The 55,902-nt window shown below is 68.6% G+C and carries 53 protein-coding genes, 2 pseudogenes and 1 riboswitch; of the genes and pseudogenes, 14 read left to right on the plus strand and 41 right to left on the minus strand.

The genetic code is table 11. The features are described 5' to 3' along the window. Positions 1–173 precede the first annotated feature (173 nt). Positions 174–821, minus strand: coding sequence for an FMN-dependent NADH-azoreductase (locus NS2_RS12810; protein WP_033087715.1), 648 nt, complete (start codon positions 819–821; stop codon positions 174–176). 105 nt (positions 822–926) lie between these two features. Here NS2_RS12810 and NS2_RS12815 point away from each other — a divergent pair, with 105 nt between their 5' ends. Next, the gene (locus NS2_RS12815; protein ID WP_045437477.1) at positions 927–1,532 is read left to right on the plus strand and encodes a TetR/AcrR family transcriptional regulator; all 606 of its coding nucleotides are present in this window, start codon (positions 927–929) and stop codon (positions 1,530–1,532) included. Between the two features lies 1 nt (position 1,533). On the opposite strand, the gene NS2_RS12820 is transcribed toward NS2_RS12815, so the two are convergent. Together NS2_RS12820 and NS2_RS12825 are read right to left on the minus strand one after the other, a co-directional pair. Beyond that, a complete protein-coding gene (locus NS2_RS12820; RefSeq protein ID WP_033087714.1) occupies positions 1,534–2,382 on the minus strand; it encodes an ABC transporter permease in 849 nt (282 codons plus the stop codon). After that, positions 2,379–3,275, minus strand: coding sequence for an ABC transporter ATP-binding protein (locus tag NS2_RS12825; protein WP_033087713.1), 897 nt, complete (start codon positions 3,273–3,275; stop codon positions 2,379–2,381). The genes NS2_RS12820 and NS2_RS12825 overlap by 4 nt, the downstream gene beginning before the upstream one ends. Positions 3,276–3,400: 125 nt before the next feature. On the opposite strand from NS2_RS12825, the gene NS2_RS12830 reads away from it, so the two are divergent. Next, complete coding sequence (locus NS2_RS12830) at positions 3,401–4,627, plus strand: sensor histidine kinase (RefSeq protein WP_033087712.1); 1,227 nt, start codon at positions 3,401–3,403, stop codon at positions 4,625–4,627. Between the two features lie 27 nt (positions 4,628–4,654). Further along, complete coding sequence (locus NS2_RS12835; protein ID WP_033087711.1) at positions 4,655–5,317, plus strand: response regulator transcription factor; 663 nt, start codon at positions 4,655–4,657, stop codon at positions 5,315–5,317. A gap of 10 nt (positions 5,318–5,327) precedes the next feature. On the opposite strand, the gene NS2_RS12840 is transcribed toward NS2_RS12835, so the two are convergent. From NS2_RS12840 to ftsH, 22 genes and pseudogenes are all read right to left on the minus strand, one after another. After that, a complete protein-coding gene (locus tag NS2_RS12840; protein ID WP_033087710.1) occupies positions 5,328–5,837 on the minus strand; it encodes a hypothetical protein in 510 nt (169 codons plus the stop codon). Positions 5,838–5,913: 76 nt separating this feature from the next. Further along, positions 5,914–6,813: a TIGR03560 family F420-dependent LLM class oxidoreductase gene (locus NS2_RS12845; protein WP_033087709.1), complete on the minus strand. Its 900-nt coding sequence runs from the start codon at positions 6,811–6,813 to the stop codon at positions 5,914–5,916. A 76-nt stretch (positions 6,814–6,889) separates the two neighbouring features. Beyond that, a complete protein-coding gene (locus NS2_RS12850) occupies positions 6,890–7,678 on the minus strand; it encodes a phytanoyl-CoA dioxygenase family protein (protein WP_033087708.1) in 789 nt (262 codons plus the stop codon). A 132-nt stretch (positions 7,679–7,810) separates the two neighbouring features. Continuing rightward, a complete protein-coding gene (locus tag NS2_RS12855) occupies positions 7,811–10,369 on the minus strand; it encodes an ATP-dependent Clp protease ATP-binding subunit (protein ID WP_033087707.1) in 2,559 nt (852 codons plus the stop codon). Positions 10,370–10,642: 273 nt separating this feature from the next. After that, positions 10,643–11,587: an esterase/lipase family protein gene (locus tag NS2_RS12860; RefSeq protein ID WP_033087706.1), complete on the minus strand. Its 945-nt coding sequence runs from the start codon at positions 11,585–11,587 to the stop codon at positions 10,643–10,645. A gap of 195 nt (positions 11,588–11,782) precedes the next feature. Beyond that, entirely contained in the window at positions 11,783–12,364 is a 582-nt protein-coding gene (locus tag NS2_RS12865; RefSeq protein ID WP_033087705.1) for an anthrone oxygenase family protein, read from the minus strand. Between the two features lie 143 nt (positions 12,365–12,507). Beyond that, positions 12,508–13,131 (minus strand): FHA domain-containing protein, encoded by a 624-nt coding sequence (locus tag NS2_RS12870; protein WP_036545715.1) that lies wholly within the window; start codon positions 13,129–13,131, stop codon positions 12,508–12,510. Positions 13,132–13,403: 272 nt separating this feature from the next. Beyond that, positions 13,404–13,766 (minus strand): histone-like nucleoid-structuring protein Lsr2, encoded by a 363-nt coding sequence (locus NS2_RS12875; RefSeq protein ID WP_033087703.1) that lies wholly within the window; start codon positions 13,764–13,766, stop codon positions 13,404–13,406. 116 nt (positions 13,767–13,882) lie between these two features. Further along, the gene (gene lysS, locus NS2_RS12880) at positions 13,883–15,349 is read right to left on the minus strand and encodes a lysine--tRNA ligase (protein ID WP_052086352.1); all 1,467 of its coding nucleotides are present in this window, start codon (positions 15,347–15,349) and stop codon (positions 13,883–13,885) included. A 157-nt stretch (positions 15,350–15,506) separates the two neighbouring features. Further along, positions 15,507–15,938: a rhodanese-like domain-containing protein gene (locus NS2_RS12885; RefSeq protein WP_172416816.1), complete on the minus strand. Its 432-nt coding sequence runs from the start codon at positions 15,936–15,938 to the stop codon at positions 15,507–15,509. Beyond that, positions 15,935–16,546 (minus strand): cysteine dioxygenase, encoded by a 612-nt coding sequence (locus NS2_RS12890; RefSeq protein WP_071811558.1) that lies wholly within the window; start codon positions 16,544–16,546, stop codon positions 15,935–15,937. The genes NS2_RS12885 and NS2_RS12890 overlap by 4 nt, the downstream gene beginning before the upstream one ends. Before the next feature lie 192 nt (positions 16,547–16,738). Further along, positions 16,739–17,533, minus strand: coding sequence for a type III pantothenate kinase (locus NS2_RS12895; RefSeq protein ID WP_033087701.1), 795 nt, complete (start codon positions 17,531–17,533; stop codon positions 16,739–16,741). Positions 17,534–17,546: 13 nt separating this feature from the next. After that, entirely contained in the window at positions 17,547–17,966 is a 420-nt protein-coding gene (gene panD / locus NS2_RS12900; protein ID WP_036545720.1) for an aspartate 1-decarboxylase, read from the minus strand. A 12-nt stretch (positions 17,967–17,978) separates the two neighbouring features. Beyond that, a complete protein-coding gene (gene panC / locus NS2_RS12905; RefSeq protein ID WP_033087699.1) occupies positions 17,979–18,905 on the minus strand; it encodes a pantoate--beta-alanine ligase in 927 nt (308 codons plus the stop codon). A gap of 83 nt (positions 18,906–18,988) precedes the next feature. After that, positions 18,989–19,906, minus strand: a pseudogene (locus NS2_RS12910) (Rossmann-like and DUF2520 domain-containing protein); the annotation flags it as partial. A 219-nt stretch (positions 19,907–20,125) separates the two neighbouring features. Further along, positions 20,126–21,121 (minus strand): DUF6779 domain-containing protein, encoded by a 996-nt coding sequence (locus NS2_RS12915; RefSeq protein ID WP_045437479.1) that lies wholly within the window; start codon positions 21,119–21,121, stop codon positions 20,126–20,128. Between the two features lie 69 nt (positions 21,122–21,190). After that, positions 21,191–21,661, minus strand: a complete 471-nt coding sequence (locus NS2_RS12920; RefSeq protein ID WP_033087698.1) for a DUF3180 domain-containing protein — start codon at positions 21,659–21,661, stop codon at positions 21,191–21,193. A 55-nt stretch (positions 21,662–21,716) separates the two neighbouring features. Further along, positions 21,717–22,250 carry a 2-amino-4-hydroxy-6-hydroxymethyldihydropteridine diphosphokinase gene (gene folK, locus NS2_RS12925; protein ID WP_033087697.1) on the minus strand — a complete coding sequence of 178 codons (534 nt, stop codon included), beginning with the start codon at positions 22,248–22,250 and terminating at the stop codon, positions 21,717–21,719. Continuing rightward, complete coding sequence (folB, locus tag NS2_RS12930) at positions 22,247–22,651, minus strand: dihydroneopterin aldolase (RefSeq protein ID WP_071811556.1); 405 nt, start codon at positions 22,649–22,651, stop codon at positions 22,247–22,249. Before folB ends, folK begins: the two co-directional genes overlap by 4 nt. Then, complete coding sequence (gene folP / locus NS2_RS12935; RefSeq protein ID WP_045437491.1) at positions 22,648–23,505, minus strand: dihydropteroate synthase; 858 nt, start codon at positions 23,503–23,505, stop codon at positions 22,648–22,650. The genes folB and folP overlap by 4 nt, the downstream gene beginning before the upstream one ends. A gap of 202 nt (positions 23,506–23,707) precedes the next feature. Then, the gene (gene folE / locus NS2_RS12940) at positions 23,708–24,343 is read right to left on the minus strand and encodes a GTP cyclohydrolase I FolE (protein WP_033087696.1); all 636 of its coding nucleotides are present in this window, start codon (positions 24,341–24,343) and stop codon (positions 23,708–23,710) included. 152 nt (positions 24,344–24,495) lie between these two features. Further along, positions 24,496–26,853 (minus strand): ATP-dependent zinc metalloprotease FtsH, encoded by a 2,358-nt coding sequence (gene ftsH / locus NS2_RS12945; RefSeq protein ID WP_033087695.1) that lies wholly within the window; start codon positions 26,851–26,853, stop codon positions 24,496–24,498. Between the two features lie 368 nt (positions 26,854–27,221). On the opposite strand from ftsH, the gene NS2_RS12950 reads away from it, so the two are divergent. Next, positions 27,222–28,088 carry a hypothetical protein gene (locus tag NS2_RS12950; protein ID WP_231992948.1) on the plus strand — a complete coding sequence of 289 codons (867 nt, stop codon included), beginning with the start codon at positions 27,222–27,224 and terminating at the stop codon, positions 28,086–28,088. A 67-nt stretch (positions 28,089–28,155) separates the two neighbouring features. Here the strand turns inward: NS2_RS12950 and NS2_RS12955 are convergent, their stop codons facing one another. Further along, complete coding sequence (locus NS2_RS12955; protein WP_033087693.1) at positions 28,156–28,980, minus strand: DUF1266 domain-containing protein; 825 nt, start codon at positions 28,978–28,980, stop codon at positions 28,156–28,158. 284 nt (positions 28,981–29,264) lie between these two features. On the opposite strand from NS2_RS12955, the gene NS2_RS12960 reads away from it, so the two are divergent. Continuing rightward, positions 29,265–29,531, plus strand: a complete 267-nt coding sequence (locus NS2_RS12960) for a DUF2277 family protein (RefSeq protein ID WP_036545726.1) — start codon at positions 29,265–29,267, stop codon at positions 29,529–29,531. Between the two features lie 11 nt (positions 29,532–29,542). Here NS2_RS12960 and NS2_RS12965 read toward each other — a convergent pair whose 3' ends face one another. Beyond that, positions 29,543–30,817, minus strand: a complete 1,275-nt coding sequence (locus tag NS2_RS12965) for a PucR family transcriptional regulator (protein WP_033087691.1) — start codon at positions 30,815–30,817, stop codon at positions 29,543–29,545. 159 nt (positions 30,818–30,976) lie between these two features. On the opposite strand from NS2_RS12965, the gene NS2_RS12970 reads away from it, so the two are divergent. Together NS2_RS12970 and NS2_RS12975 are read left to right on the plus strand one after the other, a co-directional pair. Beyond that, positions 30,977–32,632 (plus strand): aldehyde dehydrogenase family protein, encoded by a 1,656-nt coding sequence (locus tag NS2_RS12970; protein WP_228102545.1) that lies wholly within the window; start codon positions 30,977–30,979, stop codon positions 32,630–32,632. Beyond that, positions 32,632–33,462, plus strand: a complete 831-nt coding sequence (locus NS2_RS12975; RefSeq protein WP_033087690.1) for an SDR family oxidoreductase — start codon at positions 32,632–32,634, stop codon at positions 33,460–33,462. The genes NS2_RS12970 and NS2_RS12975 overlap by 1 nt, the downstream gene beginning before the upstream one ends. Before the next feature lie 398 nt (positions 33,463–33,860). On the opposite strand, the gene NS2_RS12990 is transcribed toward NS2_RS12975, so the two are convergent. Then, positions 33,861–36,068: a protein kinase domain-containing protein gene (locus tag NS2_RS12990; RefSeq protein ID WP_033087689.1), complete on the minus strand. Its 2,208-nt coding sequence runs from the start codon at positions 36,066–36,068 to the stop codon at positions 33,861–33,863. Continuing rightward, positions 36,065–38,587, minus strand: a complete 2,523-nt coding sequence (locus NS2_RS12995) for a serine/threonine-protein kinase (RefSeq protein WP_045437499.1) — start codon at positions 38,585–38,587, stop codon at positions 36,065–36,067. Before NS2_RS12995 ends, NS2_RS12990 begins: the two co-directional genes overlap by 4 nt. A gap of 193 nt (positions 38,588–38,780) precedes the next feature. Here NS2_RS12995 and NS2_RS13000 point away from each other — a divergent pair, with 193 nt between their 5' ends. Beyond that, on the plus strand, positions 38,781–40,235 hold the full coding sequence (locus NS2_RS13000; protein ID WP_081985881.1) for an amidase: 1,455 nt from the start codon (positions 38,781–38,783) through the stop codon (positions 40,233–40,235). Positions 40,236–40,331: 96 nt separating this feature from the next. Here the strand turns inward: NS2_RS13000 and NS2_RS13005 are convergent, their stop codons facing one another. The 5 genes from NS2_RS13005 to dacB form a co-directional block, all read right to left on the minus strand. Beyond that, entirely contained in the window at positions 40,332–41,219 is an 888-nt protein-coding gene (locus NS2_RS13005; protein ID WP_033087688.1) for a LysR family transcriptional regulator, read from the minus strand. 381 nt (positions 41,220–41,600) lie between these two features. Next, positions 41,601–42,155 (minus strand): hypoxanthine phosphoribosyltransferase, encoded by a 555-nt coding sequence (gene hpt, locus NS2_RS13010; protein ID WP_033087687.1) that lies wholly within the window; start codon positions 42,153–42,155, stop codon positions 41,601–41,603. Between the two features lie 57 nt (positions 42,156–42,212). Continuing rightward, complete coding sequence (tilS, locus tag NS2_RS13015; protein ID WP_045437482.1) at positions 42,213–43,142, minus strand: tRNA lysidine(34) synthetase TilS; 930 nt, start codon at positions 43,140–43,142, stop codon at positions 42,213–42,215. An 83-nt stretch (positions 43,143–43,225) separates the two neighbouring features. Next, a complete protein-coding gene (locus NS2_RS13020) occupies positions 43,226–44,329 on the minus strand; it encodes an Rv3626c family coenzyme F420 biosynthesis-associated protein (protein WP_370737293.1) in 1,104 nt (367 codons plus the stop codon). Between the two features lie 13 nt (positions 44,330–44,342). After that, on the minus strand, positions 44,343–45,806 hold the full coding sequence (gene dacB / locus NS2_RS13025; protein ID WP_081985879.1) for a D-alanyl-D-alanine carboxypeptidase/D-alanyl-D-alanine endopeptidase: 1,464 nt from the start codon (positions 45,804–45,806) through the stop codon (positions 44,343–44,345). A gap of 170 nt (positions 45,807–45,976) precedes the next feature. On the opposite strand from dacB, the gene ppa reads away from it, so the two are divergent. Then, complete coding sequence (gene ppa / locus NS2_RS13030; protein ID WP_033087685.1) at positions 45,977–46,468, plus strand: inorganic diphosphatase; 492 nt, start codon at positions 45,977–45,979, stop codon at positions 46,466–46,468. 46 nt (positions 46,469–46,514) lie between these two features. On the opposite strand, the gene NS2_RS13035 is transcribed toward ppa, so the two are convergent. Both NS2_RS13035 and NS2_RS13040 read right to left on the minus strand, forming a co-directional pair. Continuing rightward, positions 46,515–48,170, minus strand: coding sequence for an MDR family MFS transporter (locus NS2_RS13035; RefSeq protein ID WP_052086345.1), 1,656 nt, complete (start codon positions 48,168–48,170; stop codon positions 46,515–46,517). A 79-nt stretch (positions 48,171–48,249) separates the two neighbouring features. Then, positions 48,250–49,070 (minus strand): annotated as a pseudogene (locus tag NS2_RS13040) (crotonase/enoyl-CoA hydratase family protein). A gap of 146 nt (positions 49,071–49,216) precedes the next feature. Between NS2_RS13040 and NS2_RS13045 the strand changes: the two are divergent. The 3 genes from NS2_RS13045 (at position 49,217) to NS2_RS13055 (ending at position 50,732) form a co-directional block, all read left to right on the plus strand. Next, entirely contained in the window at positions 49,217–49,537 is a 321-nt protein-coding gene (locus NS2_RS13045) for a 2-oxo-4-hydroxy-4-carboxy-5-ureidoimidazoline decarboxylase (RefSeq protein WP_033087684.1), read from the plus strand. Positions 49,538–49,577: 40 nt separating this feature from the next. Further along, complete coding sequence (locus NS2_RS13050; RefSeq protein ID WP_147207174.1) at positions 49,578–50,051, plus strand: YbaK/EbsC family protein; 474 nt, start codon at positions 49,578–49,580, stop codon at positions 50,049–50,051. 132 nt (positions 50,052–50,183) lie between these two features. Further along, positions 50,184–50,732 carry a flavin reductase family protein gene (locus NS2_RS13055; protein ID WP_033087682.1) on the plus strand — a complete coding sequence of 183 codons (549 nt, stop codon included), beginning with the start codon at positions 50,184–50,186 and terminating at the stop codon, positions 50,730–50,732. A gap of 1 nt (position 50,733) precedes the next feature. Here NS2_RS13055 and NS2_RS13060 read toward each other — a convergent pair whose 3' ends face one another. Together NS2_RS13060 and NS2_RS13065 are read right to left on the minus strand one after the other, a co-directional pair. Further along, positions 50,734–51,372 (minus strand): LysE family translocator, encoded by a 639-nt coding sequence (locus NS2_RS13060; protein ID WP_033087717.1) that lies wholly within the window; start codon positions 51,370–51,372, stop codon positions 50,734–50,736. 176 nt (positions 51,373–51,548) lie between these two features. After that, the gene (locus NS2_RS13065; RefSeq protein WP_063897705.1) at positions 51,549–52,208 is read right to left on the minus strand and encodes a biliverdin-producing heme oxygenase; all 660 of its coding nucleotides are present in this window, start codon (positions 52,206–52,208) and stop codon (positions 51,549–51,551) included. A gap of 221 nt (positions 52,209–52,429) precedes the next feature. Further along, positions 52,430–52,544, plus strand: a riboswitch (SAM riboswitch). Between the two features lie 63 nt (positions 52,545–52,607). Here NS2_RS13065 and NS2_RS13070 point away from each other — a divergent pair. After that, positions 52,608–53,921, plus strand: a complete 1,314-nt coding sequence (locus NS2_RS13070; RefSeq protein WP_033087681.1) for an aminotransferase class V-fold PLP-dependent enzyme — start codon at positions 52,608–52,610, stop codon at positions 53,919–53,921. Positions 53,922–53,936: 15 nt separating this feature from the next. On the opposite strand, the gene NS2_RS13075 is transcribed toward NS2_RS13070, so the two are convergent. After that, complete coding sequence (locus NS2_RS13075) at positions 53,937–54,125, minus strand: hypothetical protein (RefSeq protein ID WP_033087680.1); 189 nt, start codon at positions 54,123–54,125, stop codon at positions 53,937–53,939. A gap of 20 nt (positions 54,126–54,145) precedes the next feature. Further along, entirely contained in the window at positions 54,146–54,595 is a 450-nt protein-coding gene (locus tag NS2_RS13080) for a DUF2752 domain-containing protein (protein ID WP_052086350.1), read from the minus strand. A gap of 126 nt (positions 54,596–54,721) precedes the next feature. Between NS2_RS13080 and NS2_RS13085 the strand changes: the two genes are divergently transcribed. Beyond that, positions 54,722–55,333: a hypothetical protein gene (locus NS2_RS13085; RefSeq protein ID WP_033087678.1), complete on the plus strand. Its 612-nt coding sequence runs from the start codon at positions 54,722–54,724 to the stop codon at positions 55,331–55,333. An 89-nt stretch (positions 55,334–55,422) separates the two neighbouring features. Here the strand turns inward: NS2_RS13085 and NS2_RS35985 are convergent. Further along, the coding region (locus tag NS2_RS35985) for a hypothetical protein (protein ID WP_186817594.1) at positions 55,423–55,902 on the minus strand (480 nt) is incomplete at its 5' end.

The raw sequence follows: 55,902 nt of genomic DNA on the forward strand, positions 1-55,902 counted from the left end.
AGTACTAACAGATGCGATAGCTTGAGATCTGGCCGAAAGGCAGGCGGTGACAGCCTGTGGAGATGGCGTAAGACCTCACCGGGTAAGCCCGGGCGGGCTGCCAACGGTGAAGCAGGAAACCCGACCCGTGAGGGAAGGACTCCCGCGTCGAAAGATGGTGGGGGGATGTCAATTCAGTACTCTTTGCCAAGTTGGCGGGCGCTTACGAGAGCGGCGGTACAGGACTCGTCGTGTTGGCTGCGCAAGTGAGCCAGCGCCGGGTCCTGCCGCGAATTGACCAGTTCGGCATTGACGAAAACCGTGTCGTCGACCGCGAAATGGCCGCTGAAGAAGTCGCGGAGGTAGCGCTCCTGGTAGTCGTAGACGGCCTTGGGCGCACCCGGCGAGTACGCCCCGCCGCGCGCGGTGACGACCACGAAACGGGTGGGGGCCAGCGACATTCGCGGGAAGGTGACCTGATCCAGCCGCGCCTTGAGGGCGGCCGGGATCGAGTAGTTGTACATCGGCGTGCCGATGAGGATGACGTCGGCGGCGCGGGCCTGCGCCAGCAGTGGTTCGACGATCTCCCAGGCCGCCTGTTGCGCGGGCGAATTCACCAGTTCGGGCAGCCGATCGAGGTCGGTGCGGCCGTGGGCGAGTACGCGGTCGCACAGCTCGGTCCAGCCCTCGCCGATGAAGGGGACGGGGTCGGCGGCCAGGTCGCGGTGCAGGTAGCGGCCGTCGGGGTGCTCGGCGCGCCAGGCGTCGGCGAAGACGGCGCCGAGCAGGCGGCTGACCGAGTTGCGGCGGGCGCTGGCGTCGAGGTGCAACAGCGTGGTCATGATCGAATCTCCCATCAAGTGGACAACTCGTCCGGTTATCCGAGGTACGCTGGTCAACAACCGGACAGCTTGTCCACTTATTCCTCGGAGGCTACAGTGAGCTGCATGGATACCCCGGCCCTCGCACTGCTCGGCGACCGGTCCGCACCCGTCGAGCGCGCCGACGCGGCTCGCAATCGGGCCAAGGTGCTGGCGGCCGCGACGGAGTTGTTCGCGAGCCGCGATCCGCGCACGGTCACCATGGACGACATCGCCAAGGCCGCGGGCGTCGGACGCGGGACGCTGTATCGCCGCTATCCCGATGTGGTGTCGATCGCCGTCGCGCTGCTGGACGAGCACGAACGGGCGCTACAGGAACAGCTGCTGCGCGGGGAACCACCGCTCGGGCCGGGCGCGCCACCCGCGCGACGACTGGCCGCGTTCTACGCCGCGATGATCGAACTCCTGGAAACCCACGCCCATCTGGTACTCGGGGCGGAGACCGGCGGGGCCCGCTTCCGCACCGGGGCATATCAGTTCTGGGCGGTGCACGTGCGCACGATGCTGGTGGAAGCCGGTGTGGCCGAGCCAGATTCGCTCGTAGACGTCCTGCTGGCCCCACTCGCGGCGGAGGTCTACACGCACCAACGCGAGCGCGGACTGAGCTCCGAAGAGATCAAGTCCGCGCTCGCCGAGGTCGCGATCGGTGTTATCGGTACTGCCGCAGGCTGATTCAGATCAGGTCGCGGCGGCGGATCAGCCACACCGTGCCCGCCGCGAACACCAGCACGTAAACGGCCAGCACCAGCAGGGATTCGCCGCGAGAGAGGATATTCAGCACCCCGGGCGTCGCGGGTCCGCCGACCGTGCGCAGTGAACCGGCCAGCGATCCGGCGGCCGTGCCCGGCAGATGGTCGGTCACCGCCTCGATGGGCGAGAAGATGGCGGCCACCCCGCGCAGCAGGTTCTCCACCACCAGCACCCACACCAGGCCCAGACCCACCGCCAGCGCCGGACCCCGCGCGATCGCACCGACCACCGCGCCCGCCAGCGTCCACATGCCCAGAATGGCCGTGCCCGAAGCGATTCCGAGCAGCATGTGCCCGGCCGACGGCAAGGCCAGGGACTGGCCCTCGGTGCCCGCGATGAGCGCCGCCACCCCGGTGTCGATCACGAAGGCCGCCAGCACCAGCGCGAAGACCGTGAGCGCCAGGCTCAGCACCACCGCGCCGATCACGTGTACCCGCGCAGGCCCCTGGGTGAGCGCGGTTTTCCAGCTGCCCCAGCCGTAGCCGCTGCCCACCGCGAGCGCGCCCAGCACCAGCATGAGCGCGCCGCCGAACATGGCCATGCCCTGGGTGTACACCTCCGGCACGGAGGCCGGGAGCATCTGCTGGATCAGTGCGTCGCGCGGCAGGCCATTGGACATCCGGGTGGTGCTGCCGGTGCGGTAGGCCAGATAGTTGAACAGGTAGGCGAAGGTCAGGTTCAGCAGGATCCAGGTGCCGAGCACGATCCGGAAGGCGGGCCATTTGCGCAGCCGCAGCAGTTCGGCCCGGGTGCTCGCGAGCAGGTCGGTCATTTCGCCGTCTCCGTCATTTCGAAAAACACTTCTTCCAAGGACTTTTCATCGCTGCGCAGCTCGAACAGCTGCGCACCCGACGCGATCACCGCCCGCGCCACCGCGGGTGCTTGTTCGGCCCCGGCGTCGACGCGAATACCGTTGGCGGTCAACATCGCCGACCGCTCCCCCACCACCGCGCGCACCGCCGGGAACGCCACCTCGGCCGGCTCGGCCCGCACCAGAAGCGATGCGGCACCCCGCAATTCGCGCACCGTGGACTCGACCAGCAGTCGCCCGCCGGAGATCACGCCGACGCGATCACAGATCTCCTGCACCTCACTGAGCAGGTGACTGGACAGCACGACGGTGTGCCCGTCGGCGGCGAGTCCGGTGATGAGCTCCCGCATCTCGGCCATGCCGGCCGGATCCAGGCCATTGGTGGGTTCGTCGAGAATCAGCAGGTCGGGGTGACCGAGCAGGGCGGCCGCGACACCGAGGCGCTGCTTCATGCCGAGCGAGTAGGTGCGAAATCTGTCCTTGCCGCGGGCGCTCAGGGCGACCCGGTCCAGGGCCTCGGCGACCGCGTCGTCGCCGACTCCCCGATAGCGGGCCAGGACGCGCAGGTTGTCCCGACCCGAGAGATAGGGGTAGAAGCCGGGGCCCTCGATGAGAACTCCCATGCGGCGCAGGGCATCCGGATCACCGGGCGTGGTGCCGAGCACCGTGGCGGTGCCGGACGACGGGCGGATCAGGCCGACGAGCATGCGCAGCGTCGTGGTCTTGCCCGCGCCGTTCGGGCCCAGGAAACCGTAGATCTCACCGCGGCGGACGCTCATGCTCACGGCGTCCACGGCGGTGTGGGAGCCATATCGTTTGGTCAACCGGTCGGTGACTACGATCGCTTCGTTCATGGCTTCAACGATCCGCTCCGGGCCTGCCGAAACCATCCGTCACGGCGCGCGATCCGGCGTACGTATCGGGACGTATTTCGGCGCGACACCCTGCCGCGGCCCGCGTACGGCGCTACGGTGCAGCTATGGACTTTCGCGGGGGAAGGCTCGGGCGGCGCGATGTGCTCCCGGCAGTGGCGGTGGGGGCGATACAACTCGGCTTCGGCACCCTGGCCAACCACCATCAGAGCGTGGTCCGCGACCTCGACGCCTTCGGATACGTGCTGCTCGCGGCCGGTCCGGTGCTGCTGGTGCTGCGGCATCGATACCCGCTGCAGGTGTTCTACGGCACGCTCGCCGCCGCCTCTGCGTACCTGCTGGCCGGTTACGGGTACGGGCCGATCTTCGTCTCGCTCGTCGTCGCTTTCATGACCGCGGCCATCATCGGATCCCGTTGGTACACATACCCGTTCGTCGCTGTCGGCTACCTGCTGCTGGTGTGGCCGGTGCCGGGCTGGCGCGGCTACGAGACCTCCGCCTGGCAGGAATTCGGCTTGCTCGCCTGGCTTTTCGTGCTCGCGGCGGGGGCCGAGGGCATCCGGCAGCGCGCCGCCGCCGTCACCGCCCGCAGGCAGCGGGCCGAATCGGCGCGGCGCAGCGAGCAGGCGCAGCGCGAACGCGAACAGGCCCAGCGCGCACTGGAATCGGCCGAACGCGAGCAGCGGGTGACCGAGGAGCGCCTGGCCATCGCGCGGGAACTGCACGATGTGCTCGCGCACAGCCTCTCGCTGATCAATGTGCAGTCCTCGGTGGCGCTGGAACTGCTCGACCGCAAGCCGGAGCAGGCCGCGACCGCGCTGGCCGCCATCAAGTCCGCCAGCAAGGACGCGCTCGGCGAGGTGAACGCGCTGCTGCGCTCGATCCGCGGCGGCACCGCCACCGTGGCCGCGCCCACCGCGCCCACCATCGGCATCACCGATCTCGACAAGCTCACCGGACCGGCCCGGGCCGCCGGACTCGTGGTGCACACCATGGTGACCGGCGGCCCGCGCCGGCTGCCCGCCGTGGTGGATGTGGCCGCCGCGCGCATCGTGCAGGAGTCGCTCACCAATGTGGTGCGACACGCGCCCGGCGCGAGCGTACTGGTCACCGTGCACTACGCGACCGAGCGGCTGCAGCTCACCATCGACAACACCCGGCCCACCCGCCAGCCCGCCCCGCAGTCACCGACCGGCGGCCACGGCATCACCGGCATGACCGAACGCGCGCACGCGCTGGGCGGGAATCTGTCCGCGGAACCCAAGGCGGACGGCGGCTTCCGGGTCCGGGCCCGGCTGCCCACCCACCTGGCCCGGCCCGAACCGGCTGCGTAAGTTGATGATTCGGCCGCGGGAGGCGTGATGGGAATTCGGGTGGTGATCGCCGACGATCAGGCGCTGGTGCGCGCGGGCTTCGTCGCCCTGCTCGGCGCGCAGGACGATATCGAGGTGGTAGGCGAGGCCGACGATGGCGAGCAGGCCGTCGATCTGGCCCGCGACCTGCGCCCCGACGTCGTGCTCATGGACATCCGCATGCCGGTCCTGGACGGGCTGGCGGCCACCCGCGCCATTGCCGCCGATCCCGCCCTGGCCGCGGTCAAGGTGGTCGTGCTGACCACCTTCGAACTCGACGAATACGTCTTCGAGGCGATGCGGGCGGGCGCGACCGGCTTCCTCGTCAAGCACACCGAACCCGCCGACCTGGTCAAGGCCGTCCGCGTGGTCGCGGGCGGCGACGCCCTGCTCTCCCCCAGCGTCACCAGGCGCCTGGTCGCCGAATTCGCCACCCACGCCAAACCCGCTCCCGCGGCGGAGTTCTCCGAACTCACCGACCGCGAACGCGAGGTCATGGCCCTGGTCGCCGAGGGCCTCACCAATGCCGAAATCGCCGAGCGCCTCTACATGAGCCCCGCCACCGCCCGCACCCACGTCAGCCGGATCCTGGTCAAACTGGGCGCCCGCGACCGCACCCAACTCGTCGTCATGGCCTACGAATCCGGCCTGGTCCGCCCGGGCTGGCAGTAGCCGAGGCGGATCAGAAGCTGCTCCAGTACTGCTGAACCACGTAGCTGACCACGAGACCCCGCTTCGCCTGTGGATCGTCGATCACCGTGACCACCTCGCGCGCCAGATCGATCTTCGTCCCGTCCTCGGCGACGAACTGCTGACTGTTGGCCGTGAAGGTGAAGAATCGCGCCTCGAATGGCTGGGCCCGCAAACGCGGTGCGGCGACCCGCAATACGCGGTCGGCCCCGGACCGCTCGCAGACCGCGTAACGCTCGGTGCTGTCGGTCAGTGCGGCGATCAACAGCACCGGCCGCTCACCGTTGCCCGCGCAGCGCGCGAAGGAATTCGACCAGCCCCGCGCGTCCGCGTCAGCGGGCAGCGCGCCACTGGTCGTGGGCGCGGGCAGCGTCGTGGTCACGGTCGTGGTGGCCTTGGCCGGGGCCGCCGACGGCGTGGTCTCGTCCCCCGAGCACGCCGCCGTCGACGCCAGAAGTGCGAGCCCGGCCAGCGCCGGAAACCAGGACCGAACCGAGATCACCGAAGCAGGGTAGCAACCTGACAGAACTGCCGAATCGGTCACCGATTCGGTCGGGGTTCCATCCTCCCGCCTCCGGTCAGCGACCGAACTCCGCGACCGCCGGGACCACCTCGCGGCCCAGGACCTCCAGCGGCGAGATGTCGTCCACGCCCGCCACCCGGGCGATGACCAGATCGATGCCCATGTCCGCCAGCCACTTCAATTGGCCCAGTACCTGGGCGACGCCGCCGCCGGTCGGTCCGGGATCGACGACGAAGACGCAGCTCTTGCGGATCTCGCGCGGGTCGCGGCCGATCTCGCCGCACAGCCGGTTCAGCAGGTCGAGCTTGGCGGGGAGATCCGGGCCGGGCCGCAGGCTCGCCACGTCCGCGTAGCGCGCCACCAGCGGCAGCGTGCGCCGCTCACCGTCGCCGCCGATGAGGATGGGCGGGCGCGGACGCCGCGGGGAGGTCCGCAGGACCTGCGGGGCGTTCAAGGGACGCTGCACATGAAAGTGCTTGCCGGACACCGGTTCCGACGCACCCCGCGCGTCCGACCACATGGCTTCGCAGATGCGCAGCGTCTCCTCCAGCATTTCGTAGCGCTCGCGCAGCGGCGGGAACGGCAGGCCGTAGCCCTCCACGTCCCCGGTGGAGGTGCCCGCCCCGATACCCAGCCAGGCCCGGCCGCCCGACAGCACGTCCAGGGTGCCGACCAGCTTCGCGAGCATGGCCGGATGCCGGTAGTGCACGCCCGACACCAGCGCGGTCAGCTCCACCCGCGCGGTGTGCGCGGCGATGAACGACAGCGTCGAATACGCCTCCAGCACATTCTGTTCCACCCGCCCCAGCCACGGGCTCTGCCAGAGGTGATCGCCCACGGCGATGACCGAGAACCCGCTGTCCTCGGCCGTGCGGACCACCTCTGCCAGGCGCGGTCCGATCAGCTCCGAAGGGGTGTCGAGGGCGAAGTTCGTCAGATGCAATCCGAGTTCCATGGCACTCACCCTCCGCCCTTCGGCAGCGCGAATCATCCGTCCGGAGAACACATCCGATGTACGTCCGGGCGCGTAGTCAGCGCGGTACCCCTACCTCCAGGCCCCGCCGGATCGCCTGTTCCACCGGTGAATACGCGCCGTCCGGGCGGTCCAGGACGCAGGGTTCGCGCGACAGCAGCGGGGGCTGGGCCATGAACCGTGGGCGGCCGACCAGGTTGGGCTGGGCGGCGTGGATGAGGAAGGGGTGGCAGAGGTAGACGTCGCCCGCCTTGCCGGTGGCGAGGGTCTCCGGCAGATCGCCGGTGGCGGTGTAGAAGTCGGCCAGGTCGAACATGGTGGTGCCCGCCTCGCCGAAGGGCTCCAGTTCCCGGGCCAGGCGCAGATGCGAACCCACGCGGATGCGGGTGGGCGCGTCGTCGGCGTCCACATCCGAGAAGAGGAACAGCATGAGCAGGGAACGGCCCTTGGAGAAGACGTTCACCCGCCAGCTCAGGTAGTCGTCGCGCGCGGCATCACCGGGGAAGCTGACATCGACGTGCCAGCCCGCATCGCCCGGCGACTCCGGGCTGGGGAAGCGAATCGGCCAGCTGCCCAGGCTGATCCGGGGCAGCCAACGACCGGGACCGGCCAGTTGGTCGTAGGCCTCGCGCAGGACGGGAGCGGTGACGGCCCGGGTGAAGGGCTCCTCGGCGTGGTCCCAGAGCCGGATGACGGGCTGGGTCCAGGACGCCGGATCATCCGGATCGCAACCGGTTTCGCGCCAGAGGATCTCGCGCCCGGCGGCCGCGGTCTCGGCGCCGAAGGCCCCTTCGACCTTCACGAATCCGTCGGTGATGAAGTCGGAGATCTGCGTGTCGGTAAGCATGCTTTCCTTCCGTTCGATCCTCCGAGCATCGACGACTTCGGGATCGCGCCGCCACCGATTTTCTTGCCGCACAAAGCGGAAGCCCCGCCCCTCCCGAAGGAGAAGCGGGGCTTCCGTTGTCTCGCTGAGCCTTTACTCGCCGGAGGCGGCGGCCGGGGCGTCACCCGCGAGGGCGGCGACCGGCTTGTCCTCGGCGGCGTCGTCCGACTTCTTGGTCAGCTTGGCCTTGGCGGTGAAGGTGAACTTGGCGTTCTCGCCCTGGCCTTCGCCGTCCCAGCCCTCGACGTCCACCACCACGACCTGACCGGCGCCCAGCTCGCCGAAGAGGATCTTCTCCGACAGCTGATCCTCGATCTCGCGCTGAATGGTGCGACGCAGCGGGCGGGCGCCCAGCACCGGGTCGAAACCGCGCTTGGCCAGCAGGCTCTTGGCCTGCGGAGCCAGCTCGATCTCCATGTCCTTGTTCTTCAGCTGCTTGGCGACGCGGCCGATCATCAGGTCGACCATCTGGATGATCTGGTCCTGGGTCAGCTGGTGGAACACGATCACGTCGTCGATGCGGTTGAGGAACTCCGGGCGGAAGTGCTTCTTCAGCTCGTCGTTGACCTTGAGCTTCATGCGCTCGTAGTTCGAGCCCTCGACATTGCTCTGGGCGAAGCCGAGGCCGACCGCCTTCGAGATGTCGGAGGTACCGAGGTTCGAGGTGAAGATCAGCACGGTGTTCTTGAAGTCGACCGTGCGACCCTGACCGTCGGTCAGGCGGCCGTCTTCGAGGACCTGCAACAGGGTGTTGTAGATCTCCTGGTGCGCCTTCTCGATCTCGTCGAACAGCACCACCGAGAACGGCTTGCGGCGCACCTTCTCGGTGAGCTGGCCGCCCTCCTCGTAGCCGACGTAGCCCGGAGGGGCACCGAACAGCCGCGAGGCGGTGAAGCGGTCGTGGAACTCGCCCATGTCGATCTGGATGAGCGCGTCGTCCTCGCCGAACAGGAAGTTGGCCAGGGCCTTCGACAGCTCGGTCTTACCGACACCGGACGGACCGGCGAAGATGAACGAGCCCGACGGACGCTTGGGATCCTTCAGACCGGCGCGGGTGCGGCGGATGGCCTTGGACACGGCCTTGACCGCGTCCTCCTGGCCGATGATCCGCTTGTGCAGCTCGTCCTCCATGCGGAGCAGACGGGTGGTCTCCTCCTCGGTGAGCTTGAACACCGGGATACCGGTCCAGTTGGCCAGCACCTCTGCGATCTGCTCGTCGTCGACCTCGGCCACGACGTCCAGATCGCCCGAGCGCCACTGCTTTTCGCGCTCGGCGCGCTTGGCGACGAGCTGCTTCTCCTTGTCGCGGAGACGAGCGGCCTTCTCGAAGTCCTGCGCGTCGATCGCGGACTCCTTCTCCCGGCGCGCCTCGGCGATCTTGTCGTCGAATTCGCGCAGGTCCGGCGGCGCGGTCATCCGGCGGATGCGCATGCGCGCGCCCGCCTCGTCGATGAGGTCGATGGCCTTGTCCGGCAGGAAGCGGTCGTTGATGTAGCGGTCGGCCAGCGTGGCCGCGGCGACGAGAGCGCCATCGGTGATCGAAACCCGGTGGTGCGCCTCGTAGCGGTCGCGCAGACCCTTGAGGATGTTGATGGTGTGCTCGACCGTCGGCTCGCCCACCTGCACCGGCTGGAAACGACGCTCCAGCGCGGCATCCTTCTCGATGTACTTGCGGTACTCGTCGAGGGTGGTGGCGCCGATGGTCTGGAGCTCACCGCGAGCCAGCTTGGGCTTGAGGATCGAGGCCGCGTCGATGGCGCCCTCGGCCGCGCCCGCACCCACCAGGGTGTGCAGCTCGTCGATGAACAGGATGATGTCGCCGCGGGTATTGATCTCCTTGAGCACCTTCTTCAGGCGCTCCTCGAAATCACCGCGGTAGCGGCTGCCCGCGACCAGGGAACCCAGGTCGAGGGTGTAGAGCTGCTTGTCCTTGAGTGTCTCCGGCACCTCGCCGTTGACGATGGCCTGGGCCAGACCCTCCACGACGGCGGTCTTACCGACGCCGGGCTCACCGATCAGGACCGGGTTGTTCTTGGTGCGGCGGCTCAGCACCTGCATGACGCGCTCGATTTCCTTCGAGCGGCCGATGACCGGGTCGAGCTTGCCCTCGAGGGCGGCCTGGGTCAGGTTGCGGCCGAACTGGTCGAGCACCAGCGAGGTGGACGGGGTGCCCGTCTCGCCGCGCTGACCCGAACCCTCGACCGGCTCCTTGCCCTGGTAACCCGACAGCAGCTGAATGACCTGCTGGCGCACCCGGTTCAGGTCCGCGCCCAGCTTGACCAGCACCTGCGCCGCGACACCCTCACCCTCGCGGATCAGGCCGAGCAGGATGTGCTCGGTGCCGATGTAGTTGTGGCCGAGCTGCAGCGCCTCGCGCAGCGACAGCTCGAGCACCTTCTTGGCACGAGGGGTGAACGGGATGTGACCGGACGGGGCCTGCTGACCCTGACCGATGATCTCCTCGACCTGCGAGCGCACGCCCTCCAACGAGATGCCCAGGGACTCCAGCGACTTCGCCGCCACACCCTCGCCCTCGTGGATCAGGCCCAGCAGGATGTGCTCGGTGCCGATGTAGTTGTGGTTGAGCATCCGGGCCTCTTCTTGGGCCAGGACAACGACCCGCCGCGCGCGGTCGGTGAACCTCTCGAACATCGCTCCCTCACTCTCCTGCTCCGCCATCTACGGCATCCGGCGCTTCAGACCCTGTGCTGCCCTTCTGGTCGCCAGCCTGCCATGAAGCCCTGGGGTTGCATCCCCCGACTCCACTCTAGTTGCCGGGGGTCACGCACGTCCGCCGTCCACCCTATTGCGAACCGGCCTCAGTACGACTCATTCAGTCATAACGGGGCAGTTGCGCGCACCGTTTCCATTCCGGCTACGCCCACAGCGAACACGCCGGTCAGTCCCTGAAACCGGGCGATCGGTCTACCCGGTGAGGGGCGGAACGAACTCACAGGCCACCGGACGCGGGTGCGCGGGATCCAGCGCGTTGAGCGCGATCATGGCCCCGCGATGGCTGCCCGCGATGGCGAGGTGGTCGGAGTAGTCGGTGGGGCAGCCGTCCTGCATCAGGACATTGGTGGCATTGGCCGCCGGGACCAGGGCGATGGACGGGAAGACGCCCTCGTCGAAATTGGAGGCCAGGTTGGTGTAGGTGACCGTCGGGTCGTAGACGCCGTCGGCGTTGAGGGCGTTCAGGAACGTGGAATCGCCGAGCATCTGGTGGCAGGCCGCGCAGATCAGGCCCATGGTGGCGTACTCGTCGACGGTGTCGGCGTCCACGCCCAGCTGCTTGCCGAAGGCCCGGATGCTGTTCATGCTGTCGCCGAAGAGGCCGAGCCACGGCGGCGCGATGGCGACGAACTTGTCCACCTTGCCGTGGCCGCCGAGTCGCTTGATGTAGTAGTCGCCGACGGTGTTGCCCTGCGAATGCGCGATGAAGTCCACCTTGGCCGCTCCGGTCGCGGCCAGCACCCGGTTCACGAAAGCGGCCAGCTCTGCGGCGCTTTCGGGGATCGGCTTCATGCCGCCCATGGCCGACAGCGGCCAGGGCACGTCGAGGCTGCCGTAGGTCAGCGCGTAGACGCAGTAGCCCTCATTGGCGAGCAGCGGAATGTAGGCGCCCCAGTTGGTCTGTGCGCCGCCCGCGGTGCCGTGCACCAGCACCACCGGCTCCGGGTGCATGACGGTCGGTTTGCAGTTCCAGTCGTTCGAACCGGGCATCGAGCCACCGGGATTGGTGAGCTCGTACGGGATGCCCGCGAAGAAGTTGAAAGTGACCGGGTATTCCGCGCGGGCGGTACCGCTCGCGACGATCCCCAGAACTGCCAGCACCGCGATGATCAGCAGTGATCCTGGCGTTCGACGCATGGGCATCCTTCTCATGTTCCCTCCCAAATTAGAACGCGTTCCTGCAACCTAATCGGGAAACAAGCACGGAGGATGGGTTACTGACGAGTAAGTTCTGAAACCGGTTCCAGTGCAGGAAAACGGCGATGGCCAGGACCCGCAGGCGGCTTGCGATGCAGCACAAGGGGTCCCGGCCACCGCCGGAAGGATGTCGAATTACCGCTGGCCGTAAGGGAATCCGGGCTGCGGGACGAACTGCTGGTGGACCGGGGCCGCCGCCGGGCTTGCCACGCTCGCCTTCGCGTGCTGGGCGCCCGCCACGAACAGGGCGCCCATCAGGACCAGGAAGGCCAGCGTGTGGATGACGGCGCGGACGATATTCCAAGCCACCCACGAGCTTTCGAACTGCGCCCGCACCGCCGCCAGATCGCCGATCTGGCCCACGTCACCGGCATTGGCCAGCTGGTTGTTGAGCGGGACGTTGAGCCCCGAGGTGACGCCGAAGGCGATGATATTGAGCAGCAGCGCGACCCCGATCCAGATCAGCGTGGTGCGGGAGTCCTTGCCCAGGTGCAGCGCCGCCGCCAGCACCGTGAAGCCGACCGTGCCCATGAACCCGAGCATGAACCACGGGTTGATGATGACCACGTTGATCTTCTGCATGACATCGATGAACGTCTTGTCGTCGGACCGGCCGAGGGCGCTCATCACCGAGGTCGCGTACGCATAGAAGACGCCGGCGATGAGACCGGTGGTCAGCGTCGCCGCCACCAGCGCGGCCGTGCGGAATGCGAACATCGTTCTCTCCTGACTGGATCTGCCACCCGTGTGCTTCCCGGGCGATCAACTACATCCAGTCAACGGCCTGCGGGCACGGAAACCCATGGCTCAGAAGCTCGCACGCATGCGCGGGGATCCAACAGACACTGGCCGTACCAGGATCAGAGGTCGCGTTCGGAGATCACGCCGGACTGCATGGCCAGGTTGGCCAGGCGGACCCGCTTCTGGTTCTGAGGCAGGTCTTCGACGCCGAACTTGGCGAACAACGCGCGCAAATGGGTCTTGATGGCATCCACGCTGAGGAACAGTTCCGCCGCGATCTGCTGGTTCGAGGCGGGCGAGGCGAAGCCGTCATTGCCGCGGAGAGGGCGGCAGAGGGCGATCAATACCGATCGTTGGGTTTCGGTGAGGGAGCGCAGGGTCGGCAGGCCGCCGGTCGAGGTCTGCGTGACATCGCCTGCGGCGCCGCTGAAATCGTGGAAGGTGACCCGCGAGGTGCCCATCCGGATGACGTCCCCGGGCTGCAGCCGATGCCGCCCCACCAGGCGATCCCCATTGACGAAAGTGCCGTTGCGAGAAAGCCCGTCGTCCACGATGGTCCAGTGCGCGCCCAGGTACTCGGCGGTGGCGTGCAGGCGCGAGACCTCCACGTCCCAGAACAGGGACAGGTCGGCCTGCGGCGAGCGCCCGATGGTGATGCGGGGCTGGTCAGGGGACAGCATCAGCTCGTGCTGGCGTCCCTCTTGGTCCTTGACTCGAAGGAAGGAACCGTGGAATGCGGTCACTGCGCCGATACCTCTTCTCTACATCCAGCCAGTGACATCGTCCGCACGTTTCAATGGTGCCTGGCCGCCCGGGCACGAGCAAGATCGCATGCCGACGTCCGGTCCCGCAGTCTTGACCCCGGGCTTTCCAGAGGTGGATTTACGAAGTCCGACAGTACCCTGCCACCAGGACTTGATCTTGGTGTTATACGCAAAGCGTATGAATAAACCACTGCCGCCCGGGTACGCACGAAACACCCGGACGGCAGTCGAATCTGCGACTAGTCGTACAACTAGTTCTTAGAGGCGGCCTTGTTGTAAGCCTCGGTGATGTCCGCGGAGATACGACCACGAGCGGACACCTTGTGCCCATTCCGGCGCGCCCATTCACGAATGGCCGCGCTCTGTTCGCGATCGATCGACACCCGGTTCTTCGGACCCGCGGCCGGAGCGCCGGCCACCTTGGTACGCCGCCGACCACTCACCCGACGAGCGGCGGAAACCCAAGTCTCCAGACCGTCCCGCAGCCTGGCCGCGTTCTCCGTCGACAAGTCGATCTCGTAGGACACGCCATCGATAGCGAACTCGATGGTCTCCTCCGCGATGGACTCACCGTCGACATCGTCGATCAAGCTAACGGTGACCTTCTTTGCCATGAGATGAACGTCCTCTCGAAATCGTGCGACCCGCATAGTCAGGCCGATTACCCGACGCCAGAATACCGCTAATTCCGATAGTCCCAGAACTAGCCCCGGAAATGCAATCCGGAGAACTATCGCGCGGCCGGACGCACAATTGGAAAGAGTATCGTTTCCCGGATTCCCAGGCCAGTCAGGGCCATCAGCAAACGATCGATACCCATACCCGTTCCGGTTGTGGGGGGCATACCGTGCTCCATGGCGGCCAGGAAGTCCTCGTCCAGCCGCATGGCCTCGTCGTCGCCGGCCGCGGCCAAACGCGCTTGATCCTCGAAACGTTCCCGCTGGATCACCGGATCGACGAGTTCCGAATAGCCCGTGGCGAGTTCGAAGCCGCGCACGTACAGGTCCCACTTCTCGGTAACCCCGGGCTTGCTCCGATGCTGGCGTGTCAGGGGCGATGTCTCAACCGGGAAGTCGCGCACGAAAGTCGGCGCGTAGAGCTTGTCGCCGTAGACGTGCTCCCACAGTTCCTCGACCAGTTTGCCGTGGCCATAGCCCTTGCCCTCGGGAATTTCCAGACCGACCCGATCGGCGAGGGCCAGCAATTCCGCGACCGTCGTTTCCGGGGTGACCTCGACACCGATCTGCTCGGACAGCGACGGGTACATCTCCACGGTCGTCCACTCGCCGGACAGGTCGTATTCGGTACCGTCGGCAAGCGTCACCACCAGCGTGCCGTAGACCTCCCGTGCGACTTCCTGGATCAATTCCCGCATCATGGTCGCGGAATCGTCGTAGGTGCCGTACGCCTCGTAGGTTTCCAGCATTGCGAACTCGGGCGAATGGGTGGAGTCCGCGCCCTCGTTGCGGAAGTTCCGGTTGATCTCGAAGACCTTCTCGATGCCGCCCACCACGCAACGCTTCAGGAACAACTCCGGCGCGATGCGCAGGAACAGCTCCATGTCCAGCGCGTTGGAGTGGGTGGCGAACGGGCGAGCCGCCGCGCCGCCGTGGATGGTCTGCAACATGGGGGTCTCGACTTCGAGGAAACCCCTGTGCTCCAACGCATTTCGCAGCGCGCGCACCACCGCCACCCGGGTGCGGGCGTTCTCGCGGGCCTCCGGGCGCACGATCAGGTCGACATAGCGCTGCCGGACCCGGGACTCCTCGTTCATCTCCTTGTGCAGCACCGGGAGCGGGCGCAGCGACTTGGCCGCCATCTCCCAGGAATCGGCGATGACGCTCAATTCGCCTCGGCGCGAAGCGATCACCTCGCCGTGCACGAACACGAAATCACCCAGGTCGACATCGGCCTTCCAGGCCGCCAGCGACGCCTCGCCGACACCGTTGAGGCTGATCATGACCTGCAACTGGGTGCCGTCACCCTCCTGCAGGGTGGCGAAGCAGAGCTTGCCGCTATTACGCACGAAAATGACCCGCCCGGCAATCCCGACCATCTGACCGGTCTGCGTATCGGGTTCCAGTTCCGGGTGGGCGGCCCGAATGTCGGCGAGGGAGTGGGTGCGGTTCACCACCACCGGATAGGCCTCGCGCCCCTCCTCCAGCAACCGCTCACGCTTCTCCCGGCGAATCCGCATCTGCTCGGGGACGTCGTGCTCCACGGCGTCGTCCTTGGCACGCTTTTGCCCAGCGGGAACAGGAGTGTTTGCGGGGGAAGAGGGGTTGGGGGTGCTCACGGAGCCATAGCCTATCCTGCGGCGAAAATGCTTTTTTCCGCCGCCTCCCCGCAATTGCTCACAGCCAGGCGAGAGTTGCGACCTCGCGTTCGAAGTGCGGAGCCGACGCCGCGACCATCAGCAGGCCCGCGGCTTTCAGGGCCTGATATCCACCCTCGAGATCGGTGGCGCGGCGCAGCCCCAGCTGCTGCAACGAGGCCGCGGCCAGGCTCGAGGTGTAACCCTCCGAGCAGACGATGATCCATTCCACATCGTGGTGCTCGGCCATGGCCAAACGCGCGGAACTGGACGGATCCAAACGCCATTCCAGGACATTTCGCTCGATCACCAGCGCGCCCGGCAGGGTGCCCTCGCGCAGGCGCTGCGCCTGCGGGCGAATATCCACCAGAATCGCGCCGCGGGCGATTGCCGCCGGCAATTCGATCGGGAGCAGGCGACGCAGCTGCTGCCGGGCGTGGGCGAGCATGCCGTCGATCGTCAAGTGGGTCATTCGAGTTCACCTTCGGGCTGGTCGGTGAGGACGGAACGGGTGCGCCGCAGGGTGCCGTGGCCGGTGACCTCGTAATAGGACATGGCCGTCAGCGGCGGCGAATAGGCGTGGACGCTCAGGGTCGGATTCAGCGGGCCGGTGATTCCGGCCTCCTCGGCGGGGGCGCGCACCACGTCGTGCACCCAGCCGAGCGGGAAGGAGGCCTGATCACCCGCGGTGAGGGTGCGGCGGCGCAGGTCCCGGCCGTTCCAGCGGTATTCGGAGAGCGCGCCGGACAGCACGGTGAGCGCGCCCAGCGAACCGGCGTGATCGTGCAGTTCGGTGTATTTGCCCTCGACCCAGCTGATCAGCCAGATGTCCACCTCGTCGTCCGCGACAAGCCTTGCGGCCCAGCGGTTTTCGGTGGGCCAGAGGCCGTCGGCGGGCAGCAGGTGGTCGTATCGGCCCTCCAGCACGTCGTGCGCGCCCTCATCGGTCAGGCGCAGCAGATCGGCCGGGCGCAGCCGGGTGGGGAGGGCGGAGGCGGTGGCCCGCTCGGTCACCTCGGGCAGCAGCCGGGAGGCGGGGGCACGGGTGTCCACGGGTAGGGAAAGAACAGAGGAACGCATGAGCGAAACTCCAAGGAATGTGAAAGTGGTCGGGGCTATACGAAGCCTCGACGACCGTCGAGGCGAGTCAGCCTCGACAACACTCCTGGGTGCTCACGCGGGAATACACGTCGGCGAGCCTAACAGAGGTGCGCCGGGAATCAACAGGGTCTCCCGGCGACGACTGTGTCACTTTTATTCCAGCCGGTCTGTTCAGGCCCGAGTCCGGCGCTGCTGGTTGCGCTCGTAGACCAGGCGCAGGCCGTCCAGGGTGAGATGCGGTTCGTGATGCTCGATGGTCTCCGACTCCGGCACGATCAGCGGCGCGGTGGCGCCGGTGGCCACCACCGCCACGTTGTCGCCGGAGAAGGCGTCGATATCGCGAATGCGGTCGATCAGGCCGTCCACCAGGCCCGCGAAACCGAAGATGGCGCCCGACTGCAGGCACTCCATGCTGTTCTTGCCCACCACCGAACGCGGGCGGGTCAGCTCGGCGCGGCGCAGCGCACTGCGGGCAATCAGCGCCTCGGTGGAAATCTCCACACCCGGCGCGATACTGCCGCCCAGGAATTCCCCCTTGGCCGAAACCAGGTCCACACAGATGGCGGTGCCGAAATCCACCACGATGGCCGGCGACTGGAAACGGTGATATGCCGCAAGGCAATTCACGATGCGGTCCGCGCCGACTTCCTTGGGATTGTCGACCAGCAGCGGAATACCGGTACGCACACCGGGTTCCACCAGCACGTGCGGCACGTGCGCCCAATAGCGGGAGAGCATTTCGCGTAGCTCGCGCAGCACCGGCGGCACCGTGGACAGCGCCGCGACACCCACCACCTGGTCGGCGTCCGCGCCGATCAGGCCGCGCACCTGCAGCGCGAACTCGTCCGCGGTGAACAGCGGATTGGTGTGCATCCGCCAGTGCCGCACCAGCTTCGCGTGCTCCCCGCTACCGGAGAACAGGCCCAGCTCGATGCTGGTATTGCGGACATCGATACAGAGCAGCATGCCCGCCCGCCGCTCAGGCCAGGGTGAGCGTGCGCGGCGAGATCAGGTCCGATCCCTCCGGGGCGTGCGCGGGATCGGTGCCGAGCTCGATCGGGCGATTGCGCTCGTCCACGAAAACCACGTGCGGCGCATAGTCTTTCAGCTCCGCGGCGTCCAGCATGCCGTAGGCGATGAGGATGACCAAGTCGCCCGGGTGCACCAGATGCGCTGCGGCGCCATTGATTCCGATCACGCCCGAACCGCGCTCGCCCGCGATCACATAGGTCTCCAGGCGGGCGCCGTTGGTGATGTCCACGATCGATACCTTCTCGCCCTCGAGCAGGTCGGCGGCGTCGAGCAGATCCTGGTCCACCGTCACCGAGCCCACGTAGTGCAGATCGGCGTGAGTCACCGTGGCGCGGTGGATCTTCGACGTCATCATGGTGCGCAACATCGTCGTCGCCTCCTAGAGAGATGCCTGGGCAGGCTGGTCGGGAACGGTGGGCAGGCCGTCGAGCGGCTTGCCGATGGTGACCGGCATATTGTCGATCAGGCGGGTGGTGCCGACACGGGCCGCGACCAGCAGGCGGGCATTGCCGCTGGGCCACTCCTCGGAGAAGTCCGAGCCGCGCAGGGCCAGGTAGTCGACCTGGATCTCGGGGGCGAGATCCAGCACGGACTGAGCGGTCTCCAGCACGGCCTCGGGGCCACGCCCAGCCGCGTGCCGACCGGCCAGCAGTGCCGCCGACAGGGTCGCGGCCAGCTCGCGGTCCGACTCGCTCAGGTAGCGGTTGCGCGAGGACTTGGCCAGGCCGTCCTGCTCGCGGACGGTCGCGGCGGGCACGATCTTCACGTCCATGTTCAGGTCGACGACCATCTGCCGGATCAAAGCCAGCTGCTGGTAATCCTTCTCGCCGAAGAACGCCTCGTGCGGCTGGCAGATATTGAAGAGCTTCGACACCACGGTCAGCACACCCGAGAAGTGGCCGGGCCGGGTCGCGCCCTCGAGGATGTCGCCGAACGGACCGGCCTGCACGGTGGTGCGCGGGCCGAACGGGTACATGTCCTTGGCGCTGGGCGCGAACACCAGCTCCACGCCCTCGCCGCGCAGCAGCTCGACATCCGCGTCCAGGGTACGCGGGTACTTGTCGAGATCCTCGTTCGCGCCGAACTGCAAGGGGTTCACGAAGATCGACACGATGACCGTGGTGTTGGTCAGCTTGGCCAGACGCACCAGCTCCAGATGCCCCTCATGCAGCGCGCCCATGGTCGGCACCAGCGCGACCCGGCGGCCCACCGAACGCAACGCCTTGACGACCTTGGTCATGACGGCCGGATCGTGGTGCACGGTCAGCTCGCCGCGCTTGTACGAACCGATCAGCTTCGGGTCCATCAGTATCCTTCCTCCGGCCGGTCGAGGCCCTCCGTGGTTACGCTCCGCTGCCTCCTCCGGGCCTGACCGTCCGGCCGGGGTCCTTCCAGGAGATCGATCAAGGCGGGATTGCTATCGGCACGTTCGGCCGAGCGCAGCGACTGGGCCCGATAGCCCGCGGCCAGGCGTGGATCGAGGGCCTCTAGGGCATCCAGGTGGGCGGCCACCGCGGCCACATCGCCGCGCGCCACCGGACCGGTCAGCGCGGCCGGGCCGCGGCGCAGGGCATTGTCGAGGGCGGCCGAGGCCAGCGGCGCGAGCATGCGCTCGGCCAAGCCGTTCGGCTGCTCGTCGACGGCCTGCTGACCCAGCAGGCCCGGACCGGCGAGGGCCGCGCGCAGCGCCTCCACCGCATCCACGATCAGGGTCACCAGATGATTGCTGCCGTGCGCGAGGGCGGCGTGATAGAGGGTGCGGTGCTCCTCGGAGACCCGCACCGGCTCGCCGCCCATCTCGATCACCAGCGACTGCGCGATGGCGTAGCCGATGTCGTCGGCGGCGGTGATGCCGAAGCAGGCATTGGCCAGCCGGGCCACATCCTCGTCGTGCCCGGTGAAGGTCATGGCCGGGTGGATCGCCAGCGGCAGCGCGCCGACCGCGGTCAGCGGCGCGAGAATTCCGATGCCGTTGGCGCCCGACGTGTGCGCCACGATGGTGCCCGGGCGGACCGCGTTCGCCGCCGCCAAACCGGCCACCAGACCGGCCAATTCGCTGTCCGGCACGGCCAGGATCAGCAGTTCGCTGCGGACGGCCACATCCTCGGCGGGCAGGACCCGGGAATCCGGCAGGCGGGTGGCGGCACGCCGCAGCGAGGCATCCGAAATCGCGGATACCCCGAATACGACATGACCGGCCCGCTCGAGTGCCGCGCCCAGTGCGGATCCGACGCGTCCCGCCGAGACGATTCCCACCGTCAGGCGTGCGGGCGCAGGATCACTCCAGACATCCTTGTCCGAGGTCACTTTGTCCTCTCGAAAGTCGTTCCAGTCCCGCCATGCGGGTACCGGACGTTACTCGGCGAGGATATCGCCGCCGATTCGCCAGAGCCACCGTATGTGGGATAGGCAACTCTCGCGACTCTCAGGGGCTTCGCCCCGAACCCCCTCGCGACTCTCAGGGCTTCGCCCCGAACCCCCTCGAGATTTTCAGGGGCTTCGCCCCGAACCCCCGAGGAGGCGCGGCTAGTTGGTGTTCTCTGACTTCAGATTTGCCATGATCTCGGCCACCGAGAGGCGGTGGGTGCCCTCGGGGTCGGGGGTGTCGCCGCGGCGGCGTCGGCGGGCGGTGGCGCGACCGACCGGGGTGGTCGGTTCCGGGTCGGGGGTCAGGCGCGGGAGCGGCGTGCCGCCGTTGCCATTGCCATTGGCGTTGCCGTTGAGGTTGGTGAGGGTTTCGGCGGGCTGGGAATCGTTGACCGGCTCGGGATTCGGGGGCTGCTCCGGTGAATCCGGTTCGGCGGCGGCGCGTTCGGCCTCGTATTCCTCGCGCATGGCGTCGGTGATGATCGAGGTCTCGGCGGTGACCGGGTCGTCGAAGGGGGTGGCGAAGGCCGGGGCCTCCGGGTGGGCCGGGTCGATCTTGGGTGCGATGCGGGCGCGCGGGTCCTCGTCGTCCTCGGGCTGATCCGGGGAAGACCACGGATCCCAGGGGTCCGCGTCCGGCCAGCTATTGTTCGCCGCCTCGGCGACCGGGTCGGCGTCGCGGCCCGGAAGTTCCTGGACGCGAACGGCATCGGCACGCAGGGCGGTGCGCTCGAAGGGCAGGTCGCCGTCGAAAAGGCGCTGCAGGCTCTCGCGCAGGACGGTGAGTTCGGCACGCAGCGCGGCCATCTCGGTGGCGTCGGCGCCGACCTCGTGGCGGACCCGGGTCTCGACGCCCAGTTCGTACTCGCGGCGGGCAGCAACCTCGCGCTCGAGCTGCAGTTGGTAGACCTTCTGGAGGTCACCCACTTTCGCCTTGTCGATGGCCGCCTCCCTGCGATAACGGGTGGCGGCGAGGGCTCCGATGGCGGCCGCCCAGAGGGCCGCGACCAGGCCGACACGGATCAAGTGGAGGTTGTCGCTGAAGATCAGGAAAACGCTGGCAACCAGTCCGAGGAGAAGCAGAAAGCCGGTGAACAACTTTCCCGCATCCGCCCGCCGACGACGGGAAGCGCTGCTACGGGAGGGTGAAACCATGTCCGCCAGCGTAGCTTGATCTTCCGACCAGGGTCCCCACCTTGGCGATCATCATCACCAAAGCGTTAGCTATGAAGTAGCTGCTTCATCGGGCGGATCAATGGGCGCCCGGCAGCAATATTCCAGCCACAGCGCCGCCGCGACCAGCGCCACACCACCGATCAGACCCACCACCGCACCCGGTGTATCCGACGCCGCCGCACGCAGATCCGAATGTGTGAGCAGCCACACCAGGAAGCCCAGCCAGATCCCGCCCACCAACGAACCCACCTGCGCCGACGCCTTGGCCAGCGCCACCGCCCGGGCCGCCGTGATCGGATGCAGCTGCCCGGAACCGCCGGGACCGATCCCGTGATTGTCCTTGCGCTGCCGAATCACGAACGCCAGCACCGCCTCCAGCAGCGCCACCGGAATCAGCGAGGCGCCGGAGAACACTGAGATGGGCGGGAACGACGAATACGCCACATTGGTGGCGACCCAGGCCACGATCGCCGCCAGCAGGACATTCGCACACAGATCGAGGATGCGCGTCGGCTTCACCGCATCGGCTCCGCGGTCATGGCCGAGGCGGGCGCGGTCATGGTCGAGGCGAGCATCACGGCGTCCACCCCAGGCTCAGCTCGGTCCGGCGCACACCCGCCACCTCGGCGGAATCCAAGGCGGACAGCCACTCCCGCAGCGACCGCGCCGCTCCGCTCACCGCCAGCTCCGCGTCCGGCTCCACCTCCAGCCAGGGCACCAGCACGAACGCGCGATTGTGGGCCTGCGGATGCGGCAGCGTCAGCACCGGATCCAGGCTGCGCACCACCACCCGGACATCGCGGCGGCGCTGCTCGGCCCACACCACGTCCACGTCCAGAGTGCGCGCGCCCCAGCGGACCTCGCGCACCCGGCCCGAGGCCTGCTCCAGCTCCTGGCCCAGCCGTAGCCAGTCCGAGGGCTCCAGCGCCGGATCCTCGGCCACCAGAACGGCATTCAGGTAGTCCTGCTGCGGCACCCCGCCCCAGGGCGGGGTCGAGTACACCGACGAGACCGCGATCACGCGCGGGCCCAGCGCCGCCACCACGCTGCGCAGATGCGCCAGCCGGTCACCCAGATTGGATCCGATCGACAGGACTACGCGGGTCACCGCTCCGACTCCTCCGCTTCACGACGACGGGACGTGACTACTCGGACGTCTTCGAAGGTATGCGGAATCGGCGCGAAAGGCTTGTGCAGGACCACTTCCACGGCCTCGATGCGGGGATCGGCCATGACGTCGTCGGCGATCTTCGACACCACGGTCTCGATCAGATCACACGGCTCCCCCGCCACGATCGCCACCACCTGCTCGGCCAGCTCGCCGTAGTGGACGGTGTCGGCGATGTCGTCGGACTTGGCGGCGGCCGTGAAATCGGTCCACAGCGTCAGATCCACGACGAACTCCTGGCCGTCGCGCTTCTCGAAATCGAAGACGCCGTGGTGGCCGAAGACGCGCAGCCCGCGCAGTTCGATACGGTCCCCGGACAATCCGGTGAAATCAGTGCTCACAGCGCCTCCCCCGCCCCGCGCCGGTAGCGCTCGCGCACCCGCCGGGCCGCATTGGTGGCCGCGTCGACCACCGCGATGGCGTCCAGCGAGGACCGCACATCGTGCACCCGCACGCCCCAGGCGCCGTGCTCGGCGGCCAGGGCGGAAATCGTGGCGGTGGCCACCTCGCGGCCGTCCGGTGGGCGCGGACCCGCCGAATCGGCCAGCAGCGCACCGAGAAAACGCTTGCGCGAGGCCCCGATCAGTACCGGCAGCCCGGCATCCATCAGCTCGGTCATGCGATAGAACATGCCGCCCAGCAACTCCCAGTTGTGATCGGCGTTCTTGGCGAAGCCCAGGCCGGGATCCAGCACCAGCTGCCCGAACTCGACCCCGCCCGCGAGGGCGAACTCGATCTGCGCGTTCAGCTCCTCCCAGACCTTGCTCACCACATCGTCGTACTGCTCGGCCGGACCGGTGTGCGCATAGTTGGCATCGGCCCGCCAGTGCATGAGGATCCACGGAATCTTGGTCACCGCAACGACTTTCACCATGTTCGGATCAGCCCGCCCGCCGGAGACGTCATTGACCATGGACACCCCCGCCTCGATGGCGGCCTCGGCCACACTCGCCCGCATGGTGTCCACACTGGTCGGCACCCCGGCCTCGGCCAGCTCCCGGATCACCGGAACCACCCGCGCCGCTTCGGTTTCCGGATCGATGCGCACCGCACCCGGCCGCGTCGACTCACCGCCGACATCGATGATGTCCGCGCCCAGCTCGTACAGCTCGAAACCACGCGCCACCGCCAGTTCCGGATCGAGATAGCGGCCGCCGTCGGAAAACGAATCGCTGGTGACGTTCACCACGCCCATCACCACACAGGAACGCCCCCCACGCGGCTCCAACAGGCGTGATGTCACGACGCCTCCAGACTCCCGCACCCCAGGTTCGCGGCCGTCTCGATTCTGGACCGACGGAGCGGGGGAGCGAAGCGGAGGAGCGGAGGAGGGAAGAAGCGAGACCTCAGGGCCGCGAACCCGCCGGAGCGAAGCGGAGGCAGATTAGACACAGCGCTCACTTCCGGAGGATCAGGTCGAGGGCCTCGGCCCGGGTGGAGGCATTCGATTGCAGGGTGCCGCGCACCGCCGAGGTGGTGGTGGAGGCGCCGGGCTTGCGGATGCCGCGCATGGCCATGCACAGGTGCTCGGCCTCGATCACCACGATCGCGCCGCGCGGGTCCAGCTTGGCCATCACCGCGTCGGCGATCTGGGAGGTCAGCCGCTCCTGCACCTGCGGGCGCTTGGCGTACAGATCGACCAGGCGGGCCAGCTTCGACAGTCCGGTGACCCGGCCGTGCTGGCCGGGGATGTAGCCGACGTGCGCGACGCCGTGGAACGCCACCAGGTGGTGCTCACAGGTCGAGTACATGGGGATGTCGCGGACCAGCACCAGCTCCTGGTGCCCCTCGTCGAAGGTGGTGTTGAGCACCTCAGCAGGGTCGGTGAACAGCCCCGCGAACATTTCCCGGTAGGCCCGGGCCACCCGTCCCGGCGTGTCGGCGAGCCCGGGACGATCCGGATCCTCACCGACCGCGATCAGCAGTTCACGGACGGCCGCCTCCGCTCGATCCTGATCGAAGGGCCGACCGGTTTCGAGCGCGATCGGGCCGGACCCGACACGGTTATTGGCGGTGGTGTTGGTGGCCGACAATCGACACCTCCTGTGTTGACTTGCCGCACATGCACTCGCGGCCTGAACGCGGTCGCCGACCACTCGGGGCGGGCCCGGCCGCGGGTGTTCACCCTGCTGCCGAGCCCGGCCCGAGCCGGGCCGCGAACCCATTGAGCGTATCGGGACCGCGGTCAGCGACGACCGTTCGGTCCGTCCCAACCGTTCTTGTCGTCCTCGTCATTCCCGGCGGCCGGGGGCGCGGCCGGATACTCCGGCTGCCCGTAGCCCGGCTGATACTGACCGCCCGGCTGATAGCGCTGATTGCCCGCGGGCGCCCAGCCACCGTACGCGCCACGCGGCTGCGGAGCCTGCGGCTCGTCGTCCGCGGGCGGCCAGCCCGGAGCCGACCAGCCGGCCGGAGCGCCGTAATCCGGACGCGAACCGTGTGTCGGGGTGCCCTGCCGCGGATAGGCCGGAGCCTGCGGCAACGGGTAGCCCTGCGGCGCGGGAGCCGGGTAGCCGCCGTACTGCGGCTGCGGCGCGCCCCCGTAGGCCGGTTCGGGATGACCGTTGGCGGGCTGCGCGACCGGCCGCGACTCCTCCTCCGGGAACGGCTCGCCGCGCTCGGCGGCCAGCTCGCGCGGCGTCTTCACCGGCGGGCGGTCCGACGGGGTGCGGTCGCCGAAATCATTGAAAGCCGTGATGCGCGGCCGCTTTTCGACCGTGGCGAGGATGGTCTCGAGCTCCTTGCGGTGCAGGGTCTCGCGTTCCAGCAGCGCGGTGGCCAGCGAGTCGAGCTCGTCACGGTAGTCGTTGAGCACCGACCACGCCTCGGTGTGCGCGGCCTCGATGAGGTTGCGCACCTCCTCGTCGATCTCCCGGGCCACCTCGTGCGAGTAGTCCGAGGCCATGCCCATGGACCGGCCCAGGAACGGGTCGCCCTGCTCCTGGCCGTAACGCACCGCACCCAGGCGGGCGCTCATTCCGTATTCGGTGACCATGGCCCGCGCGGTCTTGGTGGCCTGGTCGATATCGGAGGACGCGCCCGTGGTCGGCTCGTGGAACACCAGCTCCTCGGCCGCGCGACCACCCATGGCGAACACCAGGCGGGCGATCATCTCCGAACGGGTCATCAGGCCCTTGTCGTCCTCGGGCACGGTCATGGCATGGCCGCCGGTGCGGCCGCGGGCCAGGATGGTGACCTTGTAGACGGGCTCGATATCGGGCATCGCCCAGGCGGCCAGGGTGTGCCCGGCCTCGTGGTAGGCGGTGATCTTCTTCTCGTGCTCGCTGATCACGCGGGACTTGCGGCGCGGGCCGCCGATGACGCGGTCGACCGATTCCTCCAGGGCCGCACCGGTGATCACCGTGCCGTGCACGCGCGCGGTGAGCAGCGCGGCCTCATTGATGACGTTCGCCAGATCCGCGCCCGACATGCCGACCGTGCGCTTGGCCAGACCGTCCAGGTCCGCGTCCGGCGAGATCGGCTTGCCCTTGGAGTGCACGGCCAGGATCGCGCGCCGGCCCTTGAGATCCGGATTGCCGACCGGGATCTGCCGGTCGAAACGGCCCGGGCGCAGCAGCGCCGGGTCCAAGATGTCGGGCCGGTTGGTGGCCGCCATGATGATGACGCCGGTGCGCTCACCGAAGCCGTCCATCTCGACCAGCAGCTGGTTCAGCGTCTGCTCACGCTCGTCGTGGCCGCCGCCGAGGCCCGCGCCGCGCTGGCGGCCGACCGCGTCGATCTCGTCCACGAAGATGATGCAGGGGCTGTTCTGCTTGGCCTGGTCGAACAGGTCGCGTACCCGGGAGGCGCCGACACCGACGAACATCTCGACGAAGTCCGAACCGGAGATGGTGAAGAACGGCACCCCGGCCTCACCGGCAACGGCCTTGGCCAGCAACGTCTTACCGGTGCCGGGCGGGCCGTAGAGCAGCACGCCCTTGGGGATCTTCGCGCCCAGCGCCTGGTACCGGGCCGGGCTCTGCAGGAAGTCCTTGATCTCCTCGAGCTCTTCGATGGCCTCGTCGGCGCCCGCCACGTCCTGGAAGGTGGTCTTGGGCATGTCCTTGGACAGCAGCTTGGCCTTGGACTTGCCGAAGCCCATCATGCCGCCGCGGCCACCGCCCTGCATGCGCGCCATCACGAAGATGAACAGGCCCAGCAGGATCACCATGGGCAGCATGAACAGCAGGATCTGGCTCAGCCAGGAATCCTGCTTGACCGTGGTGTTGACCTTGGCGCCGGAATCCTCGGCGGCCTTGAAGACCTGCGCGGAGACCTCGCCACCACCCGGGTACTTGGTGATGATCTTGGTCTGCCCCTTGGTGGCATCATTGCCGTTCTTCAGCGTGACGCGCAGTTGCTGTTCTTTGTCGTCGATCTGGACCGACTCGACATTCGACTTGTCCTGGAGCTGGGACAAAGCCACCGAGGTATCGACGCTGTGCCAGTCGCGCGTGTCGTTGCTGAAATAGCTGACCAACCAGATCACGAGCAAGAAGCCCGCGACTATGGCCAGGTTGCGGAACACAGTCTTGCGGTTCATAGAGCGTCGGCCGGCGGCCAGTCCTTTCCGGGGGGTGTATCCGGTTTGCCTGCGATGCTTGCGTGGCACGCCCGTTCCGGCGAACGGATGCGGACATGCCACGTTACCGCGTACGGTCTAGTCGATACATCGCGCAGTTCGGCTGCTGGTGCAGTTCAAAAGGTAAACGGCTGGAGAACGCGGGTGGTTCCCCGACCATCTGCGGCAACACATCGGATCGATCACCCCCTGGTGTCGGACCGAGTGGTCACAATCATGGCATGGTCGTCCTATCGTGAGTGACGACACAACAGAGCGCAGGGGGTATGGACATAGTCGAGCTACGGACACCCACGGCGATTGTGCGTCACGGCAACGGGCGTTTGACGGTGCTGCGACCGGGAACCGACGGCGAGCGCGTGCTCGACGTGCCGGTGAGCGACCTTCTCAAGGTGCGTTTGAACCGGCGCGCCGATGACGCCGTCGTCATCGAAATCTATCTGCGCTACCCCACCCCGGTATTGACCGGCGTGCCCGCCGACCGGACGCCGCTGCCGGTGCTCATCGCCGAACACGATGTGCCCGCCGCCACCGTCATCGTCGAGCGGATCAACAACCAGATCCTGGCCACCCAGCGCCTGGACGTGGCCGCCCCCGACCTGACCCCGCCCGCGCCCTCCTGGGGCCGGACCGGTCCGGCCCGCGCCGACGTGGATCGCGCGGTGCGGCGCATGGCGCCCAAGCGGGACGCCAAGCCGGCCGTGGCGGCGCTGCAGCGCTATGTCACCCCCGACGAGTACGTGCTGGAGACGGCCCTCGTCACCACCGGGCCGCCCGCGCCCAAAGCCACCGGGCTGCTGGCCGTCACCACCACCAGGCTGATCTTCGTCTCGCTCGGCGCGGGTAAGCGTTTCGCCCACGAGCTACCGGTGGCGACCCTGCTGTGGGCGCGCACCACCGACGATGCCGACACGCCGAGCACCGCGCCCGCCGACTACGGGGTCGAGGTCAGCGACGGCAATCTGACCTGGCAGTTCTCCGGCACCGATCGGGCCGACACCGATCGGGTCACGGGCGCTTTGAATTTCGCCATCCAGCGCGAGGTGGCCGACGGCGCGGCGGGTCCCGCGGATCCGGGCGTGTCCAAGCTGTATTCGGAATGGGAACTGCTGGTCGAGCGGCATTCGCTGGGCATGGTCGACGATGCGCAATTCCAGCGGTACGGGCGCGGAATTCTCCGATCTTTGCCCGATTAGACGCTGCGCCTGATCAACTGAAGGATTTGGGGGCCGAGCCCCCAAACCTCGGTGATCATTCGCCGGCTTATTCGTCCGGCTGCAGGGTGATGCGCCGCCACGGGCTGGTGGGCCGCATCCACAGGCGCAGCAATTCCATGCGCCGGTCCACGCCGCCGGATTTCAATTCCGCGAGGTCCTCGCACGCCTGCCAGTAGGTCCACCCGGCGAGGTAGGCGTCGCCGAATTGCCGCCAGTTGCGGTATTTGCGCTGCGCCGGGGGCAGCGCCCGCATGAGGTAGTCCCAGGCGACATCGGCGTCGAGATAACCGGCGGTGTAGGCCATGCGGGCGACGGCGACCACGCGGGCCAGATCCCAGGCCTGGATATCGGTGGGCAGCGGCCGCACCAGGTGGTCGGTGAGGCCGAGTTTGATGGCCTGGGACCAGATGTCGTAATCGCGGACCAGCGCCTCCGGATTCTCCATGCCGCGGAAGGAACCCACCTGCCGCAGGAAGGCGCGATGCCGATCGGCGCGCTCGCCGAAGCGATCGCGTTCAGGGGAATTGATGGCCGCCATGACGAGCGGGTGCACGAGCGCGTAGAGCGGGCCGTGCATGCCGTCGAGGAGTTGTTCCATCGAGGCCATGGCCTCGGTGCCGTCCGTGATGCCCCAGGCACCGGTCAGGGTGTCGATGGCAAGCTCCCGGCGATCGCCGAGCGGGTGCTCGCGCTCGGGGCCGAGCAGCAGCGCGTCGTGGAAGGCGTCCCAGCGGGCGGAATAGAAGCCACCGAGCGACAGCGCGCGCAGTTCGTCGTCGGAGACCTGCGCACCGGACCAGTGGTCATCCTCGCGCTGGTCCAGCTCCGGGTATGGAAATGTGGTCAGCGTGGGAACGTCGCGGGCGGGCATAACCAGAGTCTAATTTGCCTCCGCTTCGCTCCGGCCGGTTCACGGCCCTGAAGTCTCGATTCTTCCCTCCCTCCGCTCCTCCGCTTCGCTCCCCCGCTCCACTCGGTCCAGAATCGAGACGGCCGTGAACCCCTTGGGCCCTTCTCTCTTTGGGGTCAGGCCGGGTGCGAATAATCGGCAAACCGTTCGGTTCGTAAATTCGGCGGGAACTCCGCGGCCCAGTCACGCAATTGTCTGAATCTTGCCCTGTCACGGCGGGTAATCGGGCGCTAACCTCTGGGGGCATGAGTGGGAACATCACCCTGCTGCGCGGGCTCACGCCGGCCGCCACGGAGCAGGAAATCTACGCCGCCGCACAGGAATACGTGCGCAAGGTCGGCGGGGTATCGGGATTGACGACGGCCACGAAGACGGCCGTGGACAAGGCGGTGGCGGCGATTGCCGCGGCCACCACCCAATTGCTGGCGGAATTACCCGATCGCCGGGCCGCCGAAGGCGAAGCGCCGGTGCGCCGCCGGGTCCGGGACGCCGTCACGGAGGAAGCGCGCTGAGGCTCGCGGGCTCACACGCCGTACACCCCCACGCAGTCGAGCGCGATTTCCAGCCGCGCCCCGCGCTGGTCGAGCGAGTGACCGAGTAGTTCTTCTATGCGCTGAATGCGGTAGCGCACCGTGTTCTTGTGTACGCCGAGCAGTTTCGCGGCCGCGTCGGGGCTGCGGCGGGCACGCAGGTAGGCATGCAAGGTTTCCCGCAGTCGGGCCGACTGCGCGTCGGGTGCGGCGAGTGCGCCCAATTCCCGGTCGACGAGTGCCCGCATGGCGGCCTCGTCGGCTCCCGCCAGGTAGGCGACCTCCACCTCCGCGTAGTGCAGCACCCGCGACATCCCCGCGCGGGCCCGCTCGGCGACCTGGCGGGCGGCGACCGCCTCGCGGTGGCTGTCGCGAAATCCCTTGGTGTGCGCGGCCGGTACGCCGACGGCCACCCGCACGGGCGCGTCCACCGACCACGCGGGATCGGCCGGGTCAGGCAGCTCGCCGTCCATCCCGATCCAGGCCCACAGCGCCGAGGCCCCCGAGGGCATGGTGAACACGCTGCCGTTGCCGAAGGCGGCGGCGTAGCGGGTGACCACGCGGTCCAGCAGGCCGACGGCCTCGCCGGTGCGGTCGGGCCGCGGCGCGGCGGCGTCTTCGTCGGGTCGCAGCGGGGTCGTGTCCTCGTCGGTCCACAGCACCAGGGCCAGGTGCCGCTGAGCCAGGCGGTAACCGAGCCGGGCGGAATCGTTTTCGACGTCGGCCTCCGCACCGTCGAGCAGGCCGCGCACGATTTCGGCCCGCTGGGTGAAGGCGGCGCGCAGCCCGCGTTCGCGTTCCTCCATGTAGGTGTCGGTGAGCGCCTCCACCGAGGTGCTGATCCATCGCGTGGTGCGATCGAAAAGCCGTAGCAGCACCGACCTTTCGATCTCGCGGGGCAGCTGCTGCTGTTCCACCACCTCGGTCATGTAGTCGACGACGGCCTCCTGGCCGAGGTGGTAGACGCGCAGCAGCAGCCGGACGTCGTGGCCGCGGCGGGCCAGGGTGCGGGCGAAGGCGTGCGCCTCCTCGGGCACGGGATAGTCGATGCGGTCCTGGTTCAGGCCGCTGAGCACCTCGAGGGCGTGAGCGCGGCTGCTGGCGGCGAGGTCGCGGCGCATATCGCGGTCCCGGAATTCGGGGACGCGGGCGATGATGGCGTTGTCGAGCCGGGCGACGACCTGTTCCAGGGTCTCGGTGCGCAGGGTTTCGGCCACGAAATCGGCGATCCACTGCCGGATCTCCGCACTGTTGGCAGTCGTCGCCACGAATGCACCCCTTCACAGTTGTACTCAAAGCACAAAACCGACCGGAACAATTGACCCGATTGGCCAAGCATAGGCCCCAGAAATTGTGTCACGATCATAGTTCAGTGAGCTGCCACACAGCTCGCCGCCGCAATGAAGCGCACGTGGGGAAGGCACACCGTGACCAATACCGAACCCGCCGCGGGCACCGCTCGCAAGACCGGGACCCGTAAGCCCGCCGGCACCGCCGTGAAGGCAGCCCCGAAGCCGGAGACCGCTGCGAAGCCGGAGGCCATCCCGGCACCGGCCACCGAGATCGAGGTCCGCAATCCGGCGACCGGTGCGCTGGCGGGCACGGTGCCGATCGATTCGGCCGACACGGTCGCCGCCAAGGTTCGCGAACTGCGCGCGGCCCAGCCCGCCTGGGAGGCGCTGGGCCCCGACGGCCGCAAGGAATGGCTGCTCAAACTGCAGGACTGGCTGGTGGACAACACCGATCACCTGGCCGACGTGCTGCAGTCCGAGACTGGCAAGGCCCGCGTGGACTCGCTCATCGATCCCGCGTTCTCGGTCGACCTCACCGGCTACTACGCCCGGCGCGCCGCGAAATTCCTTGCCGACGAACATCCTTCGCCGCACAGCCCGCTGGCCCGGGTCAAGCAGCTGACCACGGTGTTCCGGCCCTACCAGGTGGTCGGCGTGATCACCCCCTGGAACTTCCCGCTGGCCATGCCGGTCATCGACGTCATCCCGGCGCTGGCCGCGGGCGCGGCGGTCATCCTGAAACCCTCGGAGGTGACGCCGCTTTCGGCGGTCGAGCTGGCGCGCGGCTGGCGTGAGATCGGTGCGCCGCCGGTGTTCGAGGTGGTCACCGGTGCGGGCGAGACCGGTGCTGCCGTGGTCGGGAATGCCGACTACATCCAGTTCACCGGTTCCACCGCGACCGGCCGCAAGATCGCCGCGGCCTGCACCGAGCGCATGATCCCGTTCAGCCTGGAGCTGGGCGGCAAGGACCCGGCCATCGTGCTGGCCGACGCCGATCTGGATCGCGCGGCACACGGCATCGCCTTCGGCGGGCTGTTCAACGCCGGGCAGGTGTGCATCTCGGTCGAGCGCGTCTACGTGGAAGCGCCCGTCTACGACCAGTTCCTGGCCAAGCTGACCGCCGCGGTCAAGCAGGTCCGCCAGGGCGTGGACGGCCGCAAGCCCGAGTTCGACATGGGCGCCCTGGCCAACGAGAATCAGGCGCAGATCGTGCAGCGCCACGTCGAGGAGGCCGTCAAGGCGGGCGCGCGCGTCACCACGGGCGGCAAACGCACCGGTGTGGGAACGCTTTTCGAGCCGACCGTGCTCGCCGACGTGGACCACACCATGACCTGCATGACCGAGGAGACCTTCGGCCCGACCCTGCCGGTCATGAAGGTGGCCGACGAGGCGGAAGCCATTCGGCTGGCCAATGATTCGATCTACGGGCTGTCCGCCTCGGTGTGGTCGGGCGACAAGGATCGCGCCGAACGTGTTGCGCGCCAACTCAACGCGGGCGCGGTGAACATCAATGACGTGTTCGCCAACATGTTCAGCTTCGCGCTGCCCATGGGCGGCTGGGGCCAGTCCGGCACCGGCGCGCGCTGGGGCGGGCCCAACGGCGTCCGCAAGTACTGCCGTCAGCAGGCCATCACCAAGCCGATCCTGCCGACGCAGACCAAAGAGCCGCTGTGGTTCCCGTATTCGCCGCCCAAGCTGACCTTCGCCATGGCCGCCATGCGGGCGGCGGGCACGCGCGGGCTGCGGCGCATCAATGTGCCCGCCATCATCAAGACCGTGCGGGGGCTGTGATGACCGACTTCGCAGCGATCACCGGGAAGGTCGTCGTCATCACCGGCGGTGCGCGCGGCATCGGCCTGGCCACCGCCACCGCGCTGCAGGCGCTGGGCGCGAAGATCGCGATCGGCGATATCGACGAGACCACCGTCAAGGAGTCCGGCACCGCACGGGGTTTCGAGGTCTTCGGCAAGCTGGACGTCACCGATCACCAGTCCTTCGAGGCGTTCCTCGATGACGTGGAGCGCCGGCTGGGACCGATCGACGTGCTGATCAACAATGCCGGGATCATGCCCACCGGACGCGTGGTGGACGAGCCGGACCAGATCACCCGCCGCATTCTCGACATCAATGTGTACGGCGTGATCCTGGGCTCCAAGCTGGCCATCGCGCGCATGCTGCCGCGCGGGCGCGGGCAGGTCATCAATATCGCCTCGCTGGCGGGCGAGACCCACATTCCGGGTCTGGCCACCTACAACGCCAGCAAGCACGCGGTGCTGGGCTTCACCGACACGCTGCGCGAGGAGTACCGGGGCACCGGGCTGAGCTTCTCCGCGGTGCTGCCGACCCTGACGAAAACCGAACTGGGATCGGGTGTCACGCCGCCCAAGCTGCTGCGCCCGGCCGAGCCGGAGGAGATCGCCGACGCCATCGCCAAGCTGATCGTCGAACCGCGTTCCAAGGTCCGCGTCACCACCGTGGCGGGCATCATCTCGCAGGTGGTGGGCTTCCTGCCGCAGGCGGTGGGCGATGCCATCGGGCGGGCGCTGGGCGCGCAGTCCGCGTTCCTCGACGATGTGGACTCCGACGCGCGTAAGGCCTACGAGCACCGGGTGCGCGAGTAGCTCGCCGTAGGGTCGGCGGCATGGGTAGCAGGAGTGCGGTTTTCGCCGGATTGTCGACACTGGATCTCGCGTATGCCGTCGACCGGTATCCCGCCGAGGACGCCAAGACCCAGGCCGCCGACCTGTTCCTGGGCGCGGGCGGGCCCGCCGCCAATGCCGCGATCACCTACGCGTTCCTGTCCGGGCGGACGCCGACGCTGGTCACCGCGCTCGGCAAACACGCACTGGCCGAGCTGATCCGGGGCGCGAGAGTGGATTTGCCCGCACCGGGCGGGCCCGCGATACCGAGTAGAAACCGACCGGAATGCCCTTCCGCGCGGCGGCGGACGCGAGCCGCCAACTCCGCCAAGGAGGTTTCGACACTGCCGCGTATCGCCACCCCACAACACTACGGGGCCTCAGCGCCCGCCTTCGGGAATGGCGCGCACCAGCGCCCGCAGGTCCGATTCCAGCAGTCGCGAGAGCCAATAGGTGAGCACGAACGCCAGCACGCCGCCGACGCTCAGCCAGCGCAGCGGCACGATCACCAGCCACAGGTCCGCGGTGGAGACGAAGGTCATGGTCGCGACGCCCAGCAGCGGCACCGAGGCGGCCGCCGCCAGATACAGATTGCTGCGCCGGGCCAGCGCCGCCAGCTGCCGCCGATCGTTCGCCCCGACCGAGCCGCGCGCCAGCAACTGCGGATACAGCGACCGCAGCGTGTACACCATGATCCCGAAGTACGGGTAGGCCAGCGCGATCAGCGCGCACACCACCTGCGCGGCGAAGAAATGCCAGAAGGCGTGGTGCGGCAGGTTCGCACCCGCGCGCTGCAATGCCAGCGGCCAGGCGATGCCCGCGATCATCCACATGGCGAACGGAATCCACACCGCCCGCTCCCCCATCAGCAGCGTGTCGGCGCGGGCGCGGGCGAGCCGGGCCGGACCGTACTCCTGGCCGCGCGCCAGCCGATAGGAGACGGTCAGCGGCCGCCGCGCCAGCCACAGCAGCAGGGCGGCGGCCAGTGGGAAGGTGATGGCATTGTTCAGCAGCGCCACCTGTTCGAAGCGATGCTGATCGCCCGCCGAGAGCTCATCCACGATGAGGCTCTGGTTGATTCGGATGTTGTACCAACTGGCCAGTGCGTTCGGCAGGCCCACGCACAGCACCGCGATCGGCACCGGCCAGCGCCGCAGTCGCGCCCACACGCTGTGCGGCGGCGGGTCCACCAGATCCCGGGCCCGCGCGTCCAGGCTCAGGTCCAGCTGTCCCGCCAGCTGCGCCCCGCTGCGCCAGCGCCGCGACGGTTCGGGCCGCAGGCACTCCAGCAGTACCCGCCGCAGCGTGGCCGGGGTGTCGGCGGGCAGGGTCGCGAGCGCGGCCGCGGGCACACCGGCGATGCGGCGGGCCAGCATGGCGGTGACCATATCGGTCCCGCCGTCGTCCTCGACCCCGGCGTCGTCGTCCTCCTCGAACGGCAGTGTGCCGGTGAGCATCTCCCACAGCACCAGACCCAGCGAGTAGATATCGCCGCGCGTGTCCGGCGTCGGCGCGGCCGCGTCCAGCAGCGCCGCCAGCGCCTCGGGCGACTTGTAGCGCAGGGCCTCGGTACCGCCCGCCGCCGCACCGCGCGCACCACCGGGTCCCCAATATCCCTGCCCCAGTGAGAAATCCGCGAGTTTCGGCACGCCCTCGGCGGTGAACAGCACATTGGAGGGCCGGATATCGTGGTGCAGCACCCCGTGGCGGTCGCCGTATTCGATCGCCTCGGCCAGCCTGCGGCCCACCCACGCAACGGTTTCCGGCCAGGTGAGTCCCGCGATCTCCGCCCGCACCCGGGAACCGGACGGGCGGGGTTCGCCCTTCGACTCCATCGCCGCGTCGATGGCCCGCAACAGCAGCCCGCCGTCGGCGACCGTTCCGGTTTCGGCGCGCAGCCGCTCCAGCACGCCCTCGATCGTGCCGCCGGGCAGGTACTGCATGTACAGCAGCCGCAACGGTTTCCCGGTGCTGCCGTCGGCGATCAACCGCTGGTCGAAGACCCGCACGATGTACTGGTGGTCGAGCTGGGCGACCGTCTCGGTGTCGCTGTCCGCACCCGCCTCCACCCGCACCGCAACCAGCCGCTGCATGGACCGCTGCCGGGCCAGGAACATGCGGCTGCCCTCGGCGCCGCCGAGATCGGTGAGCAGTTCGAAATCGTCGAGGCGGCGGCCGATTTCGATGCCGTCGGGCAGCACCGGCGGCGCGGGCGGCGGGGTCTCTCCGGTGAAGCGGCGGCGGATCTCCCCCGCGACCTCCGGGTACTCGGCGGTGAAGCTGTCCACATCCAGGGGCCGCAGGCGGCTGCGGGCCACGTACTCGTCACACACCAGGTCCGCGAAGCCGGGGCTGGCGCCGACCTCCGGGAATTCGCTGCGGTACTCGGTGATCCGCTTCTCCAGCCCGGCGCGCCGCCAGCGCTGGCGCATGTCCACCCGCACCAGATCGGTGAGCACGGCCAGGCGCACGGCGGCCCCGTCGGGCAGGTATCCGGCCAGGCTCGGCGGTTCGCCGCGCTCGCCCCGCAGGGTGGATTCCCAGTCGGCGGCGAAGCGGGCGACGGCTTGCGCCGGTAGTCCGTTCACGGTTCGGTACCCACCGGGCTCCCGGACTCCCGCGACGGCCGCGCCGGTGACACCACCCGTTCCAGTGCCGCCAGGTCCGCCTCCAGGGCCCGGAACATGGCGTACACGGCCACGAACGCGGCGATCCCGCCCACGCTGAGCACCCGCACCGCAACGATGACCTGCGGAATGTCATCCGGCGGCAGGAAAGTCACGCCCGCCACGGCCAGCAGCGGAATCGATGCCGCCAGTGCCAGATACGTGGTGCAGCGGTGACCCAGCCGGTGCAGCCAGGCCGCGTCCTCGGCACTGATGTCCCCGTGCCGCAGGAACATCGGATAGACGCAGCGCACCAGATAGAAGGTGACCAGGAAGAACGGATACGCCACCGCCATGGCCCCGCACACCACCAGCGACACCAGGAAGTGCACGATGCCGCGCACCGGCAGATCACTGGCGGTGAGCCGCAGGATCACCGGGAAGGTGAAGCCCGCGATCACCCAGAGCGAGAACACCACCGAGGAGATGCGTTCCCCGGCCAGCAGCACGTCCGCGCGCGCCCGGCGTAGCGTGTCCGCGTCGTATTCGCGGCCCTTGCGCAGCCCGCGCGGCACCACGATCACGTATCGGCACAGGTAGGCGATGACGGCCGTGCCCAGCGGGAAGAACACCAGATTCACCGTAGCGGTGGTCAGCACGAAGGTGTTCATGGCCGATTCGGACAGGTGGCTGATGATGAAGGCCCGATTGTGCGCGATGTTGTACAGCGAGGCCAGCGTGTTCGGTATCGCCACGGCCAGGGTGACCAGCGGAATCAGCCACGGCCGCAAGCGCATCCGCCAGCTGTGCGGCGGCGGGTCGACCAGGTCGCGGGCCCGCTGGTCCAGGCACAGGTCGAGCTGTTTGGCCAGCACCGCGCCGCTGCTCCAGCGTTGGTCGCGGGCGGGCTCGAGGCAGGTGAGCAGGACCCGGCGCAGTGCCGCCGGGCAGTCGGCCGGGACCCGGTCCAGGGCGGTCGAATCCACGCCGCCGCGCCGGCGGTCCAGCATGGCCTCGAGGGTGGTGCGGTCGCCGTGGTCGCCGGGTCCGGCGGTGGTGTCGTCGAAGGGTTTCGCGCCGGTGAGCAGTTCCCACAGCACCACGCCGAGGGAGAAGATGTCGGCGCGGGTGTCGAGGTCGGCGGCGCTGCGGGCGGTTCCCGGGTGGCAGGCCTCGAGCTGTTCGGGGGACATGTAGGACAGCGAGCCGCCGAAGTACGAGACCGGGCTGGTGCCGTCCAGATTCCGGCTGAAACTGATGTTGAAGTCCGCCAGTTTCGGTACCGCCTCGGCGGTGAGCAGCACATTGGCGGGCTTCACATCCCGGTGCAGCACCCCGTGCCCGTCCGCGTAGTCCAGCGCCTCGGCCAGCCGACGGCCCAGCCACGCAACGGTTTCCGGCCAATTCAGCCCCGCCAGCTCGGCGCGCACGCTGGAATCGGTGGGCCGGATCTCGCCCTTCTCCTCCATGGCGGCGTCCACCGCGTCCAGCAGCAATTGCCCGCTGCGCTCGGCGGGCGGGGTGGCGCGCACCCAGCGCAGCACGCCCAGCAGGGTGCCGCCGGGCAGGAACTGCATGTACAGCAGCCGCAGCCGCCGCCCGGACTCGGTGCGGACGTCCGACATCAACCGCTGGTCGAAGACCCGCACGATGTAGTCGTGGTCGAGCTGGGCCAGGGTCTGCGGCTCGGTGCCGTGGTCGGCGGAGATCTTCACCGCCACCAGGCGCTGCAGCGACCGCTGCCGGGCCAGGAAGACGCGCGCGAAGGCGCCGGAGCCGAGGCTGGTGAGCAGGTCGAAATCATCGATGCGCTGGCCGATTTCGATGCGGTCGAGCAACTCCCCGGTATCGGGTGCGCTGACGCCGCCGGTGGCGCGGGTGCGGTCCGGCGCGGCGTCGGCCGGCTGCGGGGGTTCCTCGAACAGCGTCACCTCGCCGGGCTCGGGCACCCGGGTGCTGTCGCCGTCGAACGGGTTCGGGACGTGCACGGTCTCGTGGCTCAGCGTCGGGCCGGTGGGCGCGAGCGTGAGGCCGCCGAGGGTGGACTCCTCCAGCAGGGTGCGCCGGGTGCTCTGATCCTCGTCGTCGGCATTGAGCAGCTCGCGCAGTTCGTTCGCCTGATGCGGGTACTCGCGCAGGCAGTCGCGCGGATCCACGGTCTCACCGCTATGGCGGCGGATCACGAACTCCTCGTACACCAGCCCGGCGGGCAGATCCCGGGCCGTGAGTTCGGAGAATTCGGAACAGTATTCGCGCAAACGCTTGGTCGGTGGCGGCCGCCCGCCCGGCGGCAGACCGGGGCGGCGCAGCCAGCGGTGCCGCATATCGACGCGAATGAGCTCGACCAGCGCGGCACGGCGCAGGGTGACGGCATCGGGCAGGTAGTCGGCGATGCGGGGCGGGGCCGCAGCGGTATCCCAAGCCGCCGCGAACGCAGCGACCACACTGAATTCCGTTCCGGCCGTATAACCCCCGGAGCGGTGGTCGGAACCAGAAGTCATGTCCGCACCCATCTGGCTCGGCACGGATGTCGTCGATCCGTACTGTCGATCCTGGAGCGTGGTGGATTCTTAGATTCGGACAAAGAAACCGCCACACCCGACACCATCATCCCCGACCAACAGCCGGAATGATAACTTGCGGCCAACGAGCGGATCACCCGATTTCGACACGAGGCGACGGGGGAAGACGAGCATGTACGACGAGGGCACGGCGCTGACGGCGGATCGCGTCATTGCCGAGACCACCGAGGAGGTAGCGGTGGCGAGCACCACGACCGATTCCGACACTTCATCCGATTCCCGGCCCCCGGCGGATCTGACCACGGCCACCGGCATCGCCGCGGCCGTCCAGCACGGTTCGATCTCCCCCGAACAGGCCGTCGACGCCGCGCTGGACCGGATTCGCGCCCGCGACCGGAAGCTGAACGCCTTCGCCCTGGTTCGCGAGGAGGCGGCCCGCGCCGAGGCCCGCGCGGTGGCCGAACGCCAGGACCTGGACATGCTGCCGCTGGCCGGGGTGCCGATCGCGGTGAAGAACAATATCGACGTCGCCGGCGAGGTGACCCGCGGCGGCTCGCTCTCGGGCTCGGACACCCCCGCCGCCACCGATCACCCGGTGGTGCGGCGACCACGCGGGGCCGGCGCGGTCATCGTCGGCCTCACCAATGTCCCCGAGTTCGGGCTCTGGGGTGTCACGGACGGTCCGGGCAGCATCACCCGCAGCCCGTGGAACACCCGTTACTCCTCCGGCGGTTCGTCGGGCGGCTCCGGCGCGGCCGTCGGTTCCGGCATGGTCGCCATCGCGCACGGCAATGACGGGCTCGGCTCGGTCCGCATCCCGGCCGCCTGCTGCGGCGTGGTCGGTCTCAAGCCCGGCCGTGGACTGGTGCCCAGCGAGGTGGGCGTGGACTCCTGGGGCGGGATGACCGAAAACGGGGTGCTGGCAACGACTGTCGCCGATACCGCGCTGATGTTGTCGGTGCTCGCCGACCGCCCCGACCTGGCCGATCTGGAGACGCCGTCGACGCTGCGCATCGGCCTGGCGACCGGTGCCCCCATGCCGCTCACCCATGTCGATCTGGCCTGGACCGCCGCCGCCGACAAGGCCGCCGCGGCCGCCTCCCGGGCTGGTCACATTATCGGCGTGGCCGAACTCCCTTACCAGGGCGCGACTTTCGCGCTGCTGCTGCGCTGGCTGGGCAATGCCGCCCGCGAGGCCGCCACGGTCCCGCACCCCGATCGGTTGCAGCGCCGTACCCGCACCCACGTGGCGCTGGGCAAGGCGGTGCTGAAGTCGGGCCTGCTGCGCCCGTCCCAGGTGGATCGGGTGGAGGCCCGGCTGCTGGACTACTTCGAGCGCTACGACGTGGTGATCACGCCGACGCTGGCCACGCCCGCCCCGCGCGCCCGCCGCTGGCACTCGCGCCCGTGGCTGGCGAATGTCCTTGCGAACGTGAAGTTCTCGCCGTTCACGCCGCTGTGGAATCTGGTCGGCTGGCCCGCGCTGTCCATTCCGATGGGCATCCACCCGCGCACCGGCACCCCGGTGGCGGCGCAGATCGCGGGCCCGCCCGGCAGCGAATCCACCATCCTGCGCCTGGCCGCCCAGATCGAGGCCGCGCACCCCTGGCAGCGTCTGGCTCCCTGAACCGCCCCGGGTACGCGAAAGCCCGGGAGGTGGCGGCAACCTCCGACTCTCTGCCGCCGCCCGCCCGGGCGTTCTGAGTGAATTGTGTTGTGGGCCCTACTGGGCCGCGACCGGTTCCGGCTCGGCGAAGCCGCCTTCGAGGACGCGGGCCGCGAACTCGAGGATGGTCGGACGGTCGTCGTCGGCGCGCCAGGCCACCGCGCGCTCGCACGGGGCGAGTCCGGTCACCGGGCGGGCGGTCAGGCCCGGCCAGCGGTACATGGGGACATTGTTCTCGGCCAGCAGGCAGACGCCCAGGCCGAGGCTGACGGCCTCGAGGCGCTCCTCGGCGGTGGCCGCCTCCGCGCCGATCCTGGCCTGCCGCCCCGAGCGGGCGTCCGCGCCGAGCCAGAAGTCGCGCGCCGCACCGGCTTCGGCGGGCATGGCGATGAACGGCTCGTCGAGCAGGTCGGCGAACTCGATGCTCTCCTGATTGGCCAGGGCGTGGTTCTCCGGCAGCAGCACCCAGCGCGGCTCGGTGCGCAGCACCTGCCAGCGGTAGCGGCTGGTGTCGGGCACGGGCAGCCACATCAGGGCCAGGTCGGCCTGTCGCCCGGCCAGGCCGCTGGACGGGTCGGTCCAGGACGCGGAGTGCAGGGCGAGCCGGTGGCCGCTGGCGCTCTCCAGGTCGGTGATCAGGCCGCGCCCGATGGAGGACTGGATGCCGATGCGCAGCACCTCACCGGCCTCCTGCAGGGCGACATTGGTGACTTCCCACAGTTCCAGGATCTTCCGCGCGCCCTCGAGCAGTTCCTTGCCGGCGACGGTCAGGGCCACGCTGCGCTGGTTGCGGTCGAACAGCACGACGTCGAGCTGGCGCTCCAGCTGACGGATCTGTCGTGACAAGGTGGGTTGTGCGATGTGCAGCCGCTGGGCGGCGTTCGTGAAGTGCAGTTCCTCAGCGACGGCGACGAAATACCGCAGGTCGCGCAAATGCGGGTCCATAGCCCCTTGCTATCAGAATCGGTCTTGATTTTCCAGCCGTATCCGACCCGAAAGTTTGCAACAGGATCAGAAAACAGCCGTCAGGTTTGTTACAGACAGCATATGGCGCACTTGAAACATTCCGTTAACCGGACCCGCGAACCGCTGGCCATTCGGCGAGACTCCCCCATCCACCCCCAAGCGAACACTTGACCAGCGGTTACACACAACACGCGTCCGACCGACCACCCCGTCGCCAACCGATCGCGGACTCCCAGCAACACCGCCGACGGCGGGCCCTTCCCTCAACCCGATCGGGCCAGTGATATTCATCACATCGACGCCGAAAGCCGCCCCAAATCATGGGACGGCTTCGAACGGCAGGGGCTCGGAGAGCCGTTCTCAGCCCCCGTAGACCTTCGGGTTCAGGGTGCCGATGTAGGGCAGATCGCGGTACCGCTCGGCGTAGTCGAGGCCGTAGCCGACCACGAACTCGTTCGGGATGTCGAAGCCGACAGCCATCACGTCGACCTGGGTGCGCAGCGCGTCGGGCTTGCGCAGCAGCGTGACCACCTCGAGCGAGGCCGGGTTGCGGCTGGACAGGTTGCGCAGCAGCCACGACAGCGTCAACCCGGAGTCGATGATGTCCTCGACGATCAGCACATTGCGCCCGGCGATGTCCTTGTCCAGGTCCTTCATGATGCGCACGACACCCGAGGACGAGGTGGAGGACCCGTAGGACGAGACGGCCATGAACTCCATCTGCGTCGGCACGGTGAGCTTCTTGGCCAGATCGGTCATGAAGAAGATCGCGCCCTTGAGCACGCCCACCAGCAGCAGATCGCCCTCCGGGGCATCGGCGGGGTAGCGCTTGGCGACCAGTTCGGCCAGTTCCTCGACCTTGCCGGCGATCTCTTCCTCGCTGATCAGCACCGACGCGATGTCGTCCCCGTACACGTCCGCTGGTATCCCTTCAGTGATGTGTCGACCCCGGCCGCGCCTGGGCGCGCGGGTTCACTCTGACCTGAGTATGAGCCTGCCATGTTCGCGCGCGGCAACCAACCTGGTCCCACTGGGCGAACCACCCACCGCGACCCCGCCCTGTCCACGCCATCGGGTGACCAGTGCGTCCACCGCCCGTAAATTGCTGTCCGTCAATGATTTTGCGCCATGCCCGAGCAACCAGGCGCGAATGACGCGACGCCGCACCGCCGCGGCCGCAGTGGCGAGCGTCTCGATTCGCAGCGCGTCGCCCTCCCGCGCGTCGGCCAGCCACTCCTCCGCGAGCCCATCCAGCACCTCCCCGTCCTCCCGCAACTGCGCCGCCGTCCGCGCCAGCGCCCCCGCAACCCCACCCCCGAGCACCTCCTCGAGCAGCGGCAACACCTCATTCCGCACCCGCACCCGGGTGAACTCCGGCGCACCGTTGTGCGGATCCTCCCAGGGCACGATCCCCAGATCCGCGCACAACTCCCGCGGCACCCCGCGCCGCACCCCCAGCAACGGCCGCCCCCACGGCTGGTCGAATTCCGCCATGCCCCGAATCGACCGCCCACCCGATCCGCGCGCCAATCCGAGCAGGACCGTTTCGGCCTGGTCATCGAGAGTGTGCCCGAGCAGCACCGGAAGGCCTTGCCGCGCTTCATCCAGCGCCGCGTACCTGGCGCGCCGAGCCGCCGCCTCGAGCCCACCATCGCTCCCGACCGAGACCGGCAGTACCCGAGCCGATCGGCAGCCCAATCTCATTGCCAGCGCAGCGGCCTCCGCGGCCACCTCCGCCGACCCCGCCTGCAATCCGTGATCCACGATCAGCGCGTCGACCACATCCGCCTCGGCGCACGCGGCCGCCGTCAGGGCGACCGAATCGGCCCCACCGGACAGCGCCACCGCTACCACGCCCGCCGGCGCGTATCGCCCCAGCCACTCCCGCACGGCGCGCCGCATTTCCAACGCGGCACGTGTCTCGGGCAGCCGGAGCCGATCATTCACGCCCAGATCGTCGCATGCGGCGACCGCGGGACCTCGGATCAGCCCAGGACGCGGGTCACCCAGCGCTGCGGTTCGCTGATTTCGTCTGTGCGGGGCAGGGTTTCGGGGTCGGTCCAGACGGTGTTGAAGCGTTCCATGCCGACGGTGTTCACCACTTCGTCGACGAAGGCCTTGCCGCGGACGTACTGGGCAACCTTGGCGTCCATGCCGAGCAGGGCGCGCAGCAGGCGCTGGATGGGGTTGGCGGGGCGCTTGCGGCGCTGGTCGAAGGCGGCGCGGATGCGGGTGACCGAGGGGACGACGGCGGGGCCGACGGCGTCCATGACGTGGTCGGCGTGGCCTTCCAGGAGGGTGCCGAGCATGAGCAGGCGGTCGAGGGCGTCGCGCTGGGGTTCGGCCTGGGTGGCGCGCAGCAGTCCGATGACACCGGACGCGGCCGGATCCTCCTCACCGCGGCGGCGGGCCTGCACGGCCTCGGCCAGGCGGGCCAGCATGTCGGCGAGCGGTTCGTCCCCGGCCTCGCCGAGCACCTCGACATTGCGCCGCATGTAGTCGGAAATCCATGGGGCGGACGAGAATTGGACCCGGTGGGTGACCTCGTGCAGGCAGACCCAGAGCCGGAAGTCGGCGGGCGGCACGCCGAGTGCGCGTTCCACCGCCATGATGTTGGGCGCCACCAGCAGCAGGGTGCCGTTCGGCCCGGTGAAGGGGTCGTACTGGCCGAGGATGGCGGTGGACAGGAAGGCCAGCATGGCCCCCGCCTGCAAACCGGCCGGTTTCCCGACGAATTTGCCCGCGCCTCCGGGCTCGACGCCACTGCCGGTGAGCTGCGACATGGAGTCCGCGGCGGCCCGGATCCAGCCGGGCCGGTCCACGACCAGCGCGTCCGGCACCACCGAGCCGTCGTCCAGCCCGCTGACCTCGCGCACCGGCCCCTCGGCGCGCACCGAGGCGGAGGCGAGTTCGGCGACCGCCTGCTCGGCCGAGTACCGGGAGGTGCGCGGCCCCGCGGGCACCAACGCGGCGCCGGTGCGGGCGGCCACATTCCAGTCGACGACGCCGGTCAGATTGGCGCGGGACCGCCGGGTCGGTTCACGATCTTCCGAATCGGCGAGGGCCGAAGGGTTTTCGGGTCCGGTCATGTTCATCCACCCGTCAGGAGCAGCCACAGTTGCGCAGTACGTTGGCGACGGCGTCCAACGCGGGTCGGCTCACCTCCGGGGGCCGATCGTTCGACATGAGGGCAAACGTCAGCACCCGTCCGTCGCGGTCCAGCACATAACCCACCAACGCGCTCGACACGGACAGAGTTCCGGTCTTGGCGCGAATCCAGCCCGCGCCCTCCCGATCCCGGTCGACGTAGCGGTTGGCCAGTGAGCCGGTCGCCCCCGCGACGGGCAGGTAGTCCAGCAGCGGGGCGAGCGGCGATCCGGCGGCGGTCTTGTCCGAGGCCGGGTCGGCGGTCGAATTGCCTTGCGAGCCCGCGGTGCCGGGCAGCGCGGCCACCGTCAGCACCCGGTTGAGCAGACGCGGCGGAATCCGGTCGTCGGTCGAAAGTCCGCTGTTGTCGGACATTTTCAACCCGTTCAAATCGAATCCCGCGGCCTGCAGCACGGTCGACATGGCGGTCACCGCGCCGGTGAAGGAGGGCTCCTGCCCGAGCGCGACGGCCACCTCGCGGCCGATGGCCTCGGCCAGCACATTGTCGGAGTGCACCATGGCCTGCAGCATGCGTTCGCGCAGCGGCGCGGACTGCACGACGGCCAGCTGGGTCGCGCCTGCCGGGGCATTGCCCATGGTCACCTTCGCCGGATCGACCCCGAGCTCGGTGGCCAGCCGCTTCCCGGCGTCGAGCGCGGGAGTGGCGGTGCGCGGCGAATATTCGACCAGCGGGTCGAGCCGCCCGCCGTCGATCATCACCGGGTCCAGCGGCGCGATGGAGCCGCCCGCGATATCGGCGGCCTCCCAGCCGGGTGCGAAATTCGGTCCGGCGTAGGCGGAGGTGTCCACCAGGATCGAATCCACCCGCTGCCCGGACGCCTTGACCTGCGCGACCAGATCCTGCAACTTCGGCGCGTCCGGGTAGTAGCCCTTGCCGTCCGGCTGCGCGGTGATGGTCGGATCGCCGCCGCCGACCAGCACGATCTGCCCGGGCACCGCACCGGCCACCACCTTGGTGGTGACCCGGTGGTCGTCGGGCAGGGCCAGCAGCGCGCCCGCGATGGTCAGGATCTTGCCGGTGGAGGACGGGATCATGGCCTTGTCGGCGTCCAGGGTCCACAGCACCTTGCCGGTGTCCCCATCCGAGACCGAGGCCGCGAAGGCGCCCAGATCCGGATTCGCGACGGCCGCCCCGAGGGCGGCGGCCAGACCGGTGGCGGTGGCGGCGGGCGCGGTCACCGGGGCGGGCGCGACCTGCGGAATCGGCTTCACGGGTGCGGGCGGGTCGGCGATGGTCAAGCCCCCGTGCCGGAATTCCTCGGTCCACGGCTTCAGGATCAGGGCCACCGACGCGGCCGCCACCAGCACCACGACCAGCCCGAACGACACCACGATCCAGGTTCTGCGCCGCCGCTTGGCCTCCAGACCACCGATGTTCTGCTTGTTCCGACCAAACACCTGCCGCTGTCTCCCTGATACCTGTGGTGGGGCTATGGCTGTACCGCTGGGGGCCCCGGGACGTCCCTGCCGAACCCACACACTCGCGGTCCACACTATCCTCGTTGCGCAGTCGTTCCCTCGAACGAGCTGGCGAGTCGGCAGCCCTACCGCCCACAGAAGGAGATGACGTGGAGTTCGACGTCACCATCGAGATCCCCCGGGGTCAGCGCAACAAGTACGAGGTCGATCACGAGACCGGACGCGTGCGCCTGGACCGCTACCTCTACACCCCGATGATGTACCCGGCCGACTACGGCTACATCGAGAACACCCTGGGCGGCGACGGCGACCCGCTGGACTGCATGGTGCTGCTGCCCGAGCCGGTGTTCCCGGGCGTGCTGGTCGAGGCCCGTCCGGTCGGCGTGCTCATCATGAGCGACGAGGCCGGCACCGACGAGAAGCTGGTCGCGGTCCCCAACAAGGACAAGCGCTGGGATCACATCCAGGACGTCGAGGACATCCCGGAGTTCCAGCGCAAGGAGATCGCGCACTTCTTCGAGCGCTACAAGGACCTGGAGCCCGGCAAGTGGGTCAAGGTCGAGGGCTGGGAGGGCCGCGAGAAGGCCGAGAAGCTGGTCGGCGAGGCGTACGCCCGGCTGAAGGAGCAGGGCGGGCACTGAGCCCGATGCTCGAGGGGCGGCGCGGATTCCGCGCCGCCCCTTCGCTTTACTCCGCCGCGGTCGTCAACCCGGCTGTCGTGCGCAGCGGGACTTCCTTCCACAGCAGCACCAGCAGGAAGGCGACCAGCGTCACCGCGGACGTGGTCAGGAAGACCGTCGACAGGGCGTCCGCGAAACCGACCTTGAACGGTTGCGCGAGTACGGGATTCAGCTTCTGGATCACCGAGCTGTCATTGAGCACGCCCTGCGCCGCCGAGGTGTCGTGGTTCAGAATCCCTTGCGACAGCGCCATATCCGCCGGGTTCCCGTCGTATGCGCCACTGGCGACCGCCTGCTGGAAGGCCGGATCCTGCCCCGCTTCGAGCAGTTGCGAACGGATATTGGGGCCGAGCCGGTCGAACAGGATCGAGAGGAACACCGCCGCGCCCAGGGTGCCGCCGATCTGGCGGAAGAAGGTGGCCGCGGCCGTCGAGACGCCCATGTCCTTGGGCGGCAACGCATTCTGCAGCGCCACGATGAGCGGCTGCATGAGATTGCCCAGGCCGAAGCCCACGCACAGCATGAACAGCACCACGATCCAGAAGGCGGTGTCGGCCTTCAGGAAGTGCAGCAGGAACAGCCCGATCGTGATCATGGCCGCGCCCAGCAGCGTGTAGATCCGGTAATGCCCGGTGCGCGAGATCAATTGGCCCGACACCACCGAGCCGATCATCATCCCCAGCACCATGGGGATCATCTGCAGACCGCCGATCATCGGGCTCGCACCACGATCGGCCTGCAAATACTGTGGCAGCAACAGGATTCCGCCGAACATGCCCGCTCCGACCACGCACGAGATGACCACCCCGAGCGCGAAGGTCCGATTCCGGAAGATGCGCAACGGCACCAGCGCCGCGTCCCCCAGCGCGGCCTCCACCGCCACGAATCCGACGATTCCCAGCACCCCGATGCCGTAGCAGAGCAGCGCTCGCACACTGCTCCAGCCCCAGTCGCGGCCCTGCTGCGCCACCACCAGCAGCGGGGTCACCGCGATGATGAGCGCCAGCGCGCCCCAATAGTCCACGCGGTCACGGGATTTCTCGCGCTGTGGCAGGTGCAGCACCCGGGTCACCACGACCAGGGTGAACAATCCGATGGGCACGTTCACAAGGAATACCCAGCGCCAGCCCGCGATCCCGAGAATGCTGTGCTGCCCCGCGAACAGCCCACCCAGCACCGGTCCGATCACGCTGGAGGTGCCGAACACGGCCAGGAAATACCCTTGGTACCTGGATCTTTCGCGGGGACTCACGATATCGCCGACGATGGTCAGCGCCAGCGACATGAGCCCGCCCGCTCCCAGCCCCTGCAGGGCCCGGAACACGGCCAGCTCGTACATGGACTGCGCGAAGGTGCACAGCAGCGATCCGGTCACGAAGATCGAGATGGAGGCCAGGGAGAAGGGCTTGCGCCCGTACATATCCGAGAGCTTGCCGTAGAGCGGCGTGGCCAGCGTGGCGGTGATCAGATACGCGGTCGTGGCCCACGCCTGCAGCGAATACCCGTTCAGGTCATCGGCAATGGTGCGAATGGCCGTCGAGACGATGGTCTGATCGAGCGCCGCGAGCAGGATCCCCAGCAGCAATCCGCTGAGTATCACCAAAATCTGCCGATGCGTGAAGCCGCCCTCGCCGGTCGACTCGCTCACCTCGGATGTCGCCATGGCCAAACCTCCGGTACCCGCCCAACGATAGGCCGGGAACCGGAGGTGCGCAGTCCTTTTTCAGGCGAACCCGAAGGGGCTACTTGCCTTTGAACTCGGGCGGCCGCTTTTCGAAGACCGCGGTGATCGCCTCGGTCAGGTCCTCGGAGGGCAGGAACGCGGAGTTCCAGGCCGACACGTAGCGCAGCCCGTCCGCGATCCGCCCGCGCTTGGGCTGATCCAGCACATCCTTGATGCCCCGCACCACCAGCGGCGGGTTTGCCGCGATTTCGCGGGCCATCGCGTAGGCGGCATCGAGCACGGCATCCTGATCCGCGAACACGTCGTTGACCAGACCGATCTTCTCGGCCCGCGCGGCGTCGATGTCCTTGCCGGTGTAGGCGAGTTCGCGCACGTGCCCCTCGCCGATGATCCCCGGCAGCCGGTGCAGCGACCGATGTCGGCGACGATGGCCACCTTGGCCTCGCGCAGGCTGAACTTGGCGTCGGCGCTGGCCAGCCGGACGTCGGCCGCGGCGATCAGGTCCAGCCCGCCGCCGATGCACCAGCCCGAGATGGCCGCGATGACCGGCTTGGCGCAGTCGGCGACCGCGGTGACCGAGTCCTGCATGCTGCGCACGTGCTTGAGGAAGTCGGTGCGCGGCCCGGCCAGCGCCTTGTCGGCCAGCAGCGGCCCGAACAGCGGGCTCATGGCGGGCAGGTCGAGGCCGTAGGAGAAGTGCTTGCCGGATCCGGTGAGCACGATGGCGCGAACCTCGGGGTCGGCGTCGAGTTCGCCGAAGACGAGCGGCAGCTCACGCCAGAAGTCCGGGCCCATGGCATTGCCCTTGCCGGGACCGGTGAGCGTCACCTGGGCGATGTGGTCCTTGCTTTCGACCTCGAAAGCCTTCCATTCGGTCATCGGTCCAGCGTATCTGGGGTGCCGGCGGTCCGGCAGACCGGTGTAAACCCTGTGCTAAATCTGCTGCGTACCAGTGCCTTCCGGGCGGTTCCGGGGCCACGATTAGCGCGTCCGCACATTCTGCGATTCCCGTTTGTGAGGTCACGATGTTGATGCATCACGGAATCGGCCTCGACCGCTTCAATTCGCTCTCCCGCCTGCGCGCAATTCACGCACTGTACGAGTGTTGCTGCAATGTCACCTGGGCGCAGAAGCTCGCCGACGGCCGCCCCTATCCGGGTTACGCCGCACTGCAGACGGCCGCCGCCGCCGAACTGCACGCCCTGTCCGCGGTGGACCTGGAGCGGGTCTTCGATTCCTGTGTCCGCGAGCAGGTTTCGGGCCGCACCGTCGAGGAGCTGATCCCCGTCGTGCGCGCCCGCATCCACGAGCTGCTGGGCCCGGAGGAGGGCTACCCCGACTATTGATCCCCCGCACATTCACCGCAATCGCCTTACCCTGGTTCCCATGCGCAGGTCGCTGCCACCGGTCGCGTCGAGGGTTTCCGACACCTTGATAGCGCGCGGCCATCACGGTGTGATCATCACTCAGCCCAATCCCACCCATACCGCGCAGGAAGCCGCCGAGGCGCTCGGGGTGACGGTCGGAGCCATCACCAAGTCGCTGGTCTGCCTGCTCGACGACGATCCGGTGCTGCTGCTGGTCTCCGGCGCGCACCAGGGCGATCTGGACCGCACCGGCGAGCGACTCGAGGGCACCCTCACCCGCGCACCCGCGGCTATGGTGCGGGAAGTCACCGGGCAGCCCATCGGCGGCGTCGCACCGCTCGGGCATCCCACCAATCTGCCCACCTTCGTGGACAACGCGCTCTCGCAGCATCAGGAGCTGTGGGCGGCGGGCGGGCATCCGAACACGGTGTTCCGCACGACCTTCGGGGAGCTGGTGCGCATCACCGCGGGGCTGGCCATCGACGTGGACTGAGCGATTTCTTGCCGCGCGGGGAATAACCGGGCGCTCGACCACGTAGGTTCGAGACATGAGGGAGCGCAGCGAGCGAATCGAAGACACAGCGCGCATCGCGCACGCCGGAGCCGAGCGCAGCGAGGCGGAGGCGTGAGCGATTCCCCGACGCCCGGCACCGAGCTACACGTGCCCGACGATCTGAGCGGCATAACCGCGCAGCAGTATCGCGCCGCCATGCGGCACTATCCGGCGGGCGTCACCATCGTCACCCTGAACTCGGAGAACGGTCCCGTCGGTTTCACTGCCACCTCGTTCGCCTCGCTCTCCGCGCAGCCCCCGCTCATCTCGTTCAATATCGCCGAGACCTCCTCCAGCATCGAGGCCATGCTGCGGGCCGAATCGCTGGTGGTGCACTTCCTGGGCGAGCATCAGAAGCATCTGGCCCAGCGGTTCAGCCGGTCCGCGGAGGAACGCTTCACCGACCGGTCGCTATGGACGACGCTCGGCACCGGCGAACCTGTCCTGCACGGCACCCCCATCTGGGTCCGCGCGACCGTCCACCAGCTCCTCCCGATCGGCGACCACACCCTGATCATCGGTCTGGTCACCCAGGTGCACGACAACACCGCCGACTCCCCCGCAGTCGGCCCGCTGGTCTACTACAACGGCGCTTACCACCGCGCCGAGATCGCCGACTGATTCACGCCGCGGCCGATGCGGCCGTCCCGATCCCCAGCGCCGCGAGAATCGCCGCACTCGCCTGTTCCAGCCGGGCCCGGATCTTCGGCCGCTTCAGCAGGGCCACCGCCCGCGCGGCCGCCACCGCCAGCACGATCATTTCGATTGCGGCGACGGTGGATTCGATCGCACCGAGGGTGAGCGTGTTCAAGAACGTCACCTGAACCAGGAACTGCGGCAGCACCGCGAGATAGAACAAACCCACCTTCGGATTGAAAACACAGGACAGCAAACCGGCAGCGAACGCCGAGCGAATCGATACCGGCTTGCCCTGCGCCACCTGAACTTCGGTCTCCCCGGAATCCTCGCCCTGCCCCCGCCGATGCGCCAGCAGCGCCCGAATCCCCAGGTACACCAGGTAGATTCCGCCGATCACCTTGAGCGTGCGATATGCGGTCGCCGACTGTTCCAGCAGCGCGGCCACGCCCGCCGCGACCACGGTCGCCCACACGATCCCGCCGAACGCCGACCCCACCGCCGCGGCGATGCCGGGTCGCGATCCGGCCATCGAGAAGCGCAGTACCAGAAAGGTATCCGGGCCCGGGGTGAGCGCCAGCAGCACACACAACCCGACGAAACTCAGCAACAGCGCAAAACTCATGCCCTCCATGGCAACCCATTGCCGCGCCCCGACGCAAGGGCGCTGCCGTCGCCCCCCGCGAAGTCGCCGTTGACCCTGCCCCCGACGAACAGGGTCAACGACTTACCGGGCAGACAGCACGAAGGCCGCCTCCCCCGCCTGATGAAACGGGGCCGACGGCCTTCTGGGCAGCGATTTCAGTTCCGCGCGCTGAACTCGGCACCCAGCTCACGGAACAGATCGGTGTTCATCGTGAACGCCAAGCGCGCCTCGTCGAGCACGCGATCGACCTCGGGACCTTCGAGGGGAAGCCGGTCCAGGCTCTCGCGGTACTCGCGCTTGAACGCGGCCGGATTGGCGATTCCGTCGAAGACGTAGAAGCGCACGCCGTCGCCCTTCTTGGGCAGGTTCCACTGCTTCTCCGCGGTGCCGCGAATGACCTGGCCGCCCGAGAGATCACCCAGGTAGCGGGTGTAGTGGTGGACGACGTAGCCGGCCGACCACGCATCGGCGCACTCCTCGATGCGTGCGGCGTAGGCGGCGGTCGAGGGCAGCGCGGTCAGCTGCTCGCGCCAGTTCTCCCCGCCGAGGTAGGCCAGGTCGGACTCCAGCGCGGCCCGCCGCGCCAGTTCGGGCTTGACGAACGGACCCGCGACCGGATCGGAAGCCAGTGCGTCGGAATGCTTTTCGAGGGCGGCGTAGACGAACCACAGCTGCGCGGTGTACCGGTAGAACGCCTCCACGCCGAGCTGCCCGGTGAGCATGTCCCGCATGAACGTGGAGTGTTCGGCCTCGTTGTGCTGCTGCTCGGTCGCGGTGCGGATCAGCGTCGAGAACGGGGTGCCGGTGTCCAACATGGTCGCGCTCCTCGTGATCAACTTCGGGGCATCCCACTTTGGCTACCCTAACTTCACCTCGACCATACGCCTCAGCAACGATCGCGCGATTCGAACTTTGCGGCCCACCCGATCCAACTTTCGGACGATTTTTCCGAACCGGACGTGCCGTCCGTCACAGCCCGCCGCACGCCGCGGCGGGGTTGACAAGCTCGCGAATCATCTGCCAGTCTCTGCAATCAGGTCATGAGTACCAGCGTCAAGCCCCGGCTAGCTGGTCGGCAACCCTCCCTCCGCGGCGGGGTGCTCCGGGTGACGACCGGGCCGTAGCCCGACCGGGCACGGCAAGCGCGGACTCTCGATCGATTCCTTTTCGGATATAGCCCGATCGCGCGTCCATGAACCCGATGGGATTTCGTGATGACCGCATTCGCCGACCAGACCTGTGCCGCCCTCGCCACCGTGTCCGGCTGTGATCTCCAGGTTCCGCTCGTCCAGGGCGGGACCATCGGCTACGCCAACTTCGACTACGCCGCCAGCGCCCCCGCATTGCAGCAGGTCACCGACCGGATCGCCGAGCTGCTGCCGTTCTACGCCAGCGTGCACCGCGGCGCCGGCTACGCCTCCCGGATCTCCACCGACTGCTACGAGTCGGCCCGCGGCTCGGTCGCCCGCTTCCTGAACACGGCCGACGACCAGGTCGTGGTCTTCACCCGCAACACCACCGACTCGCTGAACCTGCTGGCCTGCTGCGTGCCCGGCGACACCGTGGTGCTGGACGTCGAACACCACGCCAACTTCCTGCCCTGGGCCCGCCGCGGCCGCCGGGTGGTGCCGATCGCCGACACCATCGAGGAGACCATTCAGCGCGTGGTCGCCGAGCTCTGCTCGAAACCCGCTGCGCTGCTGGCGGTTACCGGCGCATCCAATGTGACCGGTGAGCTGCTGCCGCTGGAGCGGCTGGCCTGGATCGCGCACCAGTGCGGCACCCGCATCCTGGTGGACGCCGCCCAGCTGGCCCCGCACCGCCGCATCGACCTGCGCACCACCGGCATCGACTATCTCGCCTTCTCCGGCCACAAGGCCTACGCACCGTTCGGCGCGGGCGTGCTGGTCGGCCGCCGCGACTGGCTGGACGCCGCGCAGCCCTACCTGGCGGGCGGCGGCGCGGTGCGCTCGGTCAGCACCGACAGCGTCGAGTGGGCCCCGGCCCCGCAGCGCCACGAGGCCGGTTCGCCGAACGTGCTCGGGGTGGCCGCCCTGGCCGCCGCCTGCGACGCCCTCGCCGATCTCGACGAGACGACCGTCGTCGAGCACGAGCAGTACCTCACCCACCGCCTGCGCTACGGCCTGAAAACCGTTCCGGGCGTGAACTTCCTGCGCATCTGGCGCGACAGCACCGACGCCGTCGGCATTGTCGCCTTCACCATCGACGGCTTCGAGCCCGGCCGGGTGGCCGCCTATCTCTCGGCCGAGCACGGCATCGGCGTGCGCGACGGCCGCTTCTGCGCCCACCCGCTGCTGTCCCGCCTCGGCGTCGACGCCGCCCTGCGCGCCAGCATCGGCCTCGGCACCACCGCCGCCGACGTGGACCGGCTCATCGACGCCATCGCCACCCTGGTCGAGAACGGCCCCGCGTGGAATTACGCCCACACCGAAGGACATTGGAACCCGGTCCCGGAGACCCGCCCCTTCAACGGCTCGGCCGACGGCTCCGCACCCTGCGGATTCTGAGCCGCGGATTCCGAACTACGGCACGAGGTATCGGGCCGCGAGCTCCTCGATCAGGGGATCGTCCTCGGCCACCGCGTCCAGGCGGTCGAGGTCGTCGCGGACCGAGACCTGCCGGGTGTCCTCCAGATCCGGATCCGGCGGCCCGTCCTCCTCGAGCTGACGCACCAGCTTCTCGCGCACGCGGGACTTCAACGAATCGCTCATACCCAGAGCATGCCCCAGGACTAAACGGGGGCGATCCAGCTCCCCCACGGCGTGTTCCGGACAACGGTGAAGACGAAGAGGAACGCCAGCGCCACCCACATCGCCGATTTGGGCAGGACCTGCGGTAGTCGCGGCGGGGTCGAACTGCCCCGGAACCCGCGCACCAGCCAGGTTCCCCACCAGGCGATGAATCCGAGGGTGAGCGGCAGGATCAGCACATTGCTCTGAATGGCGTCGAGAAAGCGGCCATCGGTGAGGTTGTGCAACCCGCGCAGCCCGCCGCAGCCGGGGCACCAGTATCCGGTGAGTTCGTAGAACGGGCAGACCCCGTAGGAGTTCTGCACGTGCGGATCCCGGAAGTGCAGCAGCGCCAGCCCGCCGGCCACCGCCCCGCCCGCCAGCAGCGGTAGCCCGACGCCGAGCCACCGCGGGCGCGCGGGCGATTCCATGGCTGCTGCGGTGATATCCACGACCCCCAACGGTAGCCGCGTCACCGGCAACCTGCCAGATCACACCGAACTTCGCACCCCCACGTGTCGAGCGCGCTTGGGTATGCTGCCCCGGCAATCATTTTCGAGTTCGGGGGAATTCCACTCATGTCACAGCAGCAAGGTGGTGGCAAGGTCCGCGGCGTCATCGCCGTGGTCGGCGCCATCGTGGTGATCATCGCCATCCGGATCGGCGTCCGCCTCATCGACCACGCCTTCGGCCTCATCGGCCTGCTCGTCTTCATTCTCATCTGCGTGGGCGCCTGGTTCGCCCTCAAGAAGAAGCGGGAGAGCGCCCAGTCCACCGCCCCGGTCTACGCCCCGGCGCCCGCCCCGTACGATCAGGCGCCCAGCCCCTACGACCAGCAGAACACCCCGGTCCAGGGCTACCCGGCCCCGAGCGGATCCTTCCCGCCGCCGATCGGCGCGCCCCAGCACGGGTACCTGCCGCCGCCGAGCGCTCCGGCCGCGCAGAATTATCCCGCGCCGCAATCGAACTACCCGGCTCCACAGCCGAACTATGGCGCGCCGCAACAGAATTACCAGCACCCGCAGCCGGGTTACGCCGCGCCGAACCAGCCGGGTTACCCCGCGCAGCCTTCGGATCCGTATGCGCCGCAGGGCTACCCGCCGCCCGGCGGCGGTTACCAGCAGCCGGGCTATCAGCAGGGTGGGTATCCGCAGCCCGCACCGCCGAACTACCCGCCCCAGCAGCGGTGACCCACCGCACTCGAGCACGAGACGGCCCGTACCGGATTCGATCCGGTACGGGCCGTTCGCATTGCGGCGTAGGTGAATCCGCGGTGGAGTCAGCGAATCGGAGCGCGCTCCACGACCGGCGCGGTCAGTACGCCCGCCAGCATGTCGACGATCTCTCCCCACGCCGCCACGTCCCCGGCGGCGACCCGCCCGGCCTCCACGGCCCGTTCATGATCGGCCAGCAGCGCGAACAGCACCGTCGGCAGCGCCCGTAACCGGCGCAGCCGCAATCGTTTCGGCAGGTCGGTGAGCTCGGCCTGCAACTGCCGCATGATCACCCGCACCGAGGTGCGCCGCGCCGATTCCAGATTGGCGGCATCGGTGACCGCCGGGTGGGTGTGGATCTGTTCGAGAAACCGCCCGTAGTGGTTGATCCCGTGCCGGTCGCCCAGTTCGAGCATGGGAATGACCAGCGCCTCGAGCAGTTCGTGCACACCCGCCGCGCCCGCGCCCGACTGTTCGGCAAGCAGCTCCAGCCGCCGCACCTCCAGCGTGGCCAGCCGGTGTTCGACCACGGCCAGAATTAGTAC

The organism is Nocardia seriolae NBRC 15557, from assembly GCF_007990715.1.
Classification (GTDB): Bacteria; Actinomycetota; Actinomycetes; order Mycobacteriales; family Mycobacteriaceae; genus Nocardia; species Nocardia seriolae.

Coding starts and splice junctions, on each gene's coding strand:
- NS2_RS12810 (WP_033087715.1), bottom strand. CDS start 821: ATGACCACGCTGTTGCACCTCGACGCCAGCGCCCGCCGCAACTCGGTC.
- NS2_RS12815 (WP_045437477.1), top strand. CDS start 927: ATGGATACCCCGGCCCTCGCACTGCTCGGCGACCGGTCCGCACCCGTC.
- NS2_RS12820 (WP_033087714.1), bottom strand. CDS start 2,382: ATGACCGACCTGCTCGCGAGCACCCGGGCCGAACTGCTGCGGCTGCGC.
- NS2_RS12825 (WP_033087713.1), bottom strand. CDS start 3,275: ATGAACGAAGCGATCGTAGTCACCGACCGGTTGACCAAACGATATGGC.
- NS2_RS12830 (WP_033087712.1), top strand. CDS start 3,401: ATGGACTTTCGCGGGGGAAGGCTCGGGCGGCGCGATGTGCTCCCGGCA.
- NS2_RS12835 (WP_033087711.1), top strand. CDS start 4,655: ATGGGAATTCGGGTGGTGATCGCCGACGATCAGGCGCTGGTGCGCGCG.
- NS2_RS12845 (WP_033087709.1), bottom strand. CDS start 6,813: ATGGAACTCGGATTGCATCTGACGAACTTCGCCCTCGACACCCCTTCG.
- NS2_RS12850 (WP_033087708.1), bottom strand. CDS start 7,678: ATGCTTACCGACACGCAGATCTCCGACTTCATCACCGACGGATTCGTG.
- NS2_RS12855 (WP_033087707.1), bottom strand. CDS start 10,369: ATGTTCGAGAGGTTCACCGACCGCGCGCGGCGGGTCGTTGTCCTGGCC.
- NS2_RS12860 (WP_033087706.1), bottom strand. CDS start 11,587: ATGCGTCGAACGCCAGGATCACTGCTGATCATCGCGGTGCTGGCAGTT.
- NS2_RS12865 (WP_033087705.1), bottom strand. CDS start 12,364: ATGTTCGCATTCCGCACGGCCGCGCTGGTGGCGGCGACGCTGACCACC.
- NS2_RS12875 (WP_033087703.1), bottom strand. CDS start 13,766: ATGGCAAAGAAGGTCACCGTTAGCTTGATCGACGATGTCGACGGTGAG.
- lysS (WP_052086352.1), bottom strand. CDS start 15,349: ATGCGGATTCGCCGGGAGAAGCGTGAGCGGTTGCTGGAGGAGGGGCGC.
- NS2_RS12885 (WP_172416816.1), bottom strand. CDS start 15,938: ATGACCCACTTGACGATCGACGGCATGCTCGCCCACGCCCGGCAGCAG.
- NS2_RS12890 (WP_071811558.1), bottom strand. CDS start 16,546: ATGCGTTCCTCTGTTCTTTCCCTACCCGTGGACACCCGTGCCCCCGCC.
- NS2_RS12895 (WP_033087701.1), bottom strand. CDS start 17,533: ATGCTGCTCTGTATCGATGTCCGCAATACCAGCATCGAGCTGGGCCTG.
- panD (WP_036545720.1), bottom strand. CDS start 17,966: ATGTTGCGCACCATGATGACGTCGAAGATCCACCGCGCCACGGTGACT.
- panC (WP_033087699.1), bottom strand. CDS start 18,905: ATGGACCCGAAGCTGATCGGTTCGTACAAGCGCGGCGAGCTGACCGTG.
- NS2_RS12915 (WP_045437479.1), bottom strand. CDS start 21,121: ATGGTTTCACCCTCCCGTAGCAGCGCTTCCCGTCGTCGGCGGGCGGAT.
- folP (WP_045437491.1), bottom strand. CDS start 23,505: ATGGGCGTGGTGAACGTCACCAGCGATTCGTTTTCCGACGGCGGCCGC.
- ftsH (WP_033087695.1), bottom strand. CDS start 26,853: ATGAACCGCAAGACTGTGTTCCGCAACCTGGCCATAGTCGCGGGCTTC.
- NS2_RS12955 (WP_033087693.1), bottom strand. CDS start 28,980: ATGCCCGCCCGCGACGTTCCCACGCTGACCACATTTCCATACCCGGAG.
- NS2_RS12960 (WP_036545726.1), top strand. CDS start 29,265: ATGAGTGGGAACATCACCCTGCTGCGCGGGCTCACGCCGGCCGCCACG.
- NS2_RS12975 (WP_033087690.1), top strand. CDS start 32,632: ATGACCGACTTCGCAGCGATCACCGGGAAGGTCGTCGTCATCACCGGC.
- NS2_RS12995 (WP_045437499.1), bottom strand. CDS start 38,587: ATGACTTCTGGTTCCGACCACCGCTCCGGGGGTTATACGGCCGGAACG.
- NS2_RS13000 (WP_081985881.1), top strand. CDS start 38,781: ATGTACGACGAGGGCACGGCGCTGACGGCGGATCGCGTCATTGCCGAG.
- NS2_RS13005 (WP_033087688.1), bottom strand. CDS start 41,219: ATGGACCCGCATTTGCGCGACCTGCGGTATTTCGTCGCCGTCGCTGAG.
- tilS (WP_045437482.1), bottom strand. CDS start 43,142: ATGCGGCGCGCCGTGCGGGAGTGGCTGGGGCGATACGCGCCGGCGGGC.
- NS2_RS13020 (WP_370737293.1), bottom strand. CDS start 44,329: ATGACCGGACCCGAAAACCCTTCGGCCCTCGCCGATTCGGAAGATCGT.
- NS2_RS13035 (WP_052086345.1), bottom strand. CDS start 48,170: ATGGCGACATCCGAGGTGAGCGAGTCGACCGGCGAGGGCGGCTTCACG.
- NS2_RS13045 (WP_033087684.1), top strand. CDS start 49,217: ATGTTGATGCATCACGGAATCGGCCTCGACCGCTTCAATTCGCTCTCC.
- NS2_RS13050 (WP_147207174.1), top strand. CDS start 49,578: ATGCGCAGGTCGCTGCCACCGGTCGCGTCGAGGGTTTCCGACACCTTG.
- NS2_RS13060 (WP_033087717.1), bottom strand. CDS start 51,372: ATGAGTTTTGCGCTGTTGCTGAGTTTCGTCGGGTTGTGTGTGCTGCTG.
- NS2_RS13065 (WP_063897705.1), bottom strand. CDS start 52,208: ATGTTGGACACCGGCACCCCGTTCTCGACGCTGATCCGCACCGCGACC.
- NS2_RS13070 (WP_033087681.1), top strand. CDS start 52,608: ATGACCGCATTCGCCGACCAGACCTGTGCCGCCCTCGCCACCGTGTCC.
- NS2_RS13075 (WP_033087680.1), bottom strand. CDS start 54,125: ATGAGCGATTCGTTGAAGTCCCGCGTGCGCGAGAAGCTGGTGCGTCAG.
- NS2_RS13085 (WP_033087678.1), top strand. CDS start 54,722: ATGTCACAGCAGCAAGGTGGTGGCAAGGTCCGCGGCGTCATCGCCGTG.